The organism is Salinimicrobium maris (genome assembly GCF_049680855.1).
Lineage (GTDB): Bacteria > Bacteroidota > Bacteroidia > Flavobacteriales > Flavobacteriaceae > Salinimicrobium.
Genome location: NZ_JBMPGS010000002.1, coordinates 576,714 through 630,738 on the forward strand (window position 1 = coordinate 576,714; position 54,025 = coordinate 630,738).

The following is a 54,025-nucleotide window of genomic DNA, read 5'->3' on the forward strand; positions in this document are numbered from 1 at the left end:
AATCGTAAATGTTTTGGATTTTTCGCAACCAAGATCATCTTTTACATAGGCCGTATATTCCCCGGCCAATAACCCGGAATATTCTTGGCTCCCTTGAAAGTTTGTGTTGTCTAAGGAATATTGCCTGTTAAGGCCTGTAGTAGCATTGATGGTAGCTACAGCTCCAAATGGAGTGCCTGAAACCGATACACTCTGAATAGCCAGTACTTTAGGAGGAGCAAAAATAACTGAAGCGATAGTTACTCCTAAAGAATTTCTAAGTTTAACCACGCCTGTTTGTCCTGCCGCCGTAGGTCTTACTATATCCAATTCATAAGTAGCGCTTCCATCTATATCAATTATCTGAGAGTTTCCACTTCCTAATGGGGTTTCCACTGAAATAGTTCCTTCTGTTTCCGCAGTAGTTATAACAAGCTTGTATTTGCCGCATGGATTATCAGAAGCTTGTGCTAATGAAATATTAATTTCAGGCTCCTCTTCTACTTGCGTAGTCTCACTTGAATCTGTTATAAAATCTGTGTTATTGGAAACATTATCAAAGTAATTATTGTCCGGGTGCTCAATTGTCACAAGGCCATGTGTTACTCCATCGGGCATCTGACTTCCGTCTGGAGCTATATTAGTTGCCTGGTAGGTAGTATTAAAAATGTTCAGGTAGTTGTCATCTGCCTGGAAAGCATCATAAAAATTTCTAGCTGTATCAAAAGCAGAATTCCCCACTTTCACCTGTCGGCTACCTAATCTGTTGGCCCGGAATAAATATGCTGTTCCGGGTACAAAATTGATACTTTGCCCTGAGGTTCCCGGTCCTGTAAATCTTAATTCTAATTTAGAAGCCATAACATTTGAGTAGTTTAAATTCTATTTCTTTCTTTATTTTGGCAGAGAATAAATACCCGCGCTCTTTTTGACCTATGTCGTTAATAAATTCTACCTGTCCGTAATAGTTGTTGATGTATTCCTCTCCTACTTTTGTTCTGCCTTGCAATTGGTTTAGAAGATCCTGAGTAAATGGCAGAGTGAATTCTATCCATTCAGGCTCAAAAATTGGATTGGATAATTCCGAAATAAGCACATCGGAATTCTCTTTAATTTCCAGATCTCCTATTTTTTGCGTAGAAAGTTCGCTGTTCCCTTCACTGCTCGCATATCTTATCTTTTGCGTTGGATATTTTACCGTAGCTGAATTAAACCAGTAAGAATGCCTGAGTAAATTATACATTGGCGTGAGGCGAAGATTAAAAGCGGTTTCAGGAGAATAAATCCCCGTTGGTGCTTTCACAAAATCCTCTTGCCATTTACGGGGCTCAAAAATGGTTCTTTGGTTGCTTCTTACTTTTAGTTTGCAGTCGAAAAGGAAATTATCTTTATCGTAAGGTGTGTCTTCATCTGGAAATTTTTCAAACTGCATTCTTCGTGCCTGTTCTGCAGCATATGAATCTGCCCGGCTTGGCCCTAATACTTCATACTTAGATTCTACCTTTGTAATTGGTGTTATGAAATTGGTTTGTATGTTGTACTCATCCAATCCTAAAGGCTTTTCATAATTTCCTCCTTTGGTGTAACCGGTAGAAATGGAGGAAAAGATGAATTCAGAAGCGGTGGTCCTTTTGATTTTTGGCACCCGTCCTAATTGAATGGTCCTTACTGGCTGAAAGAAATATTTTAATTCCTCCAGGGCAATAAATTGTTTGTTTCCTTCGGTTACTATCCCGTAGCCGCAAGGTTCTACTGCATGAATCGATTTGTAGAAGTCTTCAAAGTTTATGGTGAGGGTTCTTTCTTCGGTTTCTCCATCTTCGTTGACTTGCTTTTTCATGTTACGGATCCAAAACCCGCAACTCATTACAAGATCTTTCCATTTTCCAGTGCTTAAAAGAGAGCTTTTAAAAGTTGGCTTCCCGGTGTAAACTTCAGTTAATCGCGCTCCTACATCAAAGGCGGTTAATGCGCTGGCTGTTGTTGGGCTGTAATGCGAATCTTCCTCAATAGACATAGATCCTGAATAATTGGTGAAATAAATATTCATAAACCCCGTATCTCCAAAAGAACCTCCATAAGCTCCTCTCGAAACAAAATACAACGCATAACTGTCACCCTCGTTTATTTTAAAATCTTCATCTATATATTCCAAATCGAAGGTTTCTCCAATTCTATTGTAAGGGTAAACATCCAGTAAAATTTCGTCATCAGGTGGTGCATTATTAAAATCTTCTCCCCCGGTGTATTTTCTTAAAATTACTTGTAGGTTCGGCTGTTTCAATGGGTTCACATCATCATCTACAATAGAATCTATTGTGAATTTCAGGTTTATTTTGAGCTTTGTTTTTCCGCGATCCCTGTCTGATATCAGGTAAAATTTCGATGAAGAACCGTCTTCAATGTAACCTCCCGCGGTACCTATTTGGTCAATAGGGCTCTGAATGTTTTCCGGGTCTGAATTGGCAATAGCTGTTAGTGGTGCCGGACGGTGGGAATATCTCCAGTCGCCGCCTGAATCCCATTTACCACTGGATAAAACAAAATCAGTCACGTTTTCATTACTAAACCTGGAAAGTAAATAAATATCTCTCCCTTCAAGACTTATAGTGTCTGATCGAAACTCTGAAATAGGATTCCCGTTTATATCGGTGGTTCTGTTGAGTTCAAATTTCTCTCTCATTTGAGAGGTTAATATTTCCCGAAGCCCTCCCTCTACAAAATCAACTTTAAATCGATTGTTTTCTATGGATCTTGTAGTGAAGTCTAAAAACCCAGTAAAGGCAAGCTGCCATTCATCTGTTTTTGGGTGCTTCGTGTGCTTGGTGAGCCGTATATCTGCTTGAACACCTAAAACCTGGTAGGCATCTTCCAAGAACTCCATTGCTTCCCCGGTGAATTCCAAGTTATTAGAAATTGTAAGGAATATCCCGTAGGTTTTTTCGCTGCGGCCTATCTCGGTTTCGGTTTCATCCCACCCTAAAGGATCATGGTCAAGAACCATTCTGCGGTTTGGGCTTTCAAGAATGAATCTGTGGCGGTTATCAAACATCCTTTAATCTTTGTCTTTTAAGCTCTGAAACCAAAGCACTGTTATTGTTATGATTTTGACTTGTAATCTTCACGCCCTTAAACCCGTCTTTTATTCCGCGGTCAATGGCTTTTTGCATCATGTGGTGATCAAAGGCATTCCCAAGTTCTGCAGAAGTCATTTTCTCCTGTTGGTTTAGGATAGAAGTAAGAATGGAAGCCTGAACAATGTCGTCGTAGTTTCGGGTTTTTAAGAAAGAATCATGCGATTTATGCACTTTATCCCCTTTATTCATCCCGATAAGCACATTTCTTTTATTGGGGCTTTCCAGAGTTCCATCTTTGCGCTCTACAATTTCCCGGTAATTACTCCCAGGCGCATCATTGATAATGGCCGGACCTTCATACGTTCCCAGTAAATGCCCGTCTTTGAATTTAGGGATAGGTTGTGAGGCCACGAAAGCAGCTTGTGCGGCTCCTAAAACCCCGGCAGCTATAGATAAACCAATATTTGGAAGAGCTTTTACAATGGCAGCAGCGGTGTTTATAGCGATCTCGAATAACACGGCCCTTCTCTCATCTTCAGCCTGTTTTCTCTTGATGGCTCTTTCTTTCTGCCTGAACTCTTCCCTCGCTAATTGTTTCTGTTCTTCGGTGGCTTTCTCGCTATTTAGAACGGCATCAAGATTATCCTGAGCCATGCGAAGTTCATCATCATAGCGTTGTCGTGTCATTCCGAGAATGGCACTGGCAGCACTGGCCGCGGCATCTACATAATCATCTTTTGTGAGATCTGTTTTCTTGGTAATTAAGTTTTCAAAGGCTCGAAAATCTATTCCGTAAAAATCTGCAAACTGCCTGAAAGTATCTGCAACTGCCTGGCGGCGCTCCTCTTGTTCTTCTTTCAGAATACGGGTTTTTTCTTTCTCGTTTTTTTGAAAGACATGCCGCTCCAATTCACCGGTGTCGGTATCAGTGGTTATTTTAGCGCCGGCCACTGGAGTAATACCGCTAACGGGCTTAATACTCCCTGTTTCCTTTACTTTACCGTTCAGCGTATCAAGTTCTTCCTGAAGTTTGGAAATAGCCTTATTGTATTCCCGTATTTCGTCTTTAGTAGTAGCAAGGTTGTCTCGCTGTTCCTGAAGGGCTGATATTGAAGCCTGAATAGCAGCAATAGAGCCTTTTGTTGCTTTTAGTCCTGCTGGCGGATCTCCTAATGGATCATCATCGTTGCCTCCGTAATTACCAGCAGTAGATTCACTTCCACCTTCCAGAAGGTTTTCAGCTTTCATTTTACCTAAAGTTTCCTCAAAACCATATTTAAAAGCATCCCCGATATTTTTTCCACTTTCTGAAAATTGCTTTTTAGTGTCAGTTAGAAAATCCCTAAATCCTTTCGGGCCTAATTTCCTCATGTAATCAATAGGATTCATAAGCACCTCAGTAGATCGAGCCATAAGTTCAAATAACTCTATAAACTCGTTTTTTACCTGTTTTATCATGTTGGTAAGACCTCCCCAAAGGCCGCTCATAATCATGATATTTTTATTGAGGTGTTCTAATGTATCTGCACCGGCACCAGCTAACCACGCAAAGAATTTACCAAAAACTCCCTGTCCGTTTTCAATGGAAAGAACAAGGTTATCCCAGGCAATACCCATTCTGCTCCACTGCTTTTCTAATTTGTTACTTGCTGCCGTAAACTCTTCATCTAGCGCTCCGGTTGCGGTGGTAACTCCTTCAATTGCTCCCTGTAAAGTTTCAAAACCTCCCGTAGCAAGTGAACCCAAAACCCTTTGATCTCTTACGGCGGTAATACCTATTTTTTCAAGTTGCGCATTAACGCTTCCACCTGATTTATCAATATTGTTTAATCCGGCAACAAATTCAGTAAATACACCTGCGGCATCTGTATCAAATTGCAATCTCAGCTCTTCAACGGATTTTCCGGTTAGGTCCGCAAGTATTTGAACATCTTTACCAGTTCTTAAGGATTTTTCCATTATACCTAATGTCCGGCCAATGGTAGATCCTGTAAGTTCCGCTTCAACTCCTACGGCTTTGGTTGCAGTTGCGTAAGCTAGTGCGCTTTGTCTTCCGAAATTATACTGACCCGTGTTCTGAGCAATGGCAGTGGCATTCCCTAATATCTCGCTTTCAGTAGCGGCGAAATTGTTACCTAATTTTACGATCTCGTCACCAAAAGCGGAAATGTTTTGTACTCCACCATCTGTAAGGGTAAGTAATCTTGCGATCTGTGAAGCTCCCTCCTCGCCGGAAATGTCTGAGGCGGTTTCCAGTTTTGCTAATCCTTCCGCAAAAGCAAGTATATTCCGGCGGCCTTTTACTCCTAATTGCCCGGCAACAGTCGCATATTCCAATAAAGCAGGTGTTCCAACGGTTTTTAACCTTCTGGATAGTCCTATAATGTCATCACCTAATCCTTCCAGTTCCTCTCCTGCAAGCCCGGTTGTTTTTCCGACATCTCGCAACTGGCTATCAAATTGCAGTACGGTATCTTTATTTCTTTTGATAAGCATGAACAAAGATCCTAGCGCAACCAGAGTTAGTCCAACAGGAGAAAGTAAAAAAGTCATGGTAGCTTTTCCGAACTGTACAATAGACGCGCTCAACGTTTTAAATGGATCTTTGCTTGCAGATAACTCATCAAGTGAAGTTCCCATGGTCATAAGTGAATTATTGACCTGATCTAATGCCGGGTGAAGGTTTTCTGTAGCTAAGGTGTAGTTCCCAACGCTCCTCTGGTGCTGTCCTACTGAAGCATCAACATCCTTTAATTTGGTGTCAAGCTCCTTTATTTCTTTTAAAAGCTTCCGGGTTTCGTCGGTTTCCTCTTTAGTGGTGAGAATTAGATCTTTGTACCGGTCCCGCAGGATATTTAATTGAGTGGATTGCTTTTTGTATTCCCCAACAGCTTCAGAGTTGAGCGTGGCCTGTCTTTTTAGCTCCTTATTTAATTGTTGGTTTTCAACCCGGTGTTTTAAAAGAGCGCGATTAGTAGATTCTGTGGCGGCTTCCTTCTTTTGGATCTCTCGAATAAGAGCTTTTTCAAGTCTTTCCTGCTCCTTGTAGGAAGCAGCTAATTGATCATTTGCGGTTTTGGTTTTAGTGATCTGCTTTTGAAGTGCCGGCATGTTCATGCCATTGACGTTGACCTTTATTTCCGCATCCCGAGCTAATTCAATGAATTTTTTATGAGAAACGTCAAGCTCTGACTGCAACTTGGTAAGCTGCTGAAAGGCTTTTTTGTCAATAATTAAGTCAATGGCATCCTGGTTCATCGCATTTTTTGTTTTTCAGCCTGAGCCTTTTTTAATTTCATTTCCTGATCAAAAGCTTTCATTCTGGCTACCCATTTGATCATAGGCATAGTGTAAACATCTATGGTTATTCCCGGCTTTGAGTTTTCAATAGCAATTACCGCGTCCATGATGTTTACAAGCTCCTTTTTATCTTCTTCAGTTTCTTTTGGCAGCTTGTTTTCTTCAATTTTGATCCTGGTAAGGAAGCTTTTTTGGCTTCTTTCCAGGCTATCTACTTGCGGCTTCAATGGCTTCAAAAGGTCAATTTTGTACCCGTATTTCTTGCTGTTAAGTACTTTTACAGCATCAATAATGTTTTGATCTTCCCCTTTTTTAAGCACTTCAATCAAGTTTTGAATGATATTGTACTTGTAGATCATTACGTTGATCTTGGCAGCTTGTTTTGCTTCCCGGGTGTCAATTTCCGCCACTTCGCAATATTGTTCATAGATGTTTTTCCATGCTTCGGAAAGGTCTTTTTTGCCTTGTTTTCCTATCCATAAAGCCGTTAAATCTCCTTTGAGAGCGCGGTAGAAATTATCTACAGGAATCTTTAAATCTGTATAGTGAGTGGCTTTTTTGAATGATATACTAACCATTGTAGAGTGTGCGCTTAATGAATTTTAGTAGCTCTGGTTTCAGGATCTCGTAGTTGAGTTCCATTTCGTGGTTTAAAGTCAAACCAAATAATTTACCTTCTCCTTTTTCGTACCTCTGTTTAAGCATGGGTACTTTCGAATCGGTGGAGAAAATGTCAATTTTACCGTCGTGAAAGTTTATAGTGAAAGCTTTGAATAAATCTCCGGTATCTTCGAAGTTGTAAGGATCTCCTGCGTATTTACCCTTTTCAGCACCTCCGTACTTCGTTTCGGTGTTTTTGGAGTAAACCCCTATGATCTTTCCTGCGGTGTTTTTCCCTTGAAATAGCTGGCCTTCCCGGTTTAAATCAATGATCTTTTCTGATAGCCTGTTGACTATATTCATCATTTCAGGCTCAATACCTTGTTTTGCCTGAATCGTGCGGTTAAGCATTTCTCGAATATTTGCCATGAAGTCAGGATATTACTCTTAGGAAGGAATAATCAAATATAGTAAATTCCTGCTTATTTAGAACCAGTCTAAATAAGGATTTTTGAAATAAAAAAACCGCCCTTAATTTGAGCGGTTCGCTTGAACTATAAATAATTTATTTACTTCTTCGCCACGGCATATCTTTTGGCCTTTCACCCGCCATGATGCATCCGTAAGGCATTATCTTGTCAATTACTTTCCCTAGATTGTATTCTTCCATTTGCCTTTGTACTGCTTCTGCGTTTTTATAGGCACTTGGCAATTCGGAAATATCAACAATTCCTGAATAGAACCTAATATCTAAATACTTTGTTTCTTCTGCAAAAATATTATCAATAGTCTTTTTTGATTTCTTCTTTTTATGGGCAGTTCTCGAGATGTTTCTACCTGCTCCGTGTGGTGCAAATCCTAAATTATTTTCAGTTTCTTCGCCCTTTACAATTAGAACAGGTTCGGACATATTCAAGGGAATCAATCTTCTACCTTCAGAAGAATCAGGAACAAATTTATCCAGTAAAGGAGTTGCACCTTTAGCATGGTAAAATAAATCCCCGTCTTTAAAAACTGAGTTATGTTCATTCCAAAAAGAATCAATAGCAGGAACTTTAATCTTGTTAAGCGTTCTTTGGTGAATAGATGAATGGTTTAATTTAGTCCATTCTCTTACTATCTGTATAGCTTCCCAATATAACTCCCCTTCTGCTTCATTGTAAGGAATCCAAGCGTTTCTTTTTAGCGTATTAGGGCTTAACTTCCTTCTGTACTTTTCAGCTGTTGCCATCCCTTTTTTATAAACACTTGCTCCAAAACCTCTCGAGCCGTGATGCGTAACCATCCAAGTATCTCCTGTTTGTTCTGAAGTTCCCACAAAAAGAAAGTGGTTTCCGTCTCCCTGTGTGCCTAAATGCATCATTGCTTTCTCTATATAATCCTGAGTAAAATAATTACCTGTAATGGCATCATAAAGGGTTTTATTCTCAGTAAGTATTGAAGCCCACCCGTGATGTTCTTTTCTTTTACCCGCTCCAAATTGCGTGGTTTCGAAAGCGGCATCTAAAACTAATTTAGGATCTGTTTTACCCATGTTAGTTGCGAATACTGAACAACACATATCTGCTGAGTGCATGGAAGGGTGTATTGCGTTTTTAGTAACCACCACACCACCTACAGGTATTTGCCCGTTTTCACCCGTAGGGCAAGCATCAGGCATAACAGCACCTTTTACCACAGTAGGAGTACGCATTAAAACATTCATTGTCTCAATAACAGATGAAACGTTTTCCTCTTCCTCTTTGCTTTCGGTTCTGATATTCTTATGAAAAGAAACAGGAGCACTATTAAGAGGTAATACTTTGACAGGCTTCGGTTTTGAACTTTCTAAAAATAGAATAAGTTCCTCTCCTTGAAGCCCTTTTTTATTTGCCACCTCAATAGCTTCGCCAAACCATTTAGCGGGTTTATATCCTAATTCTATTAATGTATTACCTGTTACCATAACTACTTAATTATTAGGGTATAAAAATACAAAAAACCCTGTCGCAATTGACAGGGTTTTCAAAATAATTAGGGGGACTTTTAGTCTTAAGCCGCCGCTGCAACTTCTACAAGCTCCTTACTCTGGTAAAGAATCTCTTCTGGAGAAGTTCCTACTTCAATTACTCGCTGGTTTGCTGAGGAATTGTAAAGAACCACCTCCACCTTATCTTCTGCTGAAAGTGCGGAAGCCAGTTCAATAGTGTAAGTTCCTACGGACGCATTTTCGGTAACACTCGCTGGAGTTACAGGATTTCCGTTCACTTTTACAAGGAAATTTTCCACTGCAAGCCCGGAAGCAAGCGTATGGTTATCCATGTCAAGAACAGGCTTTACAACTAATGAAGTCGAAGCCGCTACAAATCCAGAAACAGGTAGTAAATTAACCTGGTTTACTCCGTCAACTGTAGTGATATCGAAATCGTAGTTGTCCGCTGTGATCCAGTCTGCATACATATTCACTTCATTTGAATTTGCAAGCTGAATAGTTACAGAGGTTTTCGCACTGGTCGCTCCGGCCTTTGGAGTGTAAGGATTGGTAGAGAACATCTGAACCCTGAACCCTCTGAACTCGTCTTTATCTCTTGAAGTTCCCGCAACAGTTCCGGCATCATCGATAAGAAGTACATCCCATCTGTTTTGTCCGTCCATGCTCTTTAGAACTTTCTGGAAGAATAGACCGTTTGTGAAGGTCGCAGTGAAAGAATAAAGACCGTCACGGCTTTTACTCATTTTACCGCTGTTCTCCGCAGTTTCCATTTGGTTCTCCTCATTGTTCCAAGTAGTATCAAATCCGTTTAAAAGCGGAATATATTTACCTTCTTTCTGAAGTGTCCGCAGTGTTTCACGGCTAAAATCAGTAAGGATCGTTCCGGGCTTCAAAAACCCGAAGTTGGTTATATTTTCAAGATCAATCGGGCATCCCCGAAGTCCTGAACCTATAACGCCTGATGCACCACAATTCACGGTGCCTAAAATGTCTCGTAGTGCCATTATATTCTGTTTTTAAATTGAAAGAATCTCTCGGCTTCTGGGCCAAGCTTTACTTTTTCCCCGATTTCCTTGCCATTGTACGGCTTTTTTAAGGGGAACTCCTTTGTTTTTATAGAGGGCTTGCTTTCGCTTTTCTCCTCTTTTTTATTTTTATCTGCCATTATTTCCATTGGATTTTGTTCAGGCACTTATTATTTATGGTAATAGTTGCCTTAAATGTGATTGCATCCCATATATCCACGGTAAAATGCTCATTACCTTCCCCGAAATTCCCGAAACGCTCCAGGTCAACAACTCCCTCCCAATTGATAATGCCGCTTTTGTCAAATCCCTCTGCAATTCTTTCTGCAATAGGATTAAGCACATTCCGGAAGGAAAGCGCCCAGCGTTCGTCATTGGTAAGTGAAGTGTTGGTATTCTGCGTAGCTATTACGATCTCCCATGGAGTAGTAACAAGCTTTTTTCGAATATCCTGTGTTTCTTTTTTGGAGGTTTGATAGATTAGAGGGTAAGTAGGATCTTCGGCTTCCCTCTTAAGCTTTATCCACTTATTGAGGTGCTTTAGATCTCCCCAGGCATATACAGGTTTATCCCCGTCCACCGCTGGCAGTTGGTTCAAAATCTCGTATATCCTTTCCTCTACTACTATCATATCCCAAATCGGTTTCGGTTTTCGTACACTCTGAAGTTGAAATCTCCGTAATTGTCATTATCCTGCAGGAATTGGTACAGGCTCCGGTTCATATTGAATTGTGGCCGGAAATAATCTGTATATGGTCCTGAAGGTGTATGAACAATTGTAGGATTGACATTCGCTCCAAACTGGTACTTTTCTACGAACTCCCGCCAAACAAGCGTTAATAACCTGTTTGGCGATTGTTCTGTAGCATTTTTAGCTTTTTCCTTTTGTACTCCGGTGGTGGTATAATTCTGAACATCATCAATCATGTAGTGGAAGAAAACATAATTCGCAATTAAGCTTGTTTTGAGTTCTCCGTGTACCTGGCGAAGTCCGTTCCATTTTACACCTTTCCCTTCGTAGGAATAAGCCTTACCGTTCACAAGGTCTTTCCACTTTTCATTGACAGGATCTTCTAAGTTAGCGTCCTGTTCAATTGCAAGTTTAAGAGCTGTGTAGTTCTCGTATCCCAAAGCATTAGACAATAGTTCTTCTTCATACCTGGCGATATAGCTTTCAATCTTTTTCGCAGCATTAGGAACATTTCCGGTTACAGAAGCATTGCTCGCTGCATTTGGGATGTAAACTTTACCGCCGGTGAAATATGAAGGGTCTATTATCATGGTCTACTTTGCTATTTTTCTATCTACCAACATCTGAGCTGTATTTGGATGCCTTTTTAGCTTGTCCCCTTTCTTATCAACTCCATGGTCTTTAATCAAGGTTACTTCTACCTCTCCATTTTTATCAGTTTTAAGGTCTTTAGCCTTTGCTGTATCAAAAACAGATTCAGTAGTTACTACTTTGGCATTTGATTTTACATCTTCAGATTTTGAAGCTTCCTTTTTCTTATTGCTCATGCCTTAAATATTATGCTGCTGGAGCTGTTAAGGCTGTGATTACATCTGCTAATGAACCTTTGATAATACCTCTTCGGTCATTTGTAGTAGCATACAGGTGGTAACGAGATTCTCCAACCATAGTAATTTGGTTTTTAGAGAAGTCATCATTTTCCCAACCGAAACGAACCGTATAACCCCAAAGGTTACGAAGTTTCACGTTTTTGAAGTCTCCAATAATGAAGTCTCCAGGCGCAAGGTTTGGTTTCGCAACGATTCTGACACCGGAGATAGTGTTTCCGTTTGCATCCGCAAATGGAGGTAATACATAATTGCCATTGTCGTCTTTTGTAGCCATTTTTTTATAATCATCTAAAGTGTTTACAAAAACAACATTGGGGATATATGCACCTTCGCTATCATTAGCGATTCCAGCTACCAAGGCAGCAATAGCATCGTAGTATTGAGGCTTCTCTACGGTAACACCGCCTAAAATAGCAGCATTAAAAGCAGTTGCAATACTTAATATTCCATTGGTGGCACCAATAAGATCATTTTGACGTGCGATATCGTGCTTTCTGCGAAGAGTAGTTGTCATTGCAGATTCCAACCAACCGTAATCGTAAAGAGCTTCTTCAGTCGCTTTCATACGTCCTGCAACTTTTCTCGCCTGAGAATACGCAGTAACATAATCAACATCAATAAGAGGCTTCAAAGAACCTTCTGCAACGATAGCAGCATCACCTTCACCAGGTAATTCATCCACATAAGGAATAGATGCAAGGTTCGTGCTTCCAGTATCCAAATACTGCTCTACGAAAATTTCTTCTCGTTCGTACTGGCTAACAGTGTCAACATTCTGAGCTGCGTAAATATCCGCAGCTCCTGTTGGAGTTACGTTTCCAGTGGTAACAATCGCAGGTGCTTTAACCTGAACCTCGAAAGCTCCAATCCCGTTGGAATTGTTCTTGATGAAGTTTTGCAACTCCTCGTGCTTTTCTTTCAACGCTTCAGCAACGGCAGACTTGAAGTTTATAACTTTGCCTGTTCCTCCGTTTTCTTTCAAAGATTTCAGTTCAGCCTGAAGGTCTTTTACAGATTCCTTTACAGCAGATTCAACCTCTGTTTTCACATCTTCGCTTTTGGCATAGCCTTTAAGCATTGATTCTTTTTCGGCCTTGAAGTTTTCGAATGCTTTTTCAGCTTTCTCCACTTGTTCCGGCGTGGCAGCTTTTTTCATCTGCTCCTTAAGCTCATTGATTTGCTTAGTCGAGAACTCGCTATGCAATTGAGCCATTTCTTGCGGGGTCTTTTTTCCGAAGTCTTCTTCCGAAATCCCCTTCTCTTTCAGGAATTGTTTAAAATCCATTTTTAAGTGTTTAGGTAAAATTGAACTTGATTTTCGTGAAGTGCTTTCGCGGCTTCGGTCTCGGTGTTTTGAGTGCTGTTTAGCGGCTCATTGTCGGTATTCGACAGATTCTTAACATTGTTTTCCAGCGTGGGTGTGGCTTCATTAGAGCCAAACAATACCGCGCTGTTCTCCAATAGTTTTATTTCCTGAATGACCCAAAAGAAACCTCTTTCATCGGCCATTTCTTTATTTATGATCTGTGGGTAGTACTTATTCCAGAACTCCATTTCCTTTTCGTTATCCTCGTCATTAATAGCCAGGTCAATCTTCATGTATTGAAGTCCGATAGAATGCTGCTTTACCTTTCCGGCCTTGTACTGATTGAATACTTTAGGATTGTACTCTTTCATTACATCAGTTACGAAAATGAGAGATTCAGTAGTTCCGGACCCGTCAATACCTAATTCAGAATACGAAAGAGAAGAAGCGTAGATATCTACTACTTCGCCAATCTTGGCATCCAGCCTATGTACGTGATCATGCAAATGCGGAATCAAATGTTTTCGCTCCTGGATTGTCTTGCTCCAACATCCCGGAATAAGAACATCCATGTGAGAATCGAGATAGTTTGCGGTATTGGCTACCACTTTAACCCGAAGCACATCTACATCTTCTGTGACGGCCTCATTCGACTTGTTTGCGGTGTCGGTGGTCTTTACACGTGAAAAACCGAAAGAGACGGCATCCGCAGTGATCGGCATAGACCGCTTCTTTGCAATCAGCTCTTTTTTGTGGCTCTTCAGGTAATTGAAGAGGTCTTTCTTCTCGTGGAATTCTGGAATACCTATTCTCATAACTATAGTTTTTTACACTGCGACTTATGGCAGCCTCTTTTGCAAATTTCATCGGTGGCCGGACACAGGTCTTTAAACACAATGTCATCGGCTGAAATCTTTTCCTTAGCTTCTTTGCTCTTTTTTAGAGCTTCCCAATCGACTTTATTTTTTAGGTTTTTCATGATCTTAGTATTGTATTACACGAGGTGCTTTTGCGTATTTTCTGTTTCTTTTCATCGTTCTTTCCTGCTTTCGTTTTTCCTCTCTGGATTGGTAGCCTACTTCTGAATAAGCTCCCTGGTATCGTTCTTTTATCCACTTAAAAACCTTATCCATTCTTTAAATTATTAAGTCCCATACTCTCCATAGCTGCTTCATTGGTCATTCCAAGCTCCACAAGCGCCTTAGCTACTTCAGTTCGGGTTTTTATAGAATCAACTTCTTTTTCTTTCAGGACCTGCATTACCGGAAGGTGAGAATAGTCAAGCTTTATTCTCTTACCTTGTTCGCGGTAATTGAAATAGGATTCCCATGTGCCGGCAAAATCTTCACCTTCAAACATGATAGAATTCTGGATCCATTTTATAACCGCTGCTTCCTGGTTCTCATAAGTAATAGCTCCATCTAAAGCCCAGTTAAGCACATCCTTTGAAATGCCGTAAGCGTTAGCGATCTTAAGTAGATCTGCATTTGCGCTTTCATCAAACATGAGTTTTCGGAAATCATTTGCTAAAGAGTTGACTTTTAGGTTTGATTCCGTAGCCATGATGTCCTTATGCATGAAGCCGTTTTCAATATCTTGCTTCTCTCCGCTTTGAAGCCCGTCGAGCATATCTCCGCCAGAAGTAAGCCCTGAAGAAACAATGTGCTTCGCGCTCATTCTTAGATTTATGTTCTTGGATTTTTGTGCTTCGTGGATATTGGCTAATGCCGGTACAAGTGCATCTATACGGCTAGGCGATTTAAAGCGACTGTTTGCGGTAAGTCCGTTAGTAACATCATAGAAAAATACCAGCTCATTGAGTGGCACAGGGTAATCTTCGTCGCCGATCTTATACAGGATGCTTCGCTGCTTTACATCTTCAATATCTGAAGGTGCAAATACAAAGCTTTTCATCTTGTTGATGTTGTTATAATTGATCTGGGAAGGAATAAGGTTTTCGAGACTGAAAACCGCTTCTATATCGTTGGGTTTGTTCGCAATTACCCTCGTGATATTGTTGCCGGTTCCTTTAAAAAACTCATGAGAATAGAGAAAGTCCTGCTGTGATTGAGAGAAGTTAGGCTTTGCTATTTTAGTCAGGAAAGGATCGTTATCAATTCGCTTTCCTTTCAAGTCTTCTACAAAGATCCTGGCACGGCTAAACATCGTGGCCCGAAGATCCAGAACAGTAAAAAGAGCCACATTGGTAAGTGCTTCTTTCAGGTAGTTCTTATGTTCTGAGAAACTGTCGCCAACGGTGGTATATTCCCAACCGCCGGAAGCGTTGCGAGTAACTGAAATGGAGTTAGTCCCGGTAAGGAAATCAAATAAGCCTATCCTGTCATGGGGGCAGTCGCCTTAGTGTATAACGATTTGTGAATAAGCTTGGTTTTTTGCCCGGGAATGATCCTGTTATAATGCTGGCATTTGCAGTAGATATCGCCGGTAATATCTTCACCTAAATATCTGTTGCAATTCTCGCATTTCGTGGCAGTTGAACCGTTCAAAGCTGTACTCATTTAAGACAAATATAATGCTTATTTAGAATTAATCTAAATAAGGAGCGAAAAAGATATAAAAAAACCCGAAATGTTAGGTTTCGGGTGGTGGTTGTGTGTATGAATTTTAATTTAAATCTTCTTTTTTAGCCGCTCAATCATTTTATTCATAGTTCTTATTACATAATCCTTTCCAAATCCAGGATCTTCTAACATCTGGTCTACCACTCTAAATCTAGCATGAACATCATTATCTGACGCAAAAAACCATGTGTAATTATTGTTATGAGACGAAAAACCGTTCATGTCGTATTTGGTAGAAAATATTTCAGTGCCTTCTATTTGGAAAATAGGTAGATTCAAAGCGTATGAATCTGCATATGTTTTATCGGTTTCAATTAAACCTAAGGCTTTTATTACACTTTCTTTCATACCTCAAATATCTTAAACTGATTATACTCCGCAGTGATAGAATACTTCCTGTCTGTGAAGTTGTTTTCTATTTTCGGGTTCATATCCCACTGGCAAATTGGTTTACCGTCAACTAGGAGAGTTTTGATATTATCCCTTATCTGCATTTCACATCTTGGATTAACGCAGAATTCCTCAAGCTCTCGTCTGGTGTCGAAAGTAAAGCCGTGACGGGATAGCGCTAAAATGATTTGATCTTCTAGGTTATCAGATAAATCCTTGTGAAGTCTTTTAATTGCTTCGTCTTGAATAGAGGAGAAATCTTTGAAACCTGGAATTAATTCATCTGGGAGTTTCTTTGCTTTAAAATTCCCTTCTTTATCAAAATGCATTACACCTTCAATGAAAGGATAAGGCTCTCCTTTGTCATAAAAGTTTTGTAGGTTCTTAGCGTCTTGAGTGTTTTTATCTAACGCAGCTTTTATTTCCTCTTTCAAATCAACTCCATAAAACTCTCTCCTTTTTGCTTCATCAGAAAAGAAAGTATTCCAAAAAGCTCTATAATCTCCTACTGTATCGCATTTATATTCTTCGCCTTTGTGGATTAAAGCATTGTCTTTCACGCGGAACATATAACCATCTTCATGGCTATAGTAACGCCCATCAAATTCAAAACCCCAATCTTCGGGCTTGAATGGAATTTCAAAATCTTTATTAATGATCCTTTTCATACCCTAAATATAATCAATTTACTAAAACCCTTTATTGAGCATCTAAATTATACCCGGTTTTAATACTCCCCTCTGGAACTCTAAAAACATAATATACATTACTTGAATCGTTTAATCCCCACAAAGAAGGTTTGCAGCGTTCCTTATACGTTTCAAGAACCGGAATTGAATCAGTATATTTTATAGAAGCTCTGTTGTAATCAATTTCCCTTAGCCAGAAATAATCTTCGTTTCTTTCATAGAAAACATATTTCATTTCCCCGTTTATGTTCCCTGTTCCTAAAAAGAAACTACCGGAAATTCCCTGGTTATCGTTAAGCACTTCAATATATGAAACACTCTTTTCAGTGTAGGTGTCGGTTCCAATGATAAGAGCTGCCATAGCACCTAAAAATGCACCAATCAAAAACCCTATAAAGCCTCCGAAAATATAATCGGTATTATCAGCTTCCCATGATTTACTGCCTAAATAAACCCCTATTACTATCCCTAAAAGGGTAAAAATTCCCACTGTTAACATATCTTTTCTTTTGAATTGGTTAATAATCTATAAACCTCCAGCGTTGCCTTACAGTCGCCAATCGCCCGGTGGCTGTCCTCGTTCACTATTCCGAAGTGATCGCAGATATCTGCAAGCTTATTGCAATCAAGAGATAGGTTTTCCCGGCATAGTTCGAGGGTGTCTTCTATTTCAAAAGAATCTAATGTTTCCTCAATATACCTCCAGCGACTTAATAAATATTCAAGTCTTGGTAGGTCGAATTTCCGAAGGTTATGTCCGATTAAGCCTGTTACATTGTGAATAGTGAATAATCCCCAAATGTGAGCGCAAACATCTGTTACATCCTCCCCATTCTCAATCTCTTCCATGGAAATCCCATTCACGGCCATGGCATCTTCTTTATAGCTTACAAGCTCTTCGCTATCTGGCCGGGTGTAAGGTTTAATAATGAAGTTTCTTTCCTCGACTACCTCCAGGGCATCGTTAATGATCAAAATTCCGATTTCGCAAATGGCGTTTTTGGTGATGGAGAAACCGCCTGTTTCGAGGTCTATTATTGCTTTCATAAACTGTTTTTTATGGTGTTATATTTAATTTTATTCAGCATTTCACTCATTGCGCTTTCTCTGCTATGGAAGTGCCACGGCATACTTTCAATACCGGCCACGGAAATAAAATGAGTCCAGTACTCCTTTTTGAAGAAGAAACCTTTTTATTTTTGGATCTCGACTACCCAGCCTTTCTGGTACTTTTTGATTCTGAGGTTCATTTATTAAATACTTCTGAAATCTTCTTCTCTTTCTGACATTTTCCTGTAATTCCCTCCCGGACTACACCAACTACCAAAAGAAGCGTCTATTTGTTTAAGTATTTTATCGAGTTCGGTTATTTTGTTTCGCAGATCTTCATTATCCTCTCCTAAAGATTGAAGCCTTTTAAACTCCGCTCTTTTTTCTTTAAGTTCTTTGGATAGGTTCAAGTATTTAAGAATTTGCCCGGCTTCCTCTATTGTTTGCAGGCGTTTTTGGCGTTCTCGTTCTTTTTGTCGTTGTTTTTCCCGGAATGACTCAAATAGCTCACTTATTTCGTTGAACTTACTTGGCGGCTCTGGCTTGTTTCTTCATTAAAGCGATAAAAATTAAAGCGAAAATTAATGCATCTTCCATATTTGAAGTTTTATCAGTTAAAAGTTATTTTAATTATCAAAAATGAACATCGCCCATCGTACGAATAAAAATATTTTGCGGATAATTCATTATTCTTTAAAAATGTGTTTATAGTTGGTGTAAATGTATTGCGCTAGTAGTGTAACACTATCCGAAGCGTCATCTTCAGATTTATTCGTCTTCAGAAATCCCTTCAAGGCTTTTAAAAACTTCATGTACTCCGGGCTCCCGGTACGTTTAAAAACAAAATATTCGTTAATGATCCAGGCGTAACTTATCAATCGGTTCATTTTATTGCCTTTGCTTACCACGCCTTTTATATTCTGAGCACCTTTTGTCTTGAGAAGATTGATGTAAGTAGCTCCCATGGCATTTGTTTCACATACCATCTTCAGAACATTATACATCTGGGTTTTCTGAACGATCCTGTCCGCACTTGTCGCGCTCCCCTCCTGCGTATAAATAGCATCATGCACGTAGATCTTCTTTCCAATAAGTTTGGCGAAGGGAGCGGCTAAATAATCTGTTCCAGAATCGGCAATATCCGCAGCCCCTAAACTGATCGCCCCGGTTTCATTGCTTAATTCATCGTAGTATTTAAGCTGGTAAAGAAGTCCCTGGCTTTCTTTCGGGTCCTGGTCAAATTGTGCATCATAGTCATCTTCGCTGGTTCCCTCTTCATCATTGTTCAAAGCCTTTTTCTCACTGGCTAGTATAGATCTGTTCAGTCTTACCGGGTCTAGAAGTCCATTCTGGTAATACTGTCTGAACTCTGGTGGCTGTATAAGGTCACTTTCTTCTGCCGGTAAGCAGATGTTTAGAACATTATTGAGCTTCTTTTGAGCAACGGTGGTGTAATCATTAATGCTTAACCGCTGCATGAGGAGAATATAAAGCGAGGTTTCTTTATTGGTTTTCCTTGTCTGGAATTCCTTAAAACCTTCGGCGGCCGCTTCCATTTCTACCTGTGATTTCGCCTGTCTTGCGGTGGTGGGGTCATCTTCAATTAAGATATCACCATGGTTCCCAATTTTAGAACCTTTGGTGGTAAATGAATACCGGGCACCGCCTAATGTATTTTGATAGAACGTCTTTGCGCTGGCATCTTTCCGAATAATGATCTCCGGGAATAGCTCTTTGTATTTGGCTGAAGTGATTATGTCCTTGCTCCGCATGGCGTTCTTTGCTGTCAGCTTATCGGAATTGGTAGAAGTAAGTATGATTGTAGTGGGATCTATCGTCCATGCCCAGGCTGGCACCATTTGAGATAAGATTGTTGATTTGGTAGTACCGGGACAGATATTGGCAATAATATCATTTTCCTTTTTTTCTTTTCGGATTGCTCGTAAGAGGTGGGGTTGGATTTCGTTGCAGATTGCTTCGATGTGCCAATTATCCACCATTGGCTCCGAAATAATAGTTTCCCAGAAGCATTTAATGAACTCGTACAATGATTTACGGCATATCTCAGCCTGAATGGATAAATCGTCAATCATTAAATCATCAAGCTCCATAGACTTATCCTTTCGCTTTCATCTTCAAAGCCTGAAGGGTTTTCAGTTCTTTCAGTGATAGCTTGCTAAGATCTTCGCGTTCGGGTTTGGGATTGCTTTGCTCGTTGTCTTTTTCGTAGAAGCCGATATGCTTAGCAATCTTCTCAATCGTCCAGTCTTTACCGTGGAGTTTCAATTCGATACCATTACGACCTTCTTTAATTGATTCAATACACATGAGCTGTTCTTCTGTAAGATTACTGAAAGGCTTAAATTGAAGCACTCGTTCTGATTTCTTTATCGGCTCTCCAGTCTCTTCATCTATTCCGATTGTCATCTCGAATTCTACAAAGTCAACGTATTCATCGATGCGAGATTTACGAAGAATATTTAAATGCCCTAGAAGCTCCTTAGAATCGATTTTGAAGTCTTTTTCAGCTATTTCTGCGGCAACTTTCTGAAGTTCGTTTACCCTTGCCCTAACCTTGCCCTCTTTTAGTAGTCTGGACGCTTTCTCATTAACCGTCTTATCCTTCATTCTTGATGTAGAATAAGCGATACGATAAGCCGCCGAAGCATCATCTAATTTCACGTACTCTTTTGCAAAAATCTCCTGTTTCTTTGTGAGCTTTTTCATATCATCATTTCCCCGCATAAACCAACCTCCAAAGAAGCAGTTTACGGTAAGTTTTATTTAACTCAGGTTTGAAGCTTCCTTTATAACCTCGTTCGCTTCGACCTTTAAATTCGTCTTTCATATCTTTCCACCATCCAATAAGTCCACCGTCTATAATTGCCACCGGGATTAGTAGCAATGCTAATATCCAGAAGAAAGGCGAATACCACCGGGCGGTTAACCTGGCGTTAAACTCAAAGTACCTCCCGTTGAATGAATACACACTGAAATTAGCCTTGTAAATAAGCCATACTAGCAATGCGTGAAGAAATGGTGGGATTTGTTTCATTGGTCATCAAATTCTATTGCATCAAATTCTTCTTTTGCTTTTTCCCTTTCCTGGAGTTCTACCCAATAAGGTTTTTTATAGTTTGGGATTTTATAAGTTTTACCTACCAATATTTCAGGGTTTTTCGGGTGGGGTTTAAATCGGTTGTAGTGCATTTGATCTGTTTCATGGGAGTTCTGAAAGTTTAGGTGTTGAAGTTATTTTTGTATTTCGAATTCTTTTAAGAGATGCTTATTTTGATAAATATTTCCTTTGATAACACACTCTTCATTCATAGCGCATAAAAACGTATCATCTTCTTGCGTTTCCGAAATAATAAAAGCAGCATCAATATATTTTACCTGAGAAACAAAGGTTTTCGTTATAGGCTCTCTTGGGTCGCTATCATAATATCTAGTGCAACTAAATTCAATAATATCATTCTCAAATATTTTACGCCCTTTGGAATCTCTCAATCCTGTGTACAGATCTATTTCTAATAAATCCCATTGTATTTGCCCTTTTTGCTTTTCAATATCTTTTAGATCAAAAAACTGAAAACGCTCTACAATTCTATTCCACGCTCTAAATTTTAAATCCTTCATACCACCTCAGTTTCATAAACACTATACTTCTCAATCTGCTTCTGCATCCACTTCTTATCATATTTCACTCCGTTGGCTTCGAGGAAATCCCGGTGCTTTCGGAATTGATAAGCGGTGGTTTGTTTCTTATCCCCGAGTTGCAGATGCTCTTCTCTGGTCTGGGCCATTAGGTTTTCTATTCGGTTAAGGTTCTTTTGTGGATCACCTCCCATACCTCTTGATAAAATGTGGCAGACGTCTACCGCTCTACCTCCAGATAGTTCTGAAGGAATGAAATCGCCTTTTGAATAGCCGAAGGCGTTTAAATAAATGAGGGTGTAGTTGCGTGCCATTTAAAATACTTTCTTTAAATCTTTATAGGTTTTTATGGAGGCTAATATTACAGTTAAGAAAAAGGTTATCTCGTCCATTATTCAATTCCAGCTTTAACTTTTTCTCTTCGGTATTTTTCCTTAGCGTCATATCTAAGGTGGCATAGTTGACAAGCGGCTTTCAATCTTTCATCTTTCACATCGTGGTTTTCTTCGTCATGATCCAAATGAGCTACAGTAAGAACGACCTTTACTTTTTTAGGATTAGGTACAGGTTCTGTTTTCCCTGTTTTGCGGTTCTTCTTCGCTTCTACAGTCTTTGGAAGAGAATCCGCTTCTTCAAAATCCCTAAACCATCCTGTTGTTTTACCTCTGTACTTTACACTCCAGACTTCTTCACCATGTTTAAAATCACAACCTTCAAATTCACAGGTATTATTTGCCCGCTTCATAATTCGTGGCCGGATCTCGCTTAACCAGTTTGGAGGATATTTTTTGTAGTTTATCGGCATCCTATTTAGGCTGATTTAAAATTGAATCCGCTTCACTTCCTAAAAATGAAAGTTGCTTTAATTGTTCTTCGGTCATTTCATCAAAATAATGCTTCAGGTAGTTAAGGCTTGTATTAATCTTTCCTTCCCTTGCATCTGCCAGATTGAAATAGCCCTGGTGGGTGCTGTCAGATATTTGCCCGTTGTCGGCTACTTGCCTTATACGGTGCTTTCCTGATTGGTCTTTGTATTCTTGGATTTTTGGCATAATCAAAGTTTTTAAGCTGCTATAGCTTCATAAATTGTTTTCTTACCTTCAATGACTTCGGAAAGGTTTTTATCTTCTAAATCCTGAAAATCTACTTCACATATAATTCCGCAGCTCGGCATAACTTCTTTACTCATTCGCCCTGCTTTTGGGTCTAGTTCATCCAGAAAAGTTCCGTTGATACAGCTATACCCTGTTTTTCTCTCAAGTCTTGCCATTCTCCAGAAGTACGCAGGGAAATCCACTCGTATTTGGTTCCAATATCCTTTACCACCTTTTACGCAACCTATACAGTTATTGTTGTTGTAGCCTAACCTGTACATCAACGGTAATTCAATTCCTGCATTTATTAGAATTCCTGCGCATTGGTTTTTATCTAAACCTTTTTCAATGAGGGGGAAAAGAGAATTTGTATTAGGGTATTGCTGGCCGTGGCGTATTGCTCTGTTAATTTCTTTAGGCGTGTATTCAAATCCCCAAACTTGGTTAAGAATAGTGTAATTATTGAAAAGGGATATTTCGTGTAGCTTTTCAAAATCAAACCTTACTTGCTTTTTAAGCTCTCCCGTGCATGGTGCGCCTTGCGGAGTGTTCACTGCTCCCTTATCTTCTATTACCTCAAATTGATCTTTGTATTTTCGGCTTTGAAGAGTATGTATTTTTTGTCCGTACCATTTTTCACAATCTTTTTTAAATCTCTCGTTATCTGGGTGAGCAGTGTCAATTTTAATATAATACATTTTGACGTTTTTGTACATTTTGAGAGCCATGTAACATGCAACGGCAGAAGTAATTCCTGCGCTCCACCATGCCAATACAAAACCGTCTTTATCTTTAGTTATCATATCAAAAAAACACTTTTAACCAGATCCCACAATAACACTATGATCTTATACGCTCCATAAGTGGCGCAGATACCTACAATTATAGCCCAGAATATTTGGCTTTTGCTTGTGGGGAAGTTGGGTTGGTGCATTGGTTTAGATTTTAAACAGGCTCAATCCTGAATTCTATTCTTGGATTCTTTTTGTCCAGGAACTTCTCCACGTACAAGCCTGTACATTTGTTGTCGTTCTTAATGGCTTTTGCTTTTTGCAGACAGTCCAGAACTACTTTTAAAGAATTATCAAGATCTGCTCTCTGGCTCGGATAAAACACGTTCATGTGAAATTTGAAATACCCTGAAATCATTTTATCCCTGTACTTGTTGCACTGGATATAAAAATCATTCTCGTATTTCTTAAGAGCTTCGGTTTTTCCTAAAGTAGATTTGCCACGAATTTTGATAATTCGATAGCAGTTAGATTTACTAGGGGTTGAGCCATAGATAACCTGTAATTCCGGCTGGTTTTTAGCCACGTATTCTAAAAATTGAAAGTTCTGAAAATTTAATACCCGAAGAAGTGGGCTTATGAAGATTTAATACTGCTAATATACTAAAAGTAGGGGATTTAGTACTAAAAAAGTTTAGGTTTTTTTGCGGTTTTGTTTAGGTTTTAGAAACTAACACCTCCGCAATCTTCACAGCAACTATGACCGTCTTTAGGTTTGTCTTTGCCGCACATTAGGCACTTCTCTTTTTCTTCCATTGGTTTATTTGCAAGTCCATTTTATTTATTTTTAATTTTTTCATTGTGTTCTTCAAGTTCATCAGCCAATTCCCTAAGCCCTGAAATGAGATTATCATCTACTAATCCGTCTAAGTTGGTTATATCTTCAGTTATTTCTGAATTACCTCCAAAATCAGAAATAGTTAATTCTATTATGGATGAAGCCTTATTTCCATGACCTCCAAAATGTCTTGTTTTAAATTCCATTTTTCTAAGTTTTTTATTTATATTTTTTAAAATTTTTACCGAAAATACTGTGTGGGTTCTTCGGTCATTTCATCGAAATAATGCTTCAGGTAGTTAAATTCTATTGCTGTTTTATTTGAAGGGAAGAGATCAGTTCTTTCCACTCTTGTAACTTTTCTTCATCTGCTCTATGGTTTAATTCAGGTCTGTTTTCAATTTCCCATTCTAAACCTATTACCGCAGCTTCTAAAGCACTTCTTAGTTTTTGGTTTTGTTCACCCGCTTCCTGTAATTTGGCATTGACGGATGCTGACTTTTGTTCCTCAATGAGTTCCTCTAATTGCTCGTCAATCATTCCGATTATTTGATCTGGCACATAATCCCAAAGTGGTTTAAGTATTTCTTCTGTTGTTTTCATAATCCCTATATTTTCAATTATCAATTAATTCCTCCACAATCTTTTCATTCTGGTAACTCGGGTGTGCCTGGTTTTTCCATTTTTCAAATCCGATATTTAATGAAACATTGTAGCCGTTGTGAATGGCGGTTAAATTAGCCTTGTTCATAACAATTTTTTGCATGAGCGGCTTCAGGTTCTTGAAAGCTTCTGTTTCTTTTATGTCGGAAGTGGAGAACTTTTTTAAGGTTTGGGTGAGGTCTTTGGTCATACTATTCCTTTGAGTTTATTTATTTCTATTATTAAATCTTGAATTACCTTCTGCTTTTTCTGAATGGTTTTATCCTTAGTAACATTCGACTTTGTCAGATTTTTAAATTCAGTTTGGTATAATTCCCTCCTGATATCTTTTTCCTTTTGCTGAAATCCCTTTTTTAATTCATGGTTCAAGTGATCTATTTCAGATTTTAACGCTCCGTTTTCCAGTTCCAATTCAGATACTTTTTTATTTAATGCAGCTACGGCTTCATCTTTTCCATAAGCTCTTCTAAGCTTAATAAGCACGTTATCTTCGTAGGTGTTTTCCATTACCCTCTATTTTTAAACATTTTTATAAATTCTCTTGATCCGTATTTCTGTGTAGCTTCGGCGGCGTTTCTGAATCCTAAACTCTTGGCAAAGGAGAGCATTTGTTCATGCCGATCAGGTTTATTTTTGCTTCCTTTTTTAGGCCCTCTCTTTCTTGTAACAACTCCTTCTTTTTTCAGGACGGTAAATATTTTCTTAGCTGAACATTCATTTTCTTTTGCTAATTCTAACATTGTCTTGTTTTTGTAATTTTTGCAGATCTCCTTTTTTTCCCGGAGCGTTAATTGTTTTTTCATTGCGCCCATGTTTGCACCCATACGAGGTTAGGGTAGTTGAACTTAAATGCTGAAATAGCATCTTTTTCATTTTCAGCCTCTATCAGAATATCCTTTTTGACTTCCTTGTTTTCGGCTTTGTATGTAAATCTGTAGTTGATCATAATTTCATTTTTAAAATAACCCGCCTTTCTTTTTAACTGCCGGTACGCTACAACGTCTTTCTTATATTGCCTTTTTTCGAAGTAGCGCTTGTTTTTGGCGCGTAAGATTGGCGGGATTTGGGGTTATAAGTTTTGATATTGCTCTATTGCCTTAAAAATTTGATAAGCCACTTGAGGAGGTATAGCATTACCCATCTGAATTAATCTGGATTTATCGGTTTTGTCCAGTCTTTGGGAAACCCTTTTATCCACTCGCTGAAATTCGGATTGGGATATATCCCATCGCTCTCCTTCTCTCGGATAACTTCCCTGAAATTTCCTTTTTGAATCTTGCTGGTTCTGGTCCTGTTTCTGCAAGCTCCTTTCGCATCGCTTGTCAATGGCCTGGGTAATAATCCAAATGTGCCGTTCCATCGTTGATAATCCGAATGAATCAGACTTACAATCAAAAATGATCGGTTTCTCATAGCCGATATTTTCCAGATCGGTACAGACCATTTCGACTGTATATCCGCTGTCGATATTAAGCAGTCCGTAAACATTTTCTGCCACAACCCAACCTGGGGCAATCTCTGTAATTGCTCTAAGCATTTCCGGCCAGAGAAATCGCTCATCTTCTTGGCCTTTTCGTTTTCCCGCTTGGCTAAATGGCTGGCATGGAAATCCTCCTGTAAGGATATCGCACCCCCCCCCTGTGAATAGTAAAATCTGTTTTGGTGATGTCTTCATAAGAAATTGATTCTGGAAAATGCTGTTTTAGTATTTGTTTTGCTTCTTTATCCCACTCGCAATGAAATATGTTCTCCCATCCCATCCATTCCGCTGCAAGGTCAAACCCTCCGATTCCGCTAAATAATGATCCGTGTTTCATTCCTTAAATTTTTCAGCGTATTCAAAATATTTTTCTGTCATGGCTTTATTTAATGCTTCGCCTGACATTGGTCTGTCTTCGGTGATCTTGCTTTTATCAGGCAGCAATACTTGTACATACTGCTGCCCGTTTTTAATAATTGGATATACTTTGATTCCCATTTTAAAGCAGATTCCCATAGCTTGGCTGATTGACTGTATCATGCCTCCACCAGATCAAAAAGAGTGGGCGCGTTGATCTTATATTCGATAGACTTCAGGTAAAACAAACCGTCATCGTAATATTCAGGGTTCAGTTCTGCAGATACTGCTTTTCTTCCCATTTCAAGCGCTTTGTAAGCCGTGGAGAATAGCCCGCCGAAGGGATCATCTACCAAGTCGCCCGGATTGGTGAAGCGGTTAATTAGGCGCTCAATGATATCCAGCTGCAAAGGGCAAATGTGCTTTTCTTTTTTCCGGTTCACTTGGTTTGCGTTCAGGGTATTCATTCGGTTTATGTCAGTCCAGACCATGTCGTTTCCTGAAGTTGGAGGAATTGTCATGAACAGCTTTGATAATTTCCCTGTTGCATCCAGATCATTACACACTCTTAAATGCTCCTGAAAATCGTATATCTCGCTTCTGTCGTATTTTCTCCAAGAATTAAACACAGTCTTCATGTCAGCAGTAGAAAGTTCCTTAGAGCTTAAAAAACGGTTGCCAGAGGACTTCCAGTAAGCATGTGCGTCAAGTTGCCAAAGTGATAATAAATAATCATCGATCTGCTTTACTACCGGATCATCAGCATAGGCGTTATTAGTTTCGGTAGGTGCTTTCCTGAATAACAGCACGTATTCCGGTAATCCTACGCCCATTTTAGTAGCGTCTTTTCGCTGCTCTCCCCATGTTAACCTGTAGGTTTGGTTATTCTCTCGCACTACGTCTGTGGTAATTGTGATCTTTCCTACCAGATAAAATCCATGTTTCACGAAATGCTGTACCGTCTGGCCGGAGAAGTCGTCTATAGTTGTGAAGCAAGTTCCGTTCTGGTGGGAGTATCGAATACGGTCTTTCACGTGAACAGCGGCAATTCTCCCCGGCTGAAGTGTCCGGTGAAGGTTCGGCGTTAAAAATTCCATTTGCTTGAAAAACTCTGCGTTCCCGTAGTTGTGCCCGAAGTCGTTGAAATTATCTGAATATTCGTAATGATCCCCAAAAGGAATTGAGGTTAAATGCATACCCACGGAATTGCTTTCCATTTCCTGGTGAATGAGCGTTGTATCTTCATTGTAAACCGTAGCCTCTCCTATCGTGGCGCTTCTTCTGTTTTTAAACATTTGTCTTTTCATGTCGGATTTAATTTTATCTGAATTCAAACCGTAGTTTCTTACCAGGTTGATCATTTCTGTTTGTAATTCGATGTGCCGCTTCCATTTTGCTTTAAGCGCTTTTAGTATCTCCCGTTCGTTTTGGGTGAAGATCAGGTAGATTTCCACTTCGTGCTGCTGTCGGAATCGTAGTATTCTGTGAACGGCTTGAATGAAATCGTTGAACTTGTAGTCAATCCCTACGAATATGGCCCGGTGACATGCGTGCTGGAAATTGCACCCGGAACCGGCAATCTTCGGCTTGGTGGAAAGTATCTGATATTCACCTTCGGAAAAATCAATGAGAAGATCTTCTTTTTCTGAATTGCTTTGCGATCCGTAAACAGACTTCACGTCAAAATCCTCCCGGAATTTCTTTTCTATGGCCGCTCGTTCGCTTTCGCGGTGGTGCCATAATATCCAACGGTCATCATGCGCTATGGAATTATCCCAAACAATATCAAAGGCTTTGTTTACCCGAAGATCTACTGTGTCCGATTTTTCCCGGGAAGTATCTACAAGGCTTTTGGTGGTATCTTTAAACATTACCAGGTCGCCGGACTTATTTAAAATCGGTTCATCGGTTAAATTCTCCACCTCAATTTCGTGAAGGTGCATTTTAGGCAAATTGTAGCCTGTATCATCAAAACCTAAATCCGAAGGTTTGTTTATGAATACCGCCCATGTGCTTACCCACTTCCAGAATTCTTCTTTTTTGTTCGGGTAAAGCGTAAGTTTTCCGGCTTTGGTGGAATCCCTCTGAAAAAATCTTGTAAGTGCATGGCCTCGGGAAATCACTCCCAAGAAATCTGCATAGTTCAAGATCTCAATAAAATCATTCGGCGCGGGTGTCGCGGTAAAAACAAACCGGAATGGTACCTTTTTGAAAAATCCGAGAATGTAATTTGTGGTTTCTGTTTTCAGGTTCCGAAGCATGGAGGCTTCATCAAAACTTACCCCGGCAAACTTGGAAGGATCAATATCCCCTTTACGGATTCGCTCGTAGTTGGTGACATAGATTTTATTTTCGTAGGATTCTATGTTGTCGGTGTCGGTTATGTACTCAATCTGGAAACCGGTTTCTAAGAATTCATTATCTCGTTTGAATTCTCCGATCACTCCCAGCGGCATTCCAATGAGGAAAGGTTTGTTTTCCTTCAGGATAACCTGCCGTGCAATCTCGAGCTGCATAACTGTTTTACCTAATCCGAAAGAAGCAAAGCATGCTCTGCGACCTCCTTCGAGGCTCCATTTTATAATTTCCTTCTGGTGCGGAAAAAGCTTATCTGTTAAATCTGTGTACGCTACTTCAAACCCGAAGTTTTCGGCCACGACAATCTTAGATTCCAGAAACTTTTTATAATCCGATACTGTTTTTCTAACGTTAATCATTTTTTATGGTGCTATTTTAGTGTTGAACGTTTGGTTAAATTATCTCTTCCAGTGATTTTTCCTGCGCAATGAGCTGATGGAAGAAGGTTTTTAAAATGATGTTTTTACATCTGACTATCTGCGCATTTTTTTTGTTTTGTATATCCCGGAGGACCTTTGTAAAAGCTCGTTTATCTTCGGCTTCAGCTTTAGATTTGTAGGCTTCCTTAATTGCTTTTCTTTTGATCTTACTTTTAAATTCCGTGGTGTGCTTTGGCAGTAACTTTTTCTCATACAGGAAATCATACACATAGGTTTTACCTACCGGAATTTCTTTTGTGACTTTGAATATTTCAAAACACTCCAATACTCCCCCTATAATCAAAAGCTCTTTTTCAGTATCGTTCATTTCCTGCTTTTTCTTTGGCTTGGATAATGGCAGGTTGTTTGCCGCCCTGGTGCTTCTTAGCCATTCCTGGTACTTGGTTAAAACCTTTGCCACATATTCCGCATTGAAAAGTTGAAAGTGCTCCACAGGATCACCGCTCCACCGGTCCAGCTTAAAAGCATAATCTATTTCCTGAAGCGATAAGCCGTTGAACTTGCTAAGGATCATTTCCCTGATATCGGTTTTATTAATGTCGCTGATCTCAGTTTTGATTCCCAACAAATTTGTGGCCCGAACAAAGATCATAGCTAAACCCTGTCTTGCATCGGCCTGATCAATTGCCCGGATCTTCGGAAAATTAATTACAGACTTTGCAAATCCCAGCGCCGGCAGATTACCAACCTTCGCTATTTCTTCGGATAACTTCTGCTGTCTGACGGTTAATTGTTGGTTCTGAGTTTCCATGTGCATTATTCTTTAATTCGAAAAATCCTTTCCAGCCGTTCGCCATGCTTTGGTGAATTATGGCTATTGCTGTTTCTTCATTGCCTTTGGCTTTGTTTGAAAGTTCGGTTAAGGCGGCTTGTTCGCTTTGGAGAGATTTATAATCAAACTTGAATTCTTTTTTCTTGTAAATCTTCCAGTGCTGCCATTGGGCTTTGAAGTTTTCCGATTCAAAAGGCAGAATGAGTTCAGGTTCTGGTGGTTCAGGCGGTTTAGTTGGAATTTTTGGTTTTTCGCCTTTTTTACCTTTACCTTTACCTTTACCACTACCATTACCTATACCTATACCAGTGGGGCTTACAAGCCCCTCGGAAGCCCCTTCGGGTCTTTGGTCTTTTAAAGTAAATTCTCCTTCTTTTTTTTCGTTTAAAAGATCATATTTCAAAAGCTCATTTATTGCGGCGGTGTGCGCTTTGTTATTTCGCTTCAAAAGCCCGTTGTGCTGTAGCTTTATGAAGTTTTTGATAAGCCATTTTTCACCTCCTTCAAGCTCAATAATCTTGTCAGAAAAAGCAGCTTTTATATCTTCATCTGAACAGGTATCGGGGATTCCACATCGCAATCTTGCCACGTCAAGCTCTACATTCCAAATACCTGCATTGGAGCAATCCAAAAAAAGGTAGATGTAAAGCCCCTTGTAAGCCCCTTGTAAGCCCCTTACGAATGGATCTTTAAAAAAGTTTGTTTCTATAAATCGTTTAGCCATTTTGGGGTGTGTTTTCTAATTTTTAGGTAACATTTTAACTATCGCATCCAGTCTTACTTTTACAAGTTCTACCTGGTGCTCTGGCACTTTACTCACGAGTTCCACAAGGGGAGCATGTGATTGATCGCTGGTAACACTTTCGCGCTCATGGAGCTTTCTTTTCAAAACCGATATTTTTTCCTGCAGCCTTAAAATGATTTCAGCATGCTTTTTTCGGTCTTTCACCTGCTTCTCGCATTCTTCCTGTTGTTGGCTCATATCTTCATCGGTCATTCCGTAAACCTTCATTCTAATGATCTGTAGATATATTGAATGGAATTCCGGGAAGTCCCTCATGTAGCCTTTAAACTGTTTTCTGGCATGGAGCACGGTTGCATGATCTTTCCCAAGAAAACTTCCAATTGCAGCTACGGAATGAGGTGTTTTCTTTGCGGCTGCTTCAAAGAATATGGCGCGCGCAATAATGATAGATCTTAACCGGCTGTTTTTGGAAATATTAACCTTCGTGAATCCCTCTACTATCTTTCTAAGCTGTTTTAGATCCTCCATAGTCTACTCTATTTTCCAGCCTTGGATTGATACGAAATACTTCACTTCGCCCTGTGGAGAAGTCCATTCGCGCCCCCGGAGATTAATTGATACCTTCACGCTTTGCCCTTCAGAAAAGTTATCCAAGAGGCTTGTTTTGTCCTGTACGAATTCAATAGGTAAAGTCTGCGGGTATTGCTCATTTGTGGTAACAATTACCTCCCTTTTTTGAAATCCGTTGTTCCCGAAAGTTTCGGTTTGGCTTATTGATTTGATGTTTCCTTGTACTACCATTTTCTTAAGATATTTTCATCCCCAGCCTTTCCAGCTTTATGAGGAGATCGTTTTTAATTTTTTGTTTTTCTTCTACCAGAATCGCGAGTATTTTAAGGCTAACGGTCTGGCTTATGTTGTGGTGAATTTCCGCATCGGGAGTTTGCTCGAATTCTATTTTCTTATTTCTGCCGTACACATTCACAATGAACACTTCGGTTTTATTTTTACTGCTTTCAGAAACAAGACTTCCATCTTTATCTAAACATACTTTCTCAGTCTTAGGTTTATTTCCGGTAAGGGTAAGCTCTGTCATCATTTCACCCTCCACAAGATTTTCGCCCATTTCACGCACTCCTTCCAGGTACTGATCTATTTCCCTGATCTCGTTTAGAATGTCGGTGATTCTGTTTATTCTGGTTGGGTTCATGATGTTGGTTTTTTACAGTTTCTAATGGAACAGTCCTGATAAGATGAATAGTTTCTAGCTCTTGTTTCCTCTACAGTCTCTACCTTCACATCAAATCCTTCGTTAGTGAACTGGGTGAATTCTCTTTCTACTTTTTTATCTAGAAAATCTACATGGCACGCCAGAACAAACCCATTACAGTTATTGCATACAGCTACTTTTGACACATTCCCTTCTGTTCTCATAACTACTCCTCGATTAATTTCCACACAGTAACTGTCCTTCCGGAAGTGCCGCATACTTTGGTTCCTGATTCTGTTATTTTTCCAAGGTCTTTAAGTTCAGAAAGTCTTCTCCAGACTTGTGCATCCCGAAGTTTTGATGCCCTGGCAATGTCTCTGAAACTGCCTTTTTTGATGCTTTTCAATCCCGAAATGATCTTCGCAAATATTATTTGCTTTTCTGGTTTTATGCTGTTGTGTGCTTCAATGCTTGTAGATTTCATGGTGCTTTTTTTTGATGTTGAACAAAATTTTAATGTGCGTGTAATTCCAGTTCCTGAATATGCTTTGCTATTACATTGTTGTGGTGGTGTCCTGAAGGGGTTTCCTGTCCGTTGGTGAAGGTTTCTACTGTAACCATGTCCTCTACATTGAACCGTTCTAAAAGAGACAATCTCCAGCCTTTAAACTCTACCCAAAGAGTAGATTTGTCTAATAATTCTATTTTGGCTAGCTTTTTATTATGCCCCGTCTTATGAGGATCTAGCCCTGTGATTTTCAATATTTTTCCGTTGAGCGTCATAAGTATTGTTTTGAGGTGTTTTTTGATAATTCATTTTCAATTTCTGTAAGCCAGTTAAGGTCTTTTGGTTCCGGTAGGTAACAGCCTTGTGTTGCAGAGAAATCCCTGAAGCGATCAATGGCCGTGGTCATTTCCCCGGTGTTGAGATCTGTGGTACTTCTCCATTTATCTACATTCTTTCCGAAGTAGTCTTTATCTCCGTCATAGAATATTTCGTAGTTCACTACTTTCTTAAAAATATCCTGCTTTACTTCTTCCAACGTGTACCCGAACTGCAAACCAAACCAGCTAAATAAAAGGTGTGCGTAACTGTTTTGAGATATGGTCCGCTTGTACTTTTTCTCCTTAAGCTCAATGCGTTTTTCATTGTCAATAAGCCACTTGAAGCGGTCTATTGCGGCTTGCTTTTGTTCGGGTTTGTTGGTTAGGTAGATCATCAAATTACTTTTCTCATAATTTTATTCGGTAGTAACTCCTGAATTTCCTCTAAAGAATATTGCTCGAATACTTCTTGTAAGTGGTCGTACTTCATTGATTCTCTGAGTGAAGGTGTATTGAAGCCGCTGCGCTCCATACCTATTGCTTCTCTTAAATCTTTTAAGTGAGAATCTGTTAACCTATCCCATTTTGAACCTATTCTACTTACTACTTCAGAAACCAATTCATCGGTGTTAAACTCGTCAATTTCAACTTCTACTTCTACTGTTGCCATAATTAAAAAGGATATTTATTAAGTTCCATTTGCAGTCCATTATTGGCGACTGTTACCGTCTTTCCGGTGGCTTTTGTTACTTCCTCCCGGAACAATACTTCATCTGAATTTCCGTCACTCAAATGAATGAGCACGATGTTGTTCACCTGGCTCAGATCGTTTGCTTTGAGGAATTCAATACAAGTGTCAAGGCTCATGTGGGATTGAATAACCCGGTCATATAAAAACTTCTTGTCTCCTAATTTTTCCCTTGCAATCTCAGGAGCGTAGTTAGCTTCAATAAGAATGTTATTCAGATTTTTAAAGGTGTAAGGACTGTAAACGGTGTCGGTTAAAAATAAAACCCGTCCACACTCTTCATGTTGAATTAAGAAGCCAATACAAAAAACATCATGCTTAAGCTCAAAAGGCATCACCTTAAAATCTCCTACGCAAAAGGTTTTCATTGATTCGATCTCCTTAGCTCTATGACTACTGATACCTAGCTCTTTTTTTGTCTCCGTAGCCATATAAACATTGATTCCGGCTTTTAAAAAATCTCCTACATATTTAGAGTGATCTCCATGCGAATGATCCAGCAGAGCCCCACATACAAGAGCAGGATTAAATGATATTTCTTTTTTCACTTCTTTAAAGTTTATTCCGCAATCAATGATTAACGCCTTTCCTTTTTCAGGCTTGAAAACGTAGCAGTTGCCGTGGCTGCCGGTTCCTAGTACTTTAAGTCTCATTACTCGGTTGCTTTTTTGATTGCCTTATTTCTCATTTCCCAAATTGCCTTAGGGATGCTATTGTTATCGTTTTCTATGTTCAATAAAGCTTCCAGTAGATCCGGTGCGGCTGATATTAATTTGACATGTTTATCATTCGCAACACTCTCGCAGATTAAATAACCTCCGTAATATTCAGCTTCTTCATCCCTGCTCTCTTTTTGGTTTGGAGGGATAGGAAAGTTTGTATTCTTAACCTTCCTATCCGAAACCACAGTGGATTTATATTTTCCTATTTTCCAGTTTCCGAACTCCATAACTAAAACTCCATTTCAGGTTGACCCTTAGCATGCTTGCTTTCCTGCTCAGCCATAGCTTCGTTGTAAAGGCGCTCATTTTCTTCGTCCTCATTCGCCGGCTCTTCCTTCACTTCCTCGTAATCCGCATCTTCATCAAATCCAATAGTTTTCTTATTGGCTTTGGTCTTTACTTCATACTTCACATTCTCAGCTGCAACATCAATATTTTCTGAGTTGTCATCCAATGGATCATACAGCACTGAATCATCTGAGCTGCTAATAAGAAGTTTACACGCCCTGTTTAGAACTGTTTTTACAGCCATTTGATCAGGAAAGTTTTTGTGTGCCGGTGAATTCCCTTTAGAACCACCTTGCGCCCAGGACTGTTTTATCTGGTTGATGTTCATAACCTCCACATCTACACTCCCGTCATTCAGTTCGTATACAGCATAAGCTCCTATGATCTCATTTGAACCAATACTGTCTAGCGTCTGGTTGTGTTTGATCACTTTTTTACGGCCGGTATTTTGATCAACTCCAAATTCAAAATCATCTCCTTTAAAGATTGCATTGCCTTTGATGTTTTTAAGCTTTCCATATCTTTTTGCAATAGCGATGTTCCCGGCATAGGAGATAGAACATTCCAGTTTGTTTCCATAAGGAATGAAATAGCATTGCTTTTTGATAGGAGAAACCCCATACACCACCATTTTAAGAAGCGCTTCAGCTACTGAAGATTTATCACACTTGCTTAGAAGGTTGTTCTTTGGATCGGATAGAATAATATAGGCCGACTTTAAAGCGTTTTGAACGTTGTAACCTTTCGGAAGGCTTAACTCCCCAGAAGCTTCAAAAGCTGTTATTTTATCCAGTACCTGAGTAGTGACGTCTTTTTTTATTGTCGCTACTTCCGTGTTTTTGTTTTCGTTACTCATAATTTTGAATTTTAGGTGTTGAATTATTAATTTTCGAATACTCTTTCTATTTCTTCAATAGCTTTAATCCTGTTTTCTGCTTTAAATGGTCCGTGAATATGCTGCACGAATGGAGACTGTGCGGCTTCACCTAAATCTCTCATATCGAAGTATCTTTTTACCTGATAACTGCCGTTGGTGTGCTTATATCCCCACCATAGATTAAGATCATTTTCCATTACACAGCAGCTTTTTCAGTTTCTAATTTTCCTGATTCTACTCTCAGCTTATCGTCTCCTTCACTTACTACTAATCGGATAAGTTGACTTTCAATCGGAATAAGGTTTACAACAGATTCAGCGTTATCGATCCACACAGGGGCTGTAACTCCGTAGTACTTGCAGAGAGTTTCTATAATATCCAAACCTCCATTAACCCGGCTTGCGGTGTTTGCATTTGAAAATGGCACACCGTCAATCAAGGCTTCGCAGGTTTCGGAAATTCCCCCGTTGATCTGTACATCAAACAGTTTGAAGTTTACGATCTTGAACTGGCTGTTTATTTTAGATTCTAGTGTTTCAATCTTCAGCTTAATGAAGTTTTCTATTGTGAACTCCTGCCCTTCCAATTCCATAAGCTGGCCGGAAAGGGTTTCTTCTTCCTGCTCTAGTTCAGCGATACGTTTTTCAGAAGTTTTAATGGATTCCTCGAGAGAAAGATCTTTTTTCAGTTGGTCCAATTCCTTCTGAACGGCATCCTTTTTCGATTTCAATTCTGAAGTTTCAACTGTTGGAGCTTCGCCTAATTCAGCTTCAAGAGTTTTAAGTTCTTTTTGTTTTGCCTGGTACTGCTCATTTTCAGAAAGAAGCTTATCGATATCCGGCTTTTCAGAATTTTCTAATTTGGATAGCCTTTCTTTTTCGGTTTCGAGCTTAGTGCTTAGTTCAGCGATTTCAGGCTCCAGTGACTTTACAATAGCTTCGCCTTTTTCGATCCTGCCCTGAATGGCTTCTTTTTCAGCGTTTAAGGATTGACCTTCGGTGTTTATTTCAGTAAGAGTTTTGGCTTTTTTATTTTCGAAGTTCTCAAGCATTTCCGCTTTTTTATCTTCTAAAACACTTGCTTCAAATTCCCTTTTACAAGTAGGGCAATGAGTATCTTCATCGTTAAAGGAAAGTTCCTTAGCGTTTTCATCTTGCCACTTTTTTATAAGTGCTTCCCGTGAATCTTCAATAGACTGCTTTTTGGTTTTTAGCTTCTCAATACCTTCCTGAGCTTCTTTTAAGCTATCCTGCTTTGTGGTAAGGGAATTCTGAAGTGCATCCCGGGTTGAATAATCCACACGTCCGGCATTCTTGGCTTTCTGCTCTACCTCGTATTTAATATTGGATAGTTCAGATTTTACAGCATGGATTTTGTTTTGCTGCTGAGATCTCTTTTCCAATTCTTTTTCAAGGGCCTTACTTTTATTAGAAATTTGTCCCTCAATCTCATTAATTTCAGATTGCTTTTTTTCAATAGCTTTTTTGATTCCTGAAAAATCCAAAGCCTCCGGCATATTGCGCTGTACTTCATCGATCCGGGTAGGGATCATTTTTAAAGCATCGTTGATCTTCTTGCGCTTGGCCGTGGTTTCCTTTTTAAGCTCCTCTAATGTTTTATTAGAAAGCTTATCTACAAGGATGTTGTAATCTGCATTTTTACCTGCAAGCTCCGCATCGTCAATCTCTCCACACATTCCCATAAGAACTTCTCTCCTATCCTGCCACTTCAGCCCATTAAAAGCCATTGGATTGGTGATAAGCTTGAAAATACCTTCGTCTAAAATCTCGTTGATCTTAGCAGCGTATTCTTTGGCTTGCATTGGAACTTCATTCCAGGTGTACAGGGTTTCATTCCCTGTGAATTCAGGAGTTCTGGAACCTCTTTTCTTAACCCACTTTTCACGTAGGGTTCTCTGCAGAGTAATTTCTTCCCCATTCACATCTATAACCGCAGTTACCTCGTGATCTATTTTTGGGATTGGTCGGTTGTTCCTATCGAGGGTCTTTACTTCAAAATCTTTCCGATCCTGACTGTCTTTACCGAAAAGCAACCACAGAAAAGAATCCATGATAGTAGTTTTTCCAAGGCCATTGTCCGCAAAGATGCTGGTGGTTTTGGAATCAAACTTTACAGTAAGGTTTCTAATCCCTTTGAAGTTTAGAAGCGTTAGCTCCTTTAATTGAATCTGCTTTTTCATTTTTCTGAATATTTAGTGTTGAACATTTAATTTTTTACGGTGTGCCAAGGGTGAAGTAGTAATACGCTGTTGATAATACTATCATTAGGCTAATCGCAGTTTTCAGTAGGTTTGGGTAATACTTTTTCATTTTATTTAGATCTATTGGTTTTAAATTCATTCAGGATATTGACAAGGCTCCTTAATTGCTCGTTTTCCTTTCGGAGGTTTTCATTCTCCTGGTCTAATTCTTCAATCGCTGTCATGGCTTTATAAGTTCAGAAGCGAGATACAGCGCTAAAAACATGGCAGCGAAATAAACAACCGTCATAGCGGTTATGATTACTCTGGCTTTAGTGAGACGTGACATATTTCCTTTCTTTTATTAATTGAACATCCTTTTTATAGGCTTCCACTTGATCTTGTGGAACGCGGCCCGGCTTCTTTAGAACCGCCTTCCATTCTGCTCTTAATTCGGCTTCTAGTTTCATAATGACCCTCTTTTTTCTCCAATTCTTCGGACTGCTGATATTCTAATCTTAAAAGCATTCCCCTCTTTAAATTTTTCATGACTTAGAACTTGTGATTTCGCAATAGCTTCAACAGCTTTTTTGCCGATCTTTCCCCATAACCTGGCATCTGAGATCTCTTTGTAGGTGAGAGACTTTTTCCTGAGATACCTTTCCTTTAATTTTACAGGTAATAGTTCCGATTCCTTAGCCCAAACAAGGCCCTCTCTCTTCATGTAATCAACTAAATCGGGTATTTTCACAGTTCCATCCATGGTCTACGCTATTATGTGTTGTTTGTAAGATTTTGAAACCAGGTCCAGCTTGCAAGTGGTACCGGTCTTTACGAAAAGGGATTTCTTATGACAGTCCAGCGTTGGGAGTTTGATTCCCAAAGCTTGCGCAATGGCTTCGTCTGTATCGCCATTGGCAGACATTTCAATTATGACAATATCTCTTTTCTTTAAGGTAGCACCGTTAAGTTTTACGTCCTTGTGATCAAAGGCAAGTGAGGGGCAGAAAGTAGTATCTCTGAAATTTTCGCAAGGTTGCAACTCGCCGTTAATGATGTCGGGCGTATGATCTTGCATTCCATAGAGATAATACGTGTACAGTTCCACTTTTCGCTTGGTAGGGATATCGAATTGTGAGAAGTACTGGAGGGCTCCTTTGTCGCTGTTTAATTTGTTAAGCAGCAGAACGTAAAACTTTGGTGCTAGTTCTTCAAATTTATATACGTGTCCGGCCTGAAGGAAGAACACTGTTTGATTCTTTTTAATTCCCCAAAACTCAATGTCATTAGGGTTGGTTAAATCTGTACCGGCAATTAAAAATTGTGGGATTTGATTGGTTTGGTTAGTTTTGCTGTGCATAATTTGAATATTTGGTGTTGAACAATTAAATAATTCGTTGTGCATGGTCCCGGGTGTGGTGCTTCGGGGCCTTTTTTATTTTGCAGCCGATTCAAGAAATTTTCTTTTTCTCTCTTCTCTGGCTAATCTTTTCTTTTTATAGTCAGCGGCGCAATCCAAAATCACATCTTCAATCTCAGGAAGGTTTAAATCATTGTTTAGCACTTTATGAAATGTGTGCTTTGAATAAAATTCACCGTTCGACCTTTTAATTTTTCGCTTTTTAGCGAATGCTGCCATTTTAATTAGGTGTTGAGAACCAACCTCTTTAATGATCTCTTTCTGTAGTTCTGGGCTTATCATAGGTATCTCGTATTGAGCGTTTCGTTCTTTTAACTACATTTGTCTATGCAGTATCTTTGTTTTGTCTATAGCAAATATACTAAACTATTTTAGTAATAATAGCTACCTACTAAACTTTTTTTAGTAGCATGCTAAACTTTAACATTTTGAAACACCATAAAGAATTACTGGAAATCCGCTCCCTTGCCAAAAACAAAGGGGTTACAGCCTATGACATAGCTAAGAACACCACTTTAACAGAAGCTGGAGTAGGTAAAATATTGAATGGAGTTACCAAAAGCCCTCACAAGAGCACCGTAATTGAACTACTAAACTATTTGCGCAACTTTGGTGAGCCTAAGGAAACAAGTTCAGTACCGAACCCCGAAGCCATCCAAGTAGATTTTAGCCGTTTTATGATGGTTCCGCTGGTTCAGTATAGAGCACAGGCAGGATTTTTATCTGGATGGGGTGATCCCGAATACATAGAAGAGCTTCCTAAAATTCCCTGGGAAGTAGATAAAGAATACAAGGGAAGATATATCTGCTTTGAAGTGACCGGTGACAGCATGGATAATGACAGCCGGGAAAGCCTTGTAGAAAAAGATGTTTTATTGTGCCGGGAAGTACAGCGGCATCACTGGCAAAATAAACTCCACATTCACCGCTGGAAAAACTTTGTGGTAGTTCATAAGTACAAAGGAGTTCTGGTAAAGCGCATTTTGGAGCATGATATAGAAACAGGCCGTTTATTGCTTCATTCCTTGAATCCTATGTATGATGACCAGGAAGTTTATATGGATGACCTGGTTGCAATTTTTAACGTAATTGATATTCACAGAAGTTTGTAAAGCATAACACCATGATAGCATTTATTTTCATTGTATTTTACCTCATTGCCTGCTTTGTTATGGCGAGCATCGGTTCATCAAAAAAAATAGGATTTTGGCCTACATTTTTTATATCCTTATTCTTTAGTCCAATTACAGGCTTAATTGTAGCTCTGGTTTCTTCACCGCAAAAGGTAGGTTCAGGGAATATCAAATACATTATTCAGGCAGATAAGTCAATAAAAAATAATGATATCCCCAGCGCTATAAAATACCTCAATCAATCATTACATTATAACGCAAATCCAATCAGCCATTACAAACTGGCAGTATGCTTTTCATTAATGAAGGATAAAGAAAAAGCTTTGAGAAACCTGCATAAATCAGTAGAGCTAGGCTATAGTAATTTTGAAAAAATAGAAAACAATCCTAAATTAGAATGGTTAAGAGCTCAACCGGAATTCTCTGTATTTAGAAATAATAGTTACCAGGTACAGGAAAGTCAAAAAAAGAACAATATTTCCCAATTAAAGGATCTTGCGGAATTGAGGAGAAATAATGATATTTCAGAAGAGGAGTATAGAACACAAAAAGATAAACTTTTATCATGATCATAAAAAAACTACTACTAATATTATTTGCAGCTTTTTTAATTGGTTGCTCAACTGAAGATGATAAAAAAGAAGAAATGTGCTGCGAACATACAGTTGAGTATATTTTGGATCATATCAATACGGAATTTCCCAGGTTATTAGCGCAGGATTTGTCTGATGAGCAACGAAGACTAATTGAGGCTGAATATGAGGAGGCTTTACAAAATCCTTGCGATTACTTTAAAAAGGAATTAGAGAGCACTGGAGCTTCATGTGAAAACCCCTGGTAAATTAACCGATATAGATCTCATCCCACTTATACTTCATCTGTAGAAATAATTTTCATTTGAGCGGCATCGCGTTCAGCTTCCGGGTATTTGTCTTTATAAACAGTGTCAATATCATTCCGCTCGTGGCCCATTAACTCCCTGAGAAGATCTTCCTCAATCCTGTAGAATTTGCCTAAAGTTGCAAAGGTATGCCGCATTACTTTCGTGGTGAGATTATCATTTTTAGGCTGCAATTCAATCTTTAATCTTTTCTGAAGGATTTTTAAGTTACGGTTATGATTATTTCTAAAGGTGATATACCCCTGAGGATCTTTTTTCCATGGGAAAACATATTCGCCTTTTCCCCGATATTTATCTATAATGGATTTAGCTTTTTCCGGCAGCAATACATCAAACTCATAACCACGGCTTCCTAATTTATTCCGGGAAAGAAAAACCCGGTCTTGAACCACATCTTCATTCTTTAAAAAATAAATATCAGTAAGATCCGCGCCACATAAATAAAACTGCAGCAGGGAAAGATCAACAGCTCGTTGGTAGCTTTTATCTAATTTTAGGTTTTCCAGTGCCTTTATCTGTTCTTTGGTCAGATATCTATTCCTGGCTCTTCTCCTTTTAACCGGGATATCTTCAAAAAGTCCCTCAAATGGTTTTTTGTCTTGCGTTATATTTTTTCGAACCGCCACATTATAAATTGCCCGGTACTCCACCAGGTAATTTTTTATTGTGCTGTTTTTATTCCCTTCAGATTTCTTGTATTCCTTAAAACGATTTAGAAAATCATTAGTCAGATCATCAAAAGTAATGTGAGGCTGATATTTATAGAGTTCACGCAATGCAATACGATACGCCCGGGCATTGCCATGACGATTTTCTTTTTCCATTTGAAGGGCCCTTTGTTCCCCGTACGCTATAAAATCCCTGGTCTCTTGATCTTCTTTAAGTAGATATCCAAAAGCAGCGTCAAAGTCGTGAATGTACTTAAACTCTTTTTTTCTGGATTTTGATTTTATGCTAAAAATGAATTCGTACAAGTTCTCATGGTCTGGGTGATCTACGGAAGGAATATTCTCTTTTGAATCCCATTCGTACGATTTAGCATGAGCAATTACCTTTCGTCGTACTTTTTTATCGTGATAAAGTACTAACTTCACCGGAAACCCTAGATCGCTTTCGCCGTCGCTGGTAAACAATTTTATGCTTGCTTTCATTCAATCGTATAATTATCGTACACAAATTACCGAAAACCTCTAGTTTTTTACCGCTTTTAAAGTAAATAATCTTCTAATAAAAAAGTCTATAAACGACGAAACCCCGCTATTAGCGAGGTTTCAAAGACGGGTGGAAGACCGGGTTCGAACCGGCGACCTCCTGAACCACAATCAGGCGCTCTAACCAGCTGAGCTACAACCACCATTTTAATCGGATGCAAATGTAGTATAATTCCTTTCTTTTACAAAAGAAAAAAATAGAATTTTTATATTAAATCAAACAGGGAATCTACCGCCAGTTGCCGGTTCACTGTAAAACCTTCCGCAAAATCCACACCTGTAAGTCTACCTAAGTCTTTGGCCCTGTAGGTGATACTCTCCAAAAAATTATTACTTGAAATAGGAGTTTCTGGCTCCTTGCTTTCCTCATTAAAAAATTGAGATCTATACGCTTTTACGGCTTCCAACTTTTGATCCATAAATCCGCTGATGTCGGCTACAATATCCGGCTCTATATTGTTCCACTGGATGTAGTGAAAAACGTGCTTTGGTCTCCAGGCATGTTGATTGTGACCTTTGCAAATAGTTTCAATTTTTCTCAATCCGCTTAAAAAACAGGAATCGGCTACCAATTGTGCACCTTTTCCATGATCAATATGCCTGTCTGAAATTGCATTACAAAGCACCACTTCAGGCCTATATCTTCTTAAGACTTTTATAATCTCTAATTGATGCGCTACGTTATTGACGAAAAAACCGTCACTAAATTCAAGGTTTTCCCGTAGTTTGACACCCAATACTTCTGCAGCTGCATTCGCTTCCTGCTCACGTATTTCTGCGGAACCTCTCGTACCAAGTTCCCCACGGGTAAGATCAAGAATACCCACTTTTTTTCCGCGGGAAATTTCTTTGGCCAGGGTGCCGGCACAGCTCAACTCAACATCATCGGGATGTGCCCCGATGGCCAGTATATCTAACTTCATTTAAAATATTTGAATGGTTATTGTAACATAATATGACTTTAAAATGTCATTTTTGAATCTTTATAAAATCTGTGATAAAGCTTGTTCAATATCATCTATCAAGTCTTCTGCCTCTTCAATTCCTAAAGAAAATCTAAGTAAGCCATCTTTGATTCCCTGGTTTTCTCGTTCTTCAGCCGTTAACAATCCATGGGAAGTTAAAGAAGGTGACAATATAGTGGATTCCACACCGGCTAGGCTCATTGAAGGCTTTATGAGTTTTAATTTCTTCTGAAAAGCCGAAAAATCAAGTCCTTCCTTCAATTCAAATGATAACATTCCGCCGAAGCCTTTCATCTGGGATTTTGCCAATTCATGGTCCGGATGTGTCTTAAGACCCGGATAATAAACTTTTTCTACGTTTGGATTTCCATCTAGGTATTCGGCAAGTTTTTGTGCATTTTCATTTTGCGCTTTCACTCGAATACCCATCGTCTTCAGGCTTCGTTCCAGCAGCCATACGGTATAATCACTTAAACTTCCGCCTAAATTTTTCGCAAGTTGGAAAATAGTGTCTATATGAGCTTCTGAAGCAATTGCTGTTCCCGCCAGGATGTCACTGTGACCTCCCATATATTTGGTAGCCGAATGCAAAACAACATCAATTCCTAAATCAATGGGATTCTGGTTCACGGGCGAAGCAAAAGTATTGTCAATCATACTCACCAGGCCATGTCTTTTAGCAATTTCTGCGACAGCATTGATATTGGTAATTGTCAACATAGGGTTTGACGGAGTTTCTATATAGATCACTTTCGTGTTCTCCTTTACTTCGGCTTCAAAACTAGATGGCGCCAAATCTTTCGTAAAAGAATATTCAATTCCATATTTTTCAAACTCTTCCACCACAAGATTACTCGTGCCTCCGTATAAAGTTTGTTGCAAAACCACATGATCTCCTTTGTGCAAGAATGATAGTAAGGCAGTGCTTACCGCAGCCATTCCGCTGCCAAAGATCAAAGCCGCTTCCCCGTGTTCCAGGGCAGCCATTTTTTGCGCAAGTGCCTGCTGGTTTGGAGTATTAAAATATCTTGGGTAACGTTTAACTTCAACATCTTCAAAAGCATAAGACGTTGACATATATAAAGGGGAAACCGCACCTTTGTACTCGTTGTCCTTCAATTCTCCAGAGTGGGTACAAATAGTGTTGATTCCCGGTTGCTTTTTGCTCATATTTCTTGTGAAATTTTGGAATTCAGAATTTGCACTAAAGTACAGAATTATTTTCGAAAATGGCATTTTCACCACCTTCACCAAACCAACGGGTTATAGGTTTAGCCTTATTTTAAGTTAATTTTCAGGTGCACTTTTTTATCTTTACGACATGAAGTTACTTTTCAAGAACATCCAGGAATTACTACAGATAAGAGAAAAAGGGATTACAAAACTTTCGGGAGCTGAGATGAAAGAGTTGCCGGTCATTAAAAACGCATGGCTGCTTACCGAAGACGGAAAAATTTCCGACTTCGGAAAAATGGAAAGTTTATCCAATTTTGATGTAGATGAAACCATTGACGCTACGGGAAAAATTCTAATGCCCGGCTGGATAGATTCTCACACCCACATAGTTTACGCCGGAAACCGCGAACAGGAATTTGTTGACAGGATCAAAGGACTTACATACGAGGAGATCGCGAATAAAGGAGGCGGTATTCCAAATTCTGCGGAAAAACTTCAAAATACTTCCGAAGAAGAGCTTTACGAGCAATCGGTCGCCCGGCTTGAGGAAGTCATAACAATGGGTACCACGGCCATTGAAATAAAATCGGGCTACGGACTGACTACGGAAGCTGAATTGAAAATGCTTCGGGTCATTAAAAAATTAAAGGAAAATTATGATCTGCCGGTGAAATCCACATTTTTGGGAGCACATGCGCTTCCGAAGGAATACAGGAATAACCGGGAAGGCTATATGAAGCTCATCATAGATGAAATGCTTCCGAAGGTTGCCAAAGAAAACCTGGCCGAATATGTTGACATTTTTTGTGAAAAAGGCTATTTTACAGTAGAGGACACTAAAAATCTGCTTTCCGCAGCCAGGAAATACGGCTTAACGCCCAAGATACATGTGAATCAATTCAACGCGATTGGTGGTATTCAAGCTGCTGTAGAGCATGAAGCGCTTTCTGTAGATCACCTGGAGGTAATGAATCCCGAAGATCTTGAAGCTTTAAAAGGCACCCAAACCATGCCGGTGGCGCTTCCCTCCTGCTCTCTTTTTCTCGGAATTCCCTACACTCCCGCACGTGATATTATTGACAAAGGCTTACCGCTGGCTCTTGCTACAGATTATAATCCTGGCAGTACCCCCAGTGGAAATATGAACCTCGTGGTTTCCCTGGCCTGCATCAAAATGAATATGACACCCGAAGAGGCCATCAATGCGGCTACAGTAAATGCCGCCTATGCGATTGGCCTAAGTGAATCTCATGGAAGTATCACCAAAGGAAAGGCCGCAAACCTCATTTTGACAGATAAAGTTCCGTCGTATGGATTCCTGCCCTACTCTTTTGGCGCAAATCATATAGATTCGGTTTTCATTAACGGAAAAAGGGTCTAAAATGCCACATTTAAAGGTTTATAGTCCAAAATTTATCTCCCGGTTTCTTAAAACCAGGCCTGGAGAAACGAAGGCAGGAGAGAAAATACAGTTCATCTCACGGCTGGAGGAACTTTCTAAAAGCGAAGCAAAATATGTCATTTTTGGAATCCCTGAAGATATTGGAGTGCGGGCGAACTATGGCAAACCCGGAGCAGCAAGTGTCTGGAATGCCTTTTTGGAAGCGTTTTTAAATTTTCAGCACAACGATTTTTTATCTTCAGAAAACTTAGTGTTACTGGGCGAAATAAACTGTTCAGCTGAGATGGAAAAGGCTTCCAATCTCGACTTTTCTGATCCTAATTATTATGTGAAGCTGGGAGAAATGGTAGAGGCTATTGATGAAGTGGTAAGTGCGGTTGTAAAAGCAATTATTGCTGAAGGGAAAGTCCCTGTTATTATTGGTGGCGGACATAACAATGCTTTTGGAAATATAAAAGGTGCTTCGGAAGCTTTTGGTAAGCCAATCAACGTCCTCAATATTGATGCCCACACAGATCTTCGGAAGTTGGAACACCGCCACAGCGGCAATGGTTTCAGTTATGCCCGTGAAAAAGGATTTCTTGACAAATATGTCATTTTTGGATTACAGGAAAATTACACTCCGCAGTACATTTTTGAAGAAATGGAAGCTGCAGCCGAAGTCAAATATTCTCTCTTCAGAAATTTAAATAATGGAGATGAAAATGCCATTTTTGAGGAGCAACTCGGCTTTGTTTCAGAAGGGAATTTTGGCCTTGAAGTAGATTGCGATGCTATCGCAGGATTCCCTAGCAGTGCAATTTCTCCCAGCGGATTTACTCTAGATGAAGTCCGGAATTTTATAGGAATGGCTGGAAAAAGACAAAATTGTTCTTACCTTCATCTTTGTGAAGCTATAGCCACGAAGGATTATCCTACTGGAAAAAGCCTTTCCTTTTTAGTTTATGAATTTGTAAAAAACAACGCCCATGCATGAAATCATTCAGGAGTATGTAGATTACGCTGCCCTAACCATTGAAGTTATGGGAGTTTTGGTAATGATCGTAGGCCCAATATTCGCCCTGTACCGGTATTTCTTCGACAAACACGAAGACGGCAGCTCTTACCGTACTTTTCGGCATGACCTGGGAAAAGCAATTCTGCTGGGACTGGAATTCCTGGTAGCAGGTGATATTATTGCTACCGTAAGTACCGATCCTACAATGGACAACGTACTAGTCCTAGGGATGATCGTATTGATTCGAACATTTTTGAGTCTGTCTCTTCAGGTAGAACTTGAAGGACGTTGGCCCTGGCAAAAGAAAACTATTGGTGATAAATAATATGGAAATTATAAGATTTGCTCCTGAGTACGCTACAGCATTCAGAGATTTAAATGTTGCCTGGCTGGAAAAATATTTTTGGGTAGAACCACATGACGAAGAAGTGCTTGGCCAGCCCGAAAAATATATCATTAATGAAGGCGGAAACATTTTCTTTGTAAAAGAAGTAAACAAGATCCTGGGGACCGTAGCCTTAATGAAAATAGAAGAAGGGGTTTTTGAGCTTACAAAGATGGCTGTGACTCCTGAAGCACAGGGAAAAAAGATAGGCCAGAAACTTATGGATTATACCATTCAATATGCCAGGGAACAGGGATGGCAAACCCTTATCATCTACTCGAACCGTAAACTCGAAAACGCTATTCATATATACAGGAAGTATGGCTTTGAGGAAATCCCTATTGAAGACAACAACCCGTATGCCCGCGGAGATATCAAGATGAAATTGGAGCTCTCATAAATCTTTATTAAAAGCCCCACAAAAACCTGTTTGTTTTAGTAGTTTTAATGATAATTAACTGTTTAGAAACAGCATCACAAGAAATTTTTGCAATTTCCCTGATGACTGAAATTAAATTTTCCAATCAAAAACAATAATTATTATGAAACGATTTATTTTATTTTTCGCCTGTTCCCTTGCGCTAATCGGCTGTAAGTCCGAAAGCGAAAAAAACCTGGAACTGGCTAAAGAACTTGAGGAAGAGTCCTTTCAGAATCCGGGCATAGACGAGGATGAAAACTCCGAAGAAATAAATATTGAACCTATTTCCCATGCCACCCTTGCTATTAACTGGGGGGAAACCACCATTTATGTAGATCCTACCGGTGGAAGTGAGGCCTTTGAAGGAATGAATGAAGCAGATCTTGTTCTTTTGACCGATATTCATGGAGACCACATGGACCCAAAAACCCTGAGCGCATTAAACCTGGGAAATACGCCAATTATTGCGCCGCAGGCCGTGAATGAGCAACTGCCCGATTCTCTCACCCAAAACCTTATGGTCATGAATAATGGTAAAACCATCAATGAACAGGGTTTTTCCATTGAGGCAATTCCCATGTATAATTTAAGAGAAGAAGCACGGCAGTACCATGAAAAAGGCCGTGGAAATGGTTATGTCCTGGAGAAAGATGGAAAGCGCCTTTATATTGCAGGAGATACCGAAGACATTCCTGAAATGAGGAACCTGGAAAACATTGACATTGCGTTTGTCCCTATGAACTTACCATACACTATGCCGGTGGATGCAGCAGCCGATGCCGTACTAGATTTTGCTCCTAAAAAGGTATACCCTTATCACTTTCGCGGACAAGACAGCAAGGCCGATGTTGATAAATTCAAGCAACTCGTGAATGAAGGCAATGAAGATATTGAAGTAGTTCTTGCCAACTGGTATCCGAATGAATAAAATTCTTAATTAGATTTAAAAGAGGCTGCCTGAACAAGCAATTTACAGGCAGCCTCTTTTTTATATCTTCATTTTGACAAACTGAAGTTTAGAAATTTCCTTATACTTGCCTCGAAATAAATTATTTAGAACATCTAAAAATGGCATTTTAGAGCCATCTTTTCGACCGGCACACGTATGAGAAAACTATTTTTTTTGGTTTTTATTTTATTCGGATTCACCTGCAGCGCACAAGGTTTTTCTTCTGTCCCCGACACCTTAAGAGTAAGCAATATTGCGCAGCAGGAAGGTTTATCTCAGCTTAATGTGGCTGCATTTGATTTTGATGAGAAAGGTTACCTCTGGGCGGGAACCGAAGATGGTCTCAACAGGTTCAATAGCTACAACATGAAGGTTTTCTCCCAAAGCATCTCTAAAGAGGAGGGTTTAAAAGATGACCACATCCGCGGAATGCTTTACCTCAACGATACCCTTTGGCTGGGCACCAACACAAGTTCTCTGCAGGCATACATTCCTTCGGAAGATAAATTTCTTGATTTTATTAAACCTGAGAAAATAGAATCTAATCCTTCTCTTGCTTATGCGCATCAGATCTTTAAATTAAACGATCCCTTTTTACTGGTAAGCACCTTGAAAAATGCGATTTTATTAGATCGAAGATCTCTGGAATTTATTCCAGTTCCGCTGCCCAACCAGGAAGTAAATGATTACATAATAAGTATTGCGCAAAAATCCAAAAACAGGTTCTGGATAGGTACATATTTCAACGGAATTCTGGAACTGGATCTGGATAAAAAGACTATAACAGATTTAAAAGAATTTAGTTCATTCAAAAACAATTCCGTTCACGCTTTGAAATACAATGCTAAAAATTCCCTTTATATAGGTACCGAAAAAGGGCTTTTTCACTATACTATTGACAGCGGGATTATGGAAAAAATATATGGTTCTGGTGAGGAACAGGCTGTGCGATGTTTTTATGAGTGGAATGAAGATTACTTTTTAGTAGGTTCATACACGGGTGTATTTTTTCTCAACAGGAGTACCAATGAAGTACAGCCGGCAGTCATCACAGGCTACAAAAATGAAGTTTTTTCCCCTGTTGAAGTGCTGCAGATACGGCAGGATGCTTCCAAAGGTATATGGATGGCTACGCAGGGAAAAGGAATGTTTTATTATCATCCATCAAGGCAAAAATTTATCCCAAAACGCATCACATTACCCAATGAGCCCGAGAAAGATTTTATAAGCATCTTCAATTTCCTTCGGAATAACGACACCCTCTGGATGACCACTCAACTTGGCTTTGTAAGGCATGACCTTTCCAGCAATACTTATAAATTATATCGCACCAATCGTCTTGGTTATACCATTGTGGAAGATGAAGAGGGAAATATTTGGGGAGGCGGCTTCAACCAGGGGCTTCAAAAATATAATGAAAAGAATGATTTTTTTCAGGATGTAACCCCTATAACAGGAATTCCCGACAGGGACATTGCTCAAATAACTCCTTTATCAAAAGACAGTATTTGGGTGAGCACCTGGTCTTCAGGAATATTTTCTGTGAATCCCAAGACCTTAGAAACACATCCCGTTCCTATTAATGGCAAAAGCCTTCACCGGTCGCGAGCCTCTTTTATTGGCAGCGATAAATCCATCTGGCTGGGAGCCGATGATGGTCTTTATCGCATATTAAAAGGGAAAACCAGTAAATACGAACACAATCCTGAAAACGAAAACTCCCTGAGCAACAACCGCATTTTTAGCATTACAGAAGATGATTCTGGAAATCTTTGGGTTGGAACAGCCAAAGGACTGAACAAAATAAATCTAAACAACAATAGTATCACCAGGTATTTGGAGCAGACAGGATTGCCCAATGATTTTATTTACGGCGTACTTTCAGATTCCAACGGCGATGTTTGGGTAAGTACCAATCGCGGAATCTCACGATTGGATACTGAAACCGGAAAGTTTACCGGTTTTACTGAAGCAGACGGACTTCAGAATAACGAATTCAATGGAAAAGCTGCATATAAAGATGATTCCGGAAACCTATACTTCGGTGGAATGAATGGCTTCAATATTTTTCATCCAGATAGTATTCCGGTCAATAAATATGTAGGTCATACCGTTATCGAAGATGTGGAATTGTTTGGTACTTCAATAAAAGAAAATATCATTTACACAGATACACTCTCCTTCAAACATGATGAGAACGTAATAACTTTTAATTTTTCCAGCCTTAATTATCTTCTACCCGAAAAAAATAGGTATCAGTTTAAGATGCTTGGCTTTGATAAAGAATGGCGCCCCATTACCCGTGAACGCACTACTACTTATACAAACCTCAATCCCGGCACCTACACCTTTCTCGTAAAGGGAAGTAACAATGATCTAGTTTGGGGTCCTCCAGATTCTTTAACGCTCACAATAAGAGCGCCCTGGTATGCCTCAACATATTTTCGCATCCTCGTGGTAATTGCTCTCCTTCTCCTCATTAGCAGCATCTATTGGTGGCGCTACAGCGAGAAAAAGGCGGAAAATCGGCGACTGCAACGCATGGTAGAAGGCAGAACTGCAGAATTGAGTAAATCTAACGAAAACCTAAGTACTGCCATGAATCTTGCAAAAGAACAAAAGGAAAATATTTCCTTTCTTATGGAAGAGTTGAATCATAGGGTGAAGAATAATCTTCAGTTAATTGCAAGCCTGCTAGATATCCAAAAAGAGGGAATTTCAGATGAATTGGCAAAAAATAACCTGCAGGCAGCTCAAAATAGATTATTCACTATTGCGACAGTTCACGATCTACTTAGCAATACGAAAAAACCGGAAGAGCTTTTCAAATTAGATGAATTCATTAAAATACTGGCTACAGAACTCGTGGAATTTATGGATGCCGAAGTTTGTCTTGAATTTAATCTCGCTCCATTGCAATCCAATAAAAAGCATGTAACCCCACTGGGGATTATTGTAAATGAACTCGTTACCAATACACTCAAGCACGCCTTTGCCCCCGAACAAAAAAACAAGAAGATAATCATTACGCTAACCGGCAAAAATGGATTTGCAGTGCTGGATTATTACGACAGCGGAAAAGGAATTCCTGCAGATGCTCAACATAAAGAAAACTCCATGGGGCTAAGCCTAATTGAAAACCTGTCCCTTCAGCTTAAGGGCCAAATGGAGATCGTTAATGAAAAGGGAACCAGAATAATTATACGGTTTAAATATTAATGTTATATTTAGTCAACCCTCAGATCCACATCTACTTATGAAGAAGATTTTAGTTGTTGAAGATGAAATTATTATAGCAGAAGGATTGCGGCTCTTTTTGCAAAAAAATGACTACAAAGCAGTCATTGCTTCCAATGCAGATTCGGCTATAGAACGTCTGGGAGAAGAAGAATTTGAAGGAGTGATTTGCGACATAAACCTGCAGGAAAAGATAAACGGCATTGAGATCATTCAAAACCATCATGAACTTGATAAGCACGGACCGGTAATTTTTTTAACGGCATATTCCAATCAACAGGTGATGAAAGATGCAGAAGAGGTTAGCCCATACGCTTATATTATCAAGCCCTTTAACAATCAGCAACTTCTTACGACTCTTAACCTCGCAATTAAGAACAATCAACGGGCTCCTGTCAAAAATTTTCAAGATGAAAGCCTGCTGCGCGACTTAAGCCAGCGTGAGAAAGAGATACTGCAGGAACTAGCTACCGGTAAAACGAACAAGGATATTGCAGATTCCCTTTACATTTCCAGGTACACGGTAGATACGCACGTCAAAAACATCAAAGACAAATTGAATTTAAGTAAAAAAGGAGAACTCATTCACTTTGTGCTTTCCAACAAAGCCGGATGAAACATTTATAAATTAAAATCCGTGATTATAGTTGAAATTTATTCAAAATAATCACGGAATACATTACCTCTCAAAAATGGTATTATCTCACCAGTTTCTTGTACTTTATCCTCTTCGGCATCAAATCGCCACCTAAGCGTTTCTTTTTATTTTCTTCATAATCTGAGAAACTTCCTTCAAAAAAATAAACCTGTGAATTTCCTTCAAAAGATAGAATGTGAGTACAAACCCTATCCAGGAACCAGCGGTCGTGAGAAATGATCACTGCACAACCGGCAAAGCTATCTAAACCTTCTTCAAGAGCCCGAAGTGTGTTCACATCAAGATCATTAGTAGGTTCATCCAGCAATAAAACGTTACCTTCTTCCTTTAAGGTCATCGCGAGGTGCAAACGGTTTCTTTCCCCTCCCGAAAGTTTACTTACTTTTTTATTCTGCTCACTTCCGCTGAAGTTAAAGCGACTTAGATATGCCCTAGAATTCACCTGTCTTCCTCCCATCATGATCAATTCCTGCTCATCACTGAAGTTCTGCCAAATGGTCTTTTCAGGATCAATATTGGTATGACTTTGGTCAACATAAGAGATCTTCGCGGTCTCCCCTACTTCAAAAGAACCTTTATCGGGCGTTTCTTCGCCCATGATCATTTTAAAAATAGTGGTTTTACCTGCACCGTTAGGTCCTATAATTCCTACGATTCCTGCCTGCGGAAGTTTGAAGTTCAAATCTTCATATAACAATTTATCTCCAAAGGCTTTACTAACGCCATTCGCTTCGATCACGTTAGTCCCCAATCGCGGACCATTAGGAATATAAATTTCCAACTGCTCATCCATTTGCTTTTGATCCTGGCTCAGCAATTTATCATAGTTATTTAAACGGGCTTTTTGTTTTGCCTGCCTTCCTTTGGGTGCCATTCTTGACCATTCAAGCTCACGCTCCAAAGTTTTTTGGCGTTTACTGGCCTGCTTTTGCTCCTGTGCAAGACGTTTCGATTTTTGATCAAGCCAGGAAGAGTAATTTCCTTTCCACGGAATTCCTTCTCCTCTATCCAGTTCAAGGATCCAGCCGGCCACATTATCCAGGAAGTAACGGTCGTGAGTTACGGCGATCACTGTACCCTTATACTGCTGTAAATGATGTTCAAGCCAGTGAACAGATTCGGCGTCGAGGTGGTTCGTAGGTTCATCCAAAAGAAGTACATCGGGCTCCTGAAGTAGTAACCTGCACAAGGCGACCCGGCGGCGCTCTCCTCCTGAAAGTACACTTATTTTTTTATCGGGCTCCGGCGTGCGAAGTGCATCCATTGCAATTTCCAGCTTCGTATCCAGTTCCCAGGCGTTGCTGGCGTCGATCTTATCCTGAAGCTCTGCCTGCTTGTCCATTAATTTTTGCGTTTTTTCAGCATCTTCATAGACTTCTGGAAGGCCAAACATGTCATTTATCTTGTTGTATTCATCAAGAATAGCAACAGTTTCCGCGGCACCTTCTTTTACCACTTCAAGTACGGTCTTCTCCTCATCCAGCTCTGGCTCCTGTTCCAAAAGACCAACAGAATAACCCGGAGCGAAAACCACATCACCCTGGAAATTTTTGTCTTTTCCTGCAATTATGCTAAGTAAGGTGGATTTTCCCGAACCGTTAAGCCCCAGGATCC

General features: G+C 39.5%; 72 protein-coding genes, 1 tRNA gene and 1 pseudogene (2 of these 74 only partly in view). 10 read left to right on the forward strand and 64 right to left on the reverse strand.

Features of this window, described 5'->3' with window-relative positions:
- The 59 genes and pseudogenes from ACOV1Q_RS08050 to ACOV1Q_RS08340 form a co-directional block, all read right to left on the reverse strand.
- Positions 1-840, reverse strand: partial view of a hypothetical protein gene (locus ACOV1Q_RS08050; protein ID WP_424493885.1) — the 5' portion only. Its footprint begins 1,161 nt before the window's first position; 840 of the gene's 2,001 nt are visible here — the first part of the coding sequence; the start codon lies at positions 838-840; its stop codon lies beyond the left edge, outside the window.
- Positions 830-3,031, reverse strand: a complete 2,202-nt coding sequence (locus tag ACOV1Q_RS08055; protein WP_424493886.1) for a hypothetical protein — start codon at positions 3,029-3,031, stop codon at positions 830-832. The genes ACOV1Q_RS08050 and ACOV1Q_RS08055 overlap by 11 nt, the downstream gene beginning before the upstream one ends.
- Positions 3,024-6,314 (reverse strand): phage tail tape measure protein, encoded by a 3,291-nt coding sequence (locus ACOV1Q_RS08060; protein WP_424493887.1) that lies wholly within the window; start codon positions 6,312-6,314, stop codon positions 3,024-3,026. The genes ACOV1Q_RS08055 and ACOV1Q_RS08060 overlap by 8 nt, the downstream gene beginning before the upstream one ends.
- Entirely contained in the window at positions 6,311-6,934 is a 624-nt protein-coding gene (locus ACOV1Q_RS08065) for a hypothetical protein (protein ID WP_424493888.1), read from the reverse strand. Before ACOV1Q_RS08065 ends, ACOV1Q_RS08060 begins: the two co-directional genes overlap by 4 nt.
- Positions 6,927-7,385, reverse strand: a complete 459-nt coding sequence (locus ACOV1Q_RS08070) for a hypothetical protein (protein WP_424493889.1) — start codon at positions 7,383-7,385, stop codon at positions 6,927-6,929. Before ACOV1Q_RS08070 ends, ACOV1Q_RS08065 begins: the two co-directional genes overlap by 8 nt.
- Positions 7,386-7,521: 136 nt before the next feature.
- On the reverse strand, positions 7,522-8,901 hold the full coding sequence (locus ACOV1Q_RS08075) for an RtcB family protein (RefSeq protein ID WP_424493890.1): 1,380 nt from the start codon (positions 8,899-8,901) through the stop codon (positions 7,522-7,524).
- 86 nt (positions 8,902-8,987) lie between these two features.
- On the reverse strand, positions 8,988-9,932 hold the full coding sequence (locus tag ACOV1Q_RS08080; protein ID WP_424493891.1) for a hypothetical protein: 945 nt from the start codon (positions 9,930-9,932) through the stop codon (positions 8,988-8,990).
- Entirely contained in the window at positions 9,932-10,093 is a 162-nt protein-coding gene (locus tag ACOV1Q_RS08085; RefSeq protein ID WP_424493892.1) for a hypothetical protein, read from the reverse strand. Before ACOV1Q_RS08085 ends, ACOV1Q_RS08080 begins: the two co-directional genes overlap by 1 nt.
- On the reverse strand, positions 10,093-10,584 hold the full coding sequence (locus ACOV1Q_RS08090) for a hypothetical protein (protein ID WP_424493893.1): 492 nt from the start codon (positions 10,582-10,584) through the stop codon (positions 10,093-10,095). The genes ACOV1Q_RS08085 and ACOV1Q_RS08090 overlap by 1 nt, the downstream gene beginning before the upstream one ends.
- Positions 10,581-11,234 carry a hypothetical protein gene (locus tag ACOV1Q_RS08095; RefSeq protein WP_424493894.1) on the reverse strand — a complete coding sequence of 218 codons (654 nt, stop codon included), beginning with the start codon at positions 11,232-11,234 and terminating at the stop codon, positions 10,581-10,583. The genes ACOV1Q_RS08090 and ACOV1Q_RS08095 overlap by 4 nt, the downstream gene beginning before the upstream one ends.
- 3 nt (positions 11,235-11,237) lie before the next feature.
- Entirely contained in the window at positions 11,238-11,471 is a 234-nt protein-coding gene (locus ACOV1Q_RS08100) for a hypothetical protein (RefSeq protein ID WP_424493895.1), read from the reverse strand.
- Between the two features lie 10 nt (positions 11,472-11,481).
- Positions 11,482-12,819, reverse strand: coding sequence for a hypothetical protein (locus ACOV1Q_RS08105; protein ID WP_424493896.1), 1,338 nt, complete (start codon positions 12,817-12,819; stop codon positions 11,482-11,484).
- Positions 12,820-12,821: 2 nt separating this feature from the next.
- Entirely contained in the window at positions 12,822-13,655 is an 834-nt protein-coding gene (locus tag ACOV1Q_RS08110; RefSeq protein WP_424493897.1) for a hypothetical protein, read from the reverse strand.
- A gap of 2 nt (positions 13,656-13,657) precedes the next feature.
- Entirely contained in the window at positions 13,658-13,819 is a 162-nt protein-coding gene (locus ACOV1Q_RS08115; RefSeq protein WP_424493898.1) for a hypothetical protein, read from the reverse strand.
- A 4-nt stretch (positions 13,820-13,823) separates the two neighbouring features.
- Complete coding sequence (locus ACOV1Q_RS08120; protein ID WP_424493899.1) at positions 13,824-13,973, reverse strand: hypothetical protein; 150 nt, start codon at positions 13,971-13,973, stop codon at positions 13,824-13,826.
- Entirely contained in the window at positions 13,966-15,042 is a 1,077-nt protein-coding gene (locus ACOV1Q_RS08125; RefSeq protein ID WP_424493900.1) for a hypothetical protein, read from the reverse strand. The genes ACOV1Q_RS08120 and ACOV1Q_RS08125 overlap by 8 nt, the downstream gene beginning before the upstream one ends.
- Positions 15,043-15,173: 131 nt before the next feature.
- Positions 15,174-15,359: a hypothetical protein gene (locus ACOV1Q_RS08130; protein ID WP_424493901.1), complete on the reverse strand. Its 186-nt coding sequence runs from the start codon at positions 15,357-15,359 to the stop codon at positions 15,174-15,176.
- Positions 15,360-15,470: 111 nt separating this feature from the next.
- On the reverse strand, positions 15,471-15,770 hold the full coding sequence (locus ACOV1Q_RS08135; RefSeq protein WP_424493902.1) for a hypothetical protein: 300 nt from the start codon (positions 15,768-15,770) through the stop codon (positions 15,471-15,473).
- Positions 15,767-16,480, reverse strand: coding sequence for a hypothetical protein (locus ACOV1Q_RS08140; RefSeq protein WP_424493903.1), 714 nt, complete (start codon positions 16,478-16,480; stop codon positions 15,767-15,769). The genes ACOV1Q_RS08135 and ACOV1Q_RS08140 overlap by 4 nt, the downstream gene beginning before the upstream one ends.
- A 31-nt stretch (positions 16,481-16,511) precedes the next feature.
- Positions 16,512-16,991, reverse strand: a complete 480-nt coding sequence (locus ACOV1Q_RS08145; RefSeq protein ID WP_424493904.1) for a hypothetical protein — start codon at positions 16,989-16,991, stop codon at positions 16,512-16,514.
- Positions 16,992-16,993: 2 nt separating this feature from the next.
- On the reverse strand, positions 16,994-17,548 hold the full coding sequence (locus tag ACOV1Q_RS08150) for a 3'-5' exonuclease (protein ID WP_424493905.1): 555 nt from the start codon (positions 17,546-17,548) through the stop codon (positions 16,994-16,996).
- A gap of 206 nt (positions 17,549-17,754) precedes the next feature.
- A complete protein-coding gene (locus ACOV1Q_RS08155) occupies positions 17,755-17,961 on the reverse strand; it encodes a hypothetical protein (protein ID WP_424493906.1) in 207 nt (68 codons plus the stop codon).
- Positions 17,962-18,237: 276 nt separating this feature from the next.
- Complete coding sequence (locus ACOV1Q_RS08160; RefSeq protein WP_424493907.1) at positions 18,238-19,662, reverse strand: hypothetical protein; 1,425 nt, start codon at positions 19,660-19,662, stop codon at positions 18,238-18,240.
- Positions 19,663-19,666: 4 nt separating this feature from the next.
- On the reverse strand, positions 19,667-20,278 hold the full coding sequence (locus tag ACOV1Q_RS08165) for a terminase small subunit (RefSeq protein WP_424493908.1): 612 nt from the start codon (positions 20,276-20,278) through the stop codon (positions 19,667-19,669).
- 4 nt (positions 20,279-20,282) lie between these two features.
- Positions 20,283-20,606 (reverse strand): hypothetical protein, encoded by a 324-nt coding sequence (locus ACOV1Q_RS08170; RefSeq protein WP_424493909.1) that lies wholly within the window; start codon positions 20,604-20,606, stop codon positions 20,283-20,285.
- The gene (locus ACOV1Q_RS08175; protein WP_424493910.1) at positions 20,603-20,761 is read right to left on the reverse strand and encodes a hypothetical protein; all 159 of its coding nucleotides are present in this window, start codon (positions 20,759-20,761) and stop codon (positions 20,603-20,605) included. Before ACOV1Q_RS08175 ends, ACOV1Q_RS08170 begins: the two co-directional genes overlap by 4 nt.
- Before the next feature lie 42 nt (positions 20,762-20,803).
- Positions 20,804-21,190 carry a YopX family protein gene (locus ACOV1Q_RS08180; RefSeq protein ID WP_424493911.1) on the reverse strand — a complete coding sequence of 129 codons (387 nt, stop codon included), beginning with the start codon at positions 21,188-21,190 and terminating at the stop codon, positions 20,804-20,806.
- Positions 21,187-21,522, reverse strand: a complete 336-nt coding sequence (locus tag ACOV1Q_RS08185; RefSeq protein ID WP_424493912.1) for a hypothetical protein — start codon at positions 21,520-21,522, stop codon at positions 21,187-21,189. Before ACOV1Q_RS08185 ends, ACOV1Q_RS08180 begins: the two co-directional genes overlap by 4 nt.
- Positions 21,523-21,599: 77 nt before the next feature.
- Positions 21,600-22,013 carry a hypothetical protein gene (locus ACOV1Q_RS08190; RefSeq protein WP_424493913.1) on the reverse strand — a complete coding sequence of 138 codons (414 nt, stop codon included), beginning with the start codon at positions 22,011-22,013 and terminating at the stop codon, positions 21,600-21,602.
- Position 22,014: 1 nt separating this feature from the next.
- The gene (locus ACOV1Q_RS08195) at positions 22,015-22,260 is read right to left on the reverse strand and encodes a YegP family protein (protein ID WP_424493914.1); all 246 of its coding nucleotides are present in this window, start codon (positions 22,258-22,260) and stop codon (positions 22,015-22,017) included.
- Positions 22,261-22,271: 11 nt separating this feature from the next.
- Positions 22,272-23,105, reverse strand: a complete 834-nt coding sequence (locus ACOV1Q_RS08200) for a hypothetical protein (RefSeq protein WP_424493915.1) — start codon at positions 23,103-23,105, stop codon at positions 22,272-22,274.
- A 142-nt stretch (positions 23,106-23,247) separates the two neighbouring features.
- Positions 23,248-23,619, reverse strand: coding sequence for a RusA family crossover junction endodeoxyribonuclease (locus ACOV1Q_RS08205; RefSeq protein ID WP_424493916.1), 372 nt, complete (start codon positions 23,617-23,619; stop codon positions 23,248-23,250).
- 251 nt (positions 23,620-23,870) lie between these two features.
- Positions 23,871-24,077, reverse strand: coding sequence for a hypothetical protein (locus ACOV1Q_RS08210; protein ID WP_424493917.1), 207 nt, complete (start codon positions 24,075-24,077; stop codon positions 23,871-23,873).
- Positions 24,078-24,177: 100 nt separating this feature from the next.
- Entirely contained in the window at positions 24,178-24,474 is a 297-nt protein-coding gene (locus ACOV1Q_RS08215; protein ID WP_424493918.1) for a hypothetical protein, read from the reverse strand.
- A gap of 13 nt (positions 24,475-24,487) precedes the next feature.
- A complete protein-coding gene (locus ACOV1Q_RS08220) occupies positions 24,488-24,724 on the reverse strand; it encodes a hypothetical protein (protein ID WP_424493919.1) in 237 nt (78 codons plus the stop codon).
- On the reverse strand, positions 24,721-25,041 hold the full coding sequence (locus ACOV1Q_RS08225; protein WP_424493920.1) for a hypothetical protein: 321 nt from the start codon (positions 25,039-25,041) through the stop codon (positions 24,721-24,723). Before ACOV1Q_RS08225 ends, ACOV1Q_RS08220 begins: the two co-directional genes overlap by 4 nt.
- Positions 25,041-25,337: a hypothetical protein gene (locus ACOV1Q_RS08230; protein ID WP_424493921.1), complete on the reverse strand. Its 297-nt coding sequence runs from the start codon at positions 25,335-25,337 to the stop codon at positions 25,041-25,043. The genes ACOV1Q_RS08225 and ACOV1Q_RS08230 overlap by 1 nt, the downstream gene beginning before the upstream one ends.
- Positions 25,334-25,480 carry a hypothetical protein gene (locus ACOV1Q_RS08235; protein WP_424493922.1) on the reverse strand — a complete coding sequence of 49 codons (147 nt, stop codon included), beginning with the start codon at positions 25,478-25,480 and terminating at the stop codon, positions 25,334-25,336. Before ACOV1Q_RS08235 ends, ACOV1Q_RS08230 begins: the two co-directional genes overlap by 4 nt.
- 123 nt (positions 25,481-25,603) lie before the next feature.
- Positions 25,604-26,209 carry a DNA cytosine methyltransferase gene (locus ACOV1Q_RS08240; protein ID WP_424493923.1) on the reverse strand — a complete coding sequence of 202 codons (606 nt, stop codon included), beginning with the start codon at positions 26,207-26,209 and terminating at the stop codon, positions 25,604-25,606.
- A complete protein-coding gene (locus tag ACOV1Q_RS08245; protein WP_424493924.1) occupies positions 26,124-26,351 on the reverse strand; it encodes a DNA cytosine methyltransferase in 228 nt (75 codons plus the stop codon). Before ACOV1Q_RS08245 ends, ACOV1Q_RS08240 begins: the two co-directional genes overlap by 86 nt.
- A complete protein-coding gene (locus ACOV1Q_RS08250) occupies positions 26,348-26,512 on the reverse strand; it encodes a hypothetical protein (protein ID WP_424493925.1) in 165 nt (54 codons plus the stop codon). The genes ACOV1Q_RS08245 and ACOV1Q_RS08250 overlap by 4 nt, the downstream gene beginning before the upstream one ends.
- Before the next feature lie 38 nt (positions 26,513-26,550).
- Entirely contained in the window at positions 26,551-29,088 is a 2,538-nt protein-coding gene (locus ACOV1Q_RS08255; protein ID WP_424493926.1) for a DNA methyltransferase, read from the reverse strand.
- A 34-nt stretch (positions 29,089-29,122) separates the two neighbouring features.
- The gene (locus ACOV1Q_RS08260; RefSeq protein ID WP_424493927.1) at positions 29,123-29,920 is read right to left on the reverse strand and encodes a hypothetical protein; all 798 of its coding nucleotides are present in this window, start codon (positions 29,918-29,920) and stop codon (positions 29,123-29,125) included.
- Positions 29,850-30,665: a hypothetical protein gene (locus tag ACOV1Q_RS08265; RefSeq protein ID WP_424493928.1), complete on the reverse strand. Its 816-nt coding sequence runs from the start codon at positions 30,663-30,665 to the stop codon at positions 29,850-29,852. The genes ACOV1Q_RS08260 and ACOV1Q_RS08265 overlap by 71 nt, the downstream gene beginning before the upstream one ends.
- Before the next feature lie 15 nt (positions 30,666-30,680).
- Positions 30,681-31,214 carry a helix-turn-helix domain-containing protein gene (locus tag ACOV1Q_RS08270; protein ID WP_424493929.1) on the reverse strand — a complete coding sequence of 178 codons (534 nt, stop codon included), beginning with the start codon at positions 31,212-31,214 and terminating at the stop codon, positions 30,681-30,683.
- Positions 31,215-31,220: 6 nt separating this feature from the next.
- Positions 31,221-31,487, reverse strand: a pseudogene (locus tag ACOV1Q_RS08275) (DUF3127 domain-containing protein); the annotation flags it as partial.
- 4 nt (positions 31,488-31,491) lie between these two features.
- Positions 31,492-31,896: a hypothetical protein gene (locus ACOV1Q_RS08280; RefSeq protein WP_424493930.1), complete on the reverse strand. Its 405-nt coding sequence runs from the start codon at positions 31,894-31,896 to the stop codon at positions 31,492-31,494.
- A 226-nt stretch (positions 31,897-32,122) separates the two neighbouring features.
- Complete coding sequence (locus ACOV1Q_RS08285; RefSeq protein ID WP_424493931.1) at positions 32,123-32,380, reverse strand: hypothetical protein; 258 nt, start codon at positions 32,378-32,380, stop codon at positions 32,123-32,125.
- Positions 32,381-32,409: 29 nt separating this feature from the next.
- On the reverse strand, positions 32,410-32,679 hold the full coding sequence (locus ACOV1Q_RS08290; RefSeq protein ID WP_424493932.1) for a hypothetical protein: 270 nt from the start codon (positions 32,677-32,679) through the stop codon (positions 32,410-32,412).
- Positions 32,676-33,116: a NinB/YbcN family protein gene (locus ACOV1Q_RS08295; RefSeq protein WP_424493933.1), complete on the reverse strand. Its 441-nt coding sequence runs from the start codon at positions 33,114-33,116 to the stop codon at positions 32,676-32,678. Before ACOV1Q_RS08295 ends, ACOV1Q_RS08290 begins: the two co-directional genes overlap by 4 nt.
- The gene (locus ACOV1Q_RS08300) at positions 33,116-33,391 is read right to left on the reverse strand and encodes a hypothetical protein (protein ID WP_424493934.1); all 276 of its coding nucleotides are present in this window, start codon (positions 33,389-33,391) and stop codon (positions 33,116-33,118) included. Before ACOV1Q_RS08300 ends, ACOV1Q_RS08295 begins: the two co-directional genes overlap by 1 nt.
- Before the next feature lie 2 nt (positions 33,392-33,393).
- Complete coding sequence (locus tag ACOV1Q_RS08305) at positions 33,394-34,122, reverse strand: MBL fold metallo-hydrolase (RefSeq protein ID WP_424493935.1); 729 nt, start codon at positions 34,120-34,122, stop codon at positions 33,394-33,396.
- Positions 34,122-34,418 (reverse strand): hypothetical protein, encoded by a 297-nt coding sequence (locus ACOV1Q_RS08310; protein ID WP_424493936.1) that lies wholly within the window; start codon positions 34,416-34,418, stop codon positions 34,122-34,124. Before ACOV1Q_RS08310 ends, ACOV1Q_RS08305 begins: the two co-directional genes overlap by 1 nt.
- Positions 34,419-34,420: 2 nt before the next feature.
- The gene (locus ACOV1Q_RS08315) at positions 34,421-35,335 is read right to left on the reverse strand and encodes a recombinase RecT (RefSeq protein WP_424493937.1); all 915 of its coding nucleotides are present in this window, start codon (positions 35,333-35,335) and stop codon (positions 34,421-34,423) included.
- A gap of 26 nt (positions 35,336-35,361) precedes the next feature.
- Complete coding sequence (locus ACOV1Q_RS08320; protein WP_424493938.1) at positions 35,362-35,553, reverse strand: hypothetical protein; 192 nt, start codon at positions 35,551-35,553, stop codon at positions 35,362-35,364.
- The gene (locus tag ACOV1Q_RS08325) at positions 35,553-37,556 is read right to left on the reverse strand and encodes an AAA family ATPase (RefSeq protein WP_424493939.1); all 2,004 of its coding nucleotides are present in this window, start codon (positions 37,554-37,556) and stop codon (positions 35,553-35,555) included. The genes ACOV1Q_RS08320 and ACOV1Q_RS08325 overlap by 1 nt, the downstream gene beginning before the upstream one ends.
- A gap of 332 nt (positions 37,557-37,888) precedes the next feature.
- Positions 37,889-38,026: a hypothetical protein gene (locus ACOV1Q_RS08330; RefSeq protein WP_424493940.1), complete on the reverse strand. Its 138-nt coding sequence runs from the start codon at positions 38,024-38,026 to the stop codon at positions 37,889-37,891.
- Positions 38,023-38,319 (reverse strand): hypothetical protein, encoded by a 297-nt coding sequence (locus ACOV1Q_RS08335; RefSeq protein ID WP_424493941.1) that lies wholly within the window; start codon positions 38,317-38,319, stop codon positions 38,023-38,025. Before ACOV1Q_RS08335 ends, ACOV1Q_RS08330 begins: the two co-directional genes overlap by 4 nt.
- A gap of 3 nt (positions 38,320-38,322) precedes the next feature.
- Positions 38,323-38,916, reverse strand: a complete 594-nt coding sequence (locus ACOV1Q_RS08340; RefSeq protein ID WP_424493942.1) for a helix-turn-helix transcriptional regulator — start codon at positions 38,914-38,916, stop codon at positions 38,323-38,325.
- 488 nt (positions 38,917-39,404) lie between these two features.
- Between ACOV1Q_RS08340 and ACOV1Q_RS08345 the strand changes: the two genes are divergently transcribed.
- From ACOV1Q_RS08345 to ACOV1Q_RS08355, 3 genes are read left to right on the forward strand one after another with little or no spacing between them, the layout of a single operon-like run.
- Positions 39,405-40,088, forward strand: a complete 684-nt coding sequence (locus ACOV1Q_RS08345) for a S24 family peptidase (protein ID WP_424493943.1) — start codon at positions 39,405-39,407, stop codon at positions 40,086-40,088.
- 11 nt (positions 40,089-40,099) lie between these two features.
- Entirely contained in the window at positions 40,100-40,678 is a 579-nt protein-coding gene (locus tag ACOV1Q_RS08350) for a TPR end-of-group domain-containing protein (protein ID WP_424493944.1), read from the forward strand.
- Positions 40,675-40,950 (forward strand): hypothetical protein, encoded by a 276-nt coding sequence (locus tag ACOV1Q_RS08355; protein WP_424493945.1) that lies wholly within the window; start codon positions 40,675-40,677, stop codon positions 40,948-40,950. Before ACOV1Q_RS08350 ends, ACOV1Q_RS08355 begins: the two co-directional genes overlap by 4 nt.
- Before the next feature lie 26 nt (positions 40,951-40,976).
- On the opposite strand, the gene ACOV1Q_RS08360 is transcribed toward ACOV1Q_RS08355, so the two are convergent.
- From ACOV1Q_RS08360 to ACOV1Q_RS08375, 4 genes are all read right to left on the reverse strand, one after another.
- The gene (locus ACOV1Q_RS08360; protein ID WP_424493946.1) at positions 40,977-42,161 is read right to left on the reverse strand and encodes a tyrosine-type recombinase/integrase; all 1,185 of its coding nucleotides are present in this window, start codon (positions 42,159-42,161) and stop codon (positions 40,977-40,979) included.
- Positions 42,162-42,289: 128 nt separating this feature from the next.
- Positions 42,290-42,365, reverse strand: a tRNA-His gene (locus ACOV1Q_RS08365).
- Between the two features lie 62 nt (positions 42,366-42,427).
- Positions 42,428-43,144, reverse strand: a complete 717-nt coding sequence (gene bshB1, locus ACOV1Q_RS08370) for a bacillithiol biosynthesis deacetylase BshB1 (protein WP_424493947.1) — start codon at positions 43,142-43,144, stop codon at positions 42,428-42,430.
- A gap of 60 nt (positions 43,145-43,204) precedes the next feature.
- Entirely contained in the window at positions 43,205-44,356 is a 1,152-nt protein-coding gene (locus ACOV1Q_RS08375; protein WP_424493948.1) for a trans-sulfuration enzyme family protein, read from the reverse strand.
- Between the two features lie 151 nt (positions 44,357-44,507).
- Between ACOV1Q_RS08375 and hutI the strand changes: the two genes are divergently transcribed.
- From hutI to ACOV1Q_RS08410, 7 genes are all read left to right on the forward strand, one after another.
- Positions 44,508-45,743: an imidazolonepropionase gene (hutI, locus tag ACOV1Q_RS08380; RefSeq protein ID WP_424493949.1), complete on the forward strand. Its 1,236-nt coding sequence runs from the start codon at positions 44,508-44,510 to the stop codon at positions 45,741-45,743.
- 1 nt (position 45,744) lies between these two features.
- Complete coding sequence (locus tag ACOV1Q_RS08385) at positions 45,745-46,740, forward strand: formimidoylglutamase (RefSeq protein ID WP_424493950.1); 996 nt, start codon at positions 45,745-45,747, stop codon at positions 46,738-46,740.
- A complete protein-coding gene (locus ACOV1Q_RS08390) occupies positions 46,733-47,086 on the forward strand; it encodes a DUF1622 domain-containing protein (RefSeq protein ID WP_424493951.1) in 354 nt (117 codons plus the stop codon). Before ACOV1Q_RS08385 ends, ACOV1Q_RS08390 begins: the two co-directional genes overlap by 8 nt.
- Before the next feature lies 1 nt (position 47,087).
- A complete protein-coding gene (locus ACOV1Q_RS08395) occupies positions 47,088-47,546 on the forward strand; it encodes a GNAT family N-acetyltransferase (RefSeq protein ID WP_424493952.1) in 459 nt (152 codons plus the stop codon).
- A 142-nt stretch (positions 47,547-47,688) separates the two neighbouring features.
- Entirely contained in the window at positions 47,689-48,495 is an 807-nt protein-coding gene (locus tag ACOV1Q_RS08400; RefSeq protein ID WP_424493953.1) for an MBL fold metallo-hydrolase, read from the forward strand.
- A 195-nt stretch (positions 48,496-48,690) separates the two neighbouring features.
- A complete protein-coding gene (locus ACOV1Q_RS08405; RefSeq protein WP_424493954.1) occupies positions 48,691-51,735 on the forward strand; it encodes a ligand-binding sensor domain-containing protein in 3,045 nt (1,014 codons plus the stop codon).
- Between the two features lie 37 nt (positions 51,736-51,772).
- On the forward strand, positions 51,773-52,369 hold the full coding sequence (locus tag ACOV1Q_RS08410; protein ID WP_424493955.1) for a DNA-binding response regulator: 597 nt from the start codon (positions 51,773-51,775) through the stop codon (positions 52,367-52,369).
- Positions 52,370-52,451: 82 nt separating this feature from the next.
- On the opposite strand, the gene ettA is transcribed toward ACOV1Q_RS08410, so the two are convergent.
- Positions 52,452-54,025, reverse strand: the 3' portion of a protein-coding gene (gene ettA, locus ACOV1Q_RS08415; protein WP_424493956.1) for an energy-dependent translational throttle protein EttA. The gene runs 118 nt beyond the window's last position; the window shows 1,574 of its 1,692 coding nt (coding positions 119-1,692); its start codon lies beyond the right edge, outside the window; it ends in the stop codon at positions 52,452-52,454.

Excerpts from the sequence above, each read along its gene's own strand:
- ACOV1Q_RS08075 (WP_424493890.1), bottom strand. The coding sequence starts at position 8,901 with ATGGTAACAGGTAATACATTAATAGAATTAGGATATAAACCCGCTAAA.
- ACOV1Q_RS08395 (WP_424493952.1), top strand. The coding sequence starts at position 47,088 with ATGGAAATTATAAGATTTGCTCCTGAGTACGCTACAGCATTCAGAGAT.
- ACOV1Q_RS08160 (WP_424493907.1), bottom strand. The coding sequence starts at position 19,662 with ATGGAGCTTGATGATTTAATGATTGACGATTTATCCATTCAGGCTGAG.
- ACOV1Q_RS08335 (WP_424493941.1), bottom strand. The coding sequence starts at position 38,319 with ATGGATGGAACTGTGAAAATACCCGATTTAGTTGATTACATGAAGAGA.
- ACOV1Q_RS08215 (WP_424493918.1), bottom strand. The coding sequence starts at position 24,474 with ATGAAAACAACAGAAGAAATACTTAAACCACTTTGGGATTATGTGCCA.
- bshB1 (WP_424493947.1), bottom strand. The coding sequence starts at position 43,144 with ATGAAGTTAGATATACTGGCCATCGGGGCACATCCCGATGATGTTGAG.
- ACOV1Q_RS08265 (WP_424493928.1), bottom strand. The coding sequence starts at position 30,665 with ATGGCTAAACGATTTATAGAAACAAACTTTTTTAAAGATCCATTCGTA.
- ACOV1Q_RS08230 (WP_424493921.1), bottom strand. The coding sequence starts at position 25,337 with ATGAAAAAACAATTAACGCTCCGGGAAAAAAAGGAGATCTGCAAAAAT.
- ACOV1Q_RS08305 (WP_424493935.1), bottom strand. The coding sequence starts at position 34,122 with ATGAGACTTAAAGTACTAGGAACCGGCAGCCACGGCAACTGCTACGTT.
- ACOV1Q_RS08070 (WP_424493889.1), bottom strand. The coding sequence starts at position 7,385 with ATGGCAAATATTCGAGAAATGCTTAACCGCACGATTCAGGCAAAACAA.
- hutI (WP_424493949.1), top strand. The coding sequence starts at position 44,508 with ATGAAGTTACTTTTCAAGAACATCCAGGAATTACTACAGATAAGAGAA.
- ACOV1Q_RS08170 (WP_424493909.1), bottom strand. The coding sequence starts at position 20,606 with ATGAAACAAATCCCACCATTTCTTCACGCATTGCTAGTATGGCTTATT.
- ACOV1Q_RS08185 (WP_424493912.1), bottom strand. The coding sequence starts at position 21,522 with ATGGCACGCAACTACACCCTCATTTATTTAAACGCCTTCGGCTATTCA.
- ACOV1Q_RS08180 (WP_424493911.1), bottom strand. The coding sequence starts at position 21,190 with ATGAAGGATTTAAAATTTAGAGCGTGGAATAGAATTGTAGAGCGTTTT.
- ACOV1Q_RS08410 (WP_424493955.1), top strand. The coding sequence starts at position 51,773 with ATGAAGAAGATTTTAGTTGTTGAAGATGAAATTATTATAGCAGAAGGA.
- ACOV1Q_RS08300 (WP_424493934.1), bottom strand. The coding sequence starts at position 33,391 with ATGGCAACAGTAGAAGTAGAAGTTGAAATTGACGAGTTTAACACCGAT.
- ACOV1Q_RS08225 (WP_424493920.1), bottom strand. The coding sequence starts at position 25,041 with ATGGAAAACACCTACGAAGATAACGTGCTTATTAAGCTTAGAAGAGCT.
- ACOV1Q_RS08375 (WP_424493948.1), bottom strand. The coding sequence starts at position 44,356 with ATGAGCAAAAAGCAACCGGGAATCAACACTATTTGTACCCACTCTGGA.
- ACOV1Q_RS08320 (WP_424493938.1), bottom strand. The coding sequence starts at position 35,553 with ATGGAAAATGATCTTAATCTATGGTGGGGATATAAGCACACCAACGGC.
- ACOV1Q_RS08255 (WP_424493926.1), bottom strand. The coding sequence starts at position 29,088 with ATGATTAACGTTAGAAAAACAGTATCGGATTATAAAAAGTTTCTGGAA.
- ACOV1Q_RS08135 (WP_424493902.1), bottom strand. The coding sequence starts at position 15,770 with ATGAAAGAAAGTGTAATAAAAGCCTTAGGTTTAATTGAAACCGATAAA.
- ACOV1Q_RS08240 (WP_424493923.1), bottom strand. The coding sequence starts at position 26,209 with ATGAAGACATCACCAAAACAGATTTTACTATTCACAGGGGGGGGGTGC.
- ACOV1Q_RS08190 (WP_424493913.1), bottom strand. The coding sequence starts at position 22,013 with ATGCCGATAAACTACAAAAAATATCCTCCAAACTGGTTAAGCGAGATC.
- ACOV1Q_RS08195 (WP_424493914.1), bottom strand. The coding sequence starts at position 22,260 with ATGCCAAAAATCCAAGAATACAAAGACCAATCAGGAAAGCACCGTATA.
- ACOV1Q_RS08110 (WP_424493897.1), bottom strand. The coding sequence starts at position 13,655 with ATGAGAATAGGTATTCCAGAATTCCACGAGAAGAAAGACCTCTTCAAT.
- ACOV1Q_RS08055 (WP_424493886.1), bottom strand. The coding sequence starts at position 3,031 with ATGTTTGATAACCGCCACAGATTCATTCTTGAAAGCCCAAACCGCAGA.
- ACOV1Q_RS08085 (WP_424493892.1), bottom strand. The coding sequence starts at position 10,093 with ATGGCAGATAAAAATAAAAAAGAGGAGAAAAGCGAAAGCAAGCCCTCT.
- ACOV1Q_RS08295 (WP_424493933.1), bottom strand. The coding sequence starts at position 33,116 with ATGATCTACCTAACCAACAAACCCGAACAAAAGCAAGCCGCAATAGAC.
- ACOV1Q_RS08350 (WP_424493944.1), top strand. The coding sequence starts at position 40,100 with ATGATAGCATTTATTTTCATTGTATTTTACCTCATTGCCTGCTTTGTT.
- ACOV1Q_RS08130 (WP_424493901.1), bottom strand. The coding sequence starts at position 15,359 with ATGAGTACAGCTTTGAACGGTTCAACTGCCACGAAATGCGAGAATTGC.
- ACOV1Q_RS08220 (WP_424493919.1), bottom strand. The coding sequence starts at position 24,724 with ATGACCAAAGACCTCACCCAAACCTTAAAAAAGTTCTCCACTTCCGAC.
- ACOV1Q_RS08385 (WP_424493950.1), top strand. The coding sequence starts at position 45,745 with ATGCCACATTTAAAGGTTTATAGTCCAAAATTTATCTCCCGGTTTCTT.
- ACOV1Q_RS08340 (WP_424493942.1), bottom strand. The coding sequence starts at position 38,916 with ATGCACAGCAAAACTAACCAAACCAATCAAATCCCACAATTTTTAATT.
- ACOV1Q_RS08315 (WP_424493937.1), bottom strand. The coding sequence starts at position 35,335 with ATGAGTAACGAAAACAAAAACACGGAAGTAGCGACAATAAAAAAAGAC.
- ACOV1Q_RS08310 (WP_424493936.1), bottom strand. The coding sequence starts at position 34,418 with ATGGAGTTCGGAAACTGGAAAATAGGAAAATATAAATCCACTGTGGTT.
- ACOV1Q_RS08280 (WP_424493930.1), bottom strand. The coding sequence starts at position 31,896 with ATGAACCCAACCAGAATAAACAGAATCACCGACATTCTAAACGAGATC.
- ACOV1Q_RS08290 (WP_424493932.1), bottom strand. The coding sequence starts at position 32,679 with ATGACGCTCAACGGAAAAATATTGAAAATCACAGGGCTAGATCCTCAT.
- ACOV1Q_RS08080 (WP_424493891.1), bottom strand. The coding sequence starts at position 9,932 with ATGGCACTACGAGACATTTTAGGCACCGTGAATTGTGGTGCATCAGGC.
- ACOV1Q_RS08115 (WP_424493898.1), bottom strand. The coding sequence starts at position 13,819 with ATGAAAAACCTAAAAAATAAAGTCGATTGGGAAGCTCTAAAAAAGAGC.
- ACOV1Q_RS08390 (WP_424493951.1), top strand. The coding sequence starts at position 46,733 with ATGCATGAAATCATTCAGGAGTATGTAGATTACGCTGCCCTAACCATT.
- ACOV1Q_RS08260 (WP_424493927.1), bottom strand. The coding sequence starts at position 29,920 with ATGGAAACTCAGAACCAACAATTAACCGTCAGACAGCAGAAGTTATCC.
- ACOV1Q_RS08400 (WP_424493953.1), top strand. The coding sequence starts at position 47,689 with ATGAAACGATTTATTTTATTTTTCGCCTGTTCCCTTGCGCTAATCGGC.
- ACOV1Q_RS08245 (WP_424493924.1), bottom strand. The coding sequence starts at position 26,351 with ATGAAACACGGATCATTATTTAGCGGAATCGGAGGGTTTGACCTTGCA.
- ACOV1Q_RS08165 (WP_424493908.1), bottom strand. The coding sequence starts at position 20,278 with ATGAAAAAGCTCACAAAGAAACAGGAGATTTTTGCAAAAGAGTACGTG.
- ACOV1Q_RS08105 (WP_424493896.1), bottom strand. The coding sequence starts at position 12,819 with ATGGATTTTAAACAATTCCTGAAAGAGAAGGGGATTTCGGAAGAAGAC.
- ACOV1Q_RS08120 (WP_424493899.1), bottom strand. The coding sequence starts at position 13,973 with ATGGATAAGGTTTTTAAGTGGATAAAAGAACGATACCAGGGAGCTTAT.
- ACOV1Q_RS08355 (WP_424493945.1), top strand. The coding sequence starts at position 40,675 with ATGATCATAAAAAAACTACTACTAATATTATTTGCAGCTTTTTTAATT.
- ACOV1Q_RS08200 (WP_424493915.1), bottom strand. The coding sequence starts at position 23,105 with ATGATAACTAAAGATAAAGACGGTTTTGTATTGGCATGGTGGAGCGCA.
- ACOV1Q_RS08325 (WP_424493939.1), bottom strand. The coding sequence starts at position 37,556 with ATGAAAAAGCAGATTCAATTAAAGGAGCTAACGCTTCTAAACTTCAAA.
- ACOV1Q_RS08210 (WP_424493917.1), bottom strand. The coding sequence starts at position 24,077 with ATGGAATTTAAAACAAGACATTTTGGAGGTCATGGAAATAAGGCTTCA.
- ACOV1Q_RS08150 (WP_424493905.1), bottom strand. The coding sequence starts at position 17,548 with ATGAAAGCAATAATAGACCTCGAAACAGGCGGTTTCTCCATCACCAAA.
- ACOV1Q_RS08175 (WP_424493910.1), bottom strand. The coding sequence starts at position 20,761 with ATGCACTACAACCGATTTAAACCCCACCCGAAAAACCCTGAAATATTG.
- ACOV1Q_RS08360 (WP_424493946.1), bottom strand. The coding sequence starts at position 42,161 with ATGAAAGCAAGCATAAAATTGTTTACCAGCGACGGCGAAAGCGATCTA.
- ACOV1Q_RS08060 (WP_424493887.1), bottom strand. The coding sequence starts at position 6,314 with ATGAACCAGGATGCCATTGACTTAATTATTGACAAAAAAGCCTTTCAG.
- ACOV1Q_RS08095 (WP_424493894.1), bottom strand. The coding sequence starts at position 11,234 with ATGATAATAGACCCTTCATATTTCACCGGCGGTAAAGTTTACATCCCA.
- ACOV1Q_RS08140 (WP_424493903.1), bottom strand. The coding sequence starts at position 16,480 with ATGAAAAGGATCATTAATAAAGATTTTGAAATTCCATTCAAGCCCGAA.
- ACOV1Q_RS08100 (WP_424493895.1), bottom strand. The coding sequence starts at position 11,471 with ATGAGCAATAAGAAAAAGGAAGCTTCAAAATCTGAAGATGTAAAATCA.
- ACOV1Q_RS08270 (WP_424493929.1), bottom strand. The coding sequence starts at position 31,214 with ATGGAGGATCTAAAACAGCTTAGAAAGATAGTAGAGGGATTCACGAAG.
- ACOV1Q_RS08090 (WP_424493893.1), bottom strand. The coding sequence starts at position 10,584 with ATGATAGTAGTAGAGGAAAGGATATACGAGATTTTGAACCAACTGCCA.
- ACOV1Q_RS08250 (WP_424493925.1), bottom strand. The coding sequence starts at position 26,512 with ATGGGAATCAAAGTATATCCAATTATTAAAAACGGGCAGCAGTATGTA.
- ACOV1Q_RS08285 (WP_424493931.1), bottom strand. The coding sequence starts at position 32,380 with ATGAAATCTACAAGCATTGAAGCACACAACAGCATAAAACCAGAAAAG.
- ACOV1Q_RS08330 (WP_424493940.1), bottom strand. The coding sequence starts at position 38,026 with ATGAAACTAGAAGCCGAATTAAGAGCAGAATGGAAGGCGGTTCTAAAG.
- ACOV1Q_RS08235 (WP_424493922.1), bottom strand. The coding sequence starts at position 25,480 with ATGATCAACTACAGATTTACATACAAAGCCGAAAACAAGGAAGTCAAA.
- ACOV1Q_RS08065 (WP_424493888.1), bottom strand. The coding sequence starts at position 6,934 with ATGGTTAGTATATCATTCAAAAAAGCCACTCACTATACAGATTTAAAG.